The organism is uncultured Methylovirgula sp. (genome assembly GCF_947646745.1).
Classification (GTDB): domain Bacteria; phylum Pseudomonadota; class Alphaproteobacteria; order Rhizobiales; family Beijerinckiaceae; genus Methylovirgula.
Window position 1 is genome coordinate 1 of sequence record NZ_CANSHK010000004.1, and the last position, 57,671, is coordinate 57,671.

The window sequence follows — 57,671 nt, forward strand, 5'->3', positions numbered from 1 at the left end:
TCCTCCTCGCGTTCGCGGGCACCCGACAAGGCGCGGGCGCGGGCCTCTTGCTCTTCCTCGGTCAGGGTGCGCAGCACGACGCCGCTGCCGCCGCGCGCTGTCTGGCGCTGCGGCTCGGGGCGCGTGCGCTCCGGCTGGGCGGGATGGTGCGGCGTGCGGGCCTGCGCCGGCGGATTGGGTGCAGGTGCTGGCGCGGCAGGAGGCGCCGGCGCATGCGTCTCACCCGGTCCAAGCGCCCGGCGTTTCACCTTTTCGACGACGACCGCCTTGGTGCGGCCGTGCGAAAAGCTCTGCCGCACGATCCCCGATTCCACCGGTCGTTTCAGCGACAAGGTTTTCGACGGGGCGACGGTCAGTGTGCTGTCGCCAGGGTTTTTCGAGTCAGTCATTCGTTCCCAATCCGGGCCAAGGCCCAATCCAAAGCTTAAGCGAGATCATAACCAAAAGCCGGCGCTAAGGCCGGCTCGGCCCCGGTGCCCTGCGGCCGCAAGCGGGGCCTGACAGCGGGGCCTGACATGGCTCGCGTCGTCCGCGAGGCGCCCTGCCGGGCGGCTTTTCATCCGTCTATGTCGTTTTTCCCAAGCCCACCTGCAAGGCAGGATCGGGATGCTATCACGTTTAAGCCGCTGTTACCTCATGCTTGTATCGGCCGGGGCCGAAAATCCGCCCTCGGCCAGCGTCTCTGCGTTTGCGACCGGGGAAAGATAAAGTTCCAGCCGCCGGCATTGCGAAAGGAAGCTCTCGGCCAGCGTGCCGCGCGTGAGCGCAGCATGTACCACATTTGCGCCGCCGAGTGCCAAGCTCAATTGCGCCTCGGTGAAGAGATTAATTTCCGGAACCTCGAGCGCGGCGCGGCGCAAAGCCTGGCGCAACTTGCGGCTGCCGTCGGCGCTGCCGTCGCTCGCGTTGATCAGGGCCGCCATGGTGCCTGCCTGGGCCGCGGCCTCGACCTTGGCGAAGCCCGAGACGCTCAGGCCAGCCTTCTTGGCCAGCGAGAGGGTCTGCAGGCAGTCCCGCTGCATCAGCGCCGCAACTTCGTCCGGCAAAGCCTCCGAAACCTTCACCTCCGCCTTGAAGCCGCGGGCGAAGGCTTTTCGTTTGACCGCCTGGGCGACCGTCTTGGCGTCGGCCGTCACCCAGACGCCGCGGCCCGGCAGCCTGTGCCGCAAATCCGGCACGACGGCGCCGTCGGGTGCCCGGACGAAGCGCAGCAGGCTCTCCGGCGCGCCCTTCGCCCGCGTGACGATGCAGGTTCGCTCGGATTGAAGCTCGGCTTTGCTGTCTCGGCCCAATCCGCCGCTCCTATTCGTGCTCCGCCGGGGCTGCCTCGGCCGCCTCGGCCTCCGGCGCACGCAGCGCCGATTCGTCGATCCAGCCGGCTTTGACGCGCGCCTTCATGATCAGCGTCTCGGCTTCGTCGCGGGACACCTCCATCCCGTCGAAATAGCCGAGATGCTTGACCGTCTCGTTGTCCTTGCGCTCGCTCCAGCCGGCGAGATCGTCGGTCGCGCAACCGGCCAAGTCCTCGACAGTCTTGACGTCGTTCTCGCCGAGCTTCACCAGCATGGCGGTGTTGAGGCCGTCGATTTCGCGCAATTCATCCGCGACGCCGAGTTCCTTGCGCTTGGCTTCGAGCTCGGCTTCGACCTTGGCGAGATGCTCGCGCGCCCGGTTCTGGATCTCCGCCGCCGTGTCGGCGTCGAAGCCCTCGATCGAGGCGAGTTCGGACGGCTCGACAAAGGCCAGTTCTTCCACCGAACGGAAGCCTTCGGAGGCCAGCAATTGGCCGACGACTTCGTCGACATCGAGCGAGTTCATGAAGGTGTTGGTCCGCTCGACGAATTCCTTCTGCCGCCGCTCGGATTCCTCGGCCTCGGTGAGGATATCGATGTCCCAGCCGGTGAGCTGCGAGGCGAGGCGGACGTTCTGGCCGCGCCGGCCGATGGCAAGCGAGAGCTGATCGTCCGGCACCACGACTTCGATGCGCTCGGAATCCTCGTCGAGCACGACCTTGACGACTTCGGCCGGCTGCAAGGCGTTGACGATGAACGTCGCGGCATCGGCCGACCAGGGGATGATGTCGATTTTCTCGCCCTGCAATTCGTTGACGACCGCCTGCACGCGCGAGCCGCGCATACCGACGCAGGCGCCGACCGGATCGATCGAGGAATCGCGCGAGATGACGGCGATCTTGGCGCGCGAACCCGGATCTCGCGCCACCGCCTTCACCTCGATCACGCCGTCATAGATTTCCGGCACTTCCTGGCGGAAGAGCTTGGCCATGAATTGCGGATGCGTACGCGACAGGAAGATCTGCGGGCCGCGCTGCTCGCGCCGCACGTCATAGACATAGGCGCGGACGCGGTCGCCGGGACGGAATTGCTCGCGCGGGATCATCTCGTCGCGGCGGATGGTCGCCTCGCCGCGGCCGAGGTCGATGATGACATTGCCATATTCGACGCGCTTGACGACGCCGTTGACGATCTCGCCGATGCGGTCCTTGAATTCCTGATATTGCCGGTCGCGCTCGGCCTCGCGCACCTTCTGGACGATCACCTGCTTCGCCGATTGCGCGGCGATGCGGCCGAAGTCGAAGGGCGGCAAAGTCTCGGCGATCCAATCGCCAACTTGCGCGGCCGGGTTTTTCTTGCGCGCTTCGGCGACGGTGATCTCCTTGGCGTCGTTCTCGATCTCGTCGACGACTTGCAGGAGGCGCGAGAAGCGCACCTCGCCGGTCTTCGGGTTGATCTCGGCGCGTACTTCCGTCTCCTGCCCATAGCGGGAGCGGGCGGCCTTCTGCATCGCGTCTTCCATCGAGGCCAGCACGATCTGCCGGTCGATCGATTTTTCGCGCGCGACCGCGTCGGCGATCTGCAGAAGTTCGAGCCTGTTGGCGCTGACGGCCATGAATTTTCTCCTTGCAATCCGGCGGCGCTTGCTCGGTGCCGGCGGCGGTTGGCTTTAGGTCTTCTTGGGTTTTGATTTCTTGTTGGCCGGCTTGCCGGCTGGCTTGGCCGCGGGTTCTTTCGGCCGGGCGAAACGGCCGGGGCCGCGCCGCGGCGGCGCCTCCGCATCGGCCGCACCCTGTGCCTCGGCCTGCTTTGCCGCGCGCAAAGCCGCGCGGATCAAAGCGTCCGTCAGGACGAGCTTGGCTTCGGCCATCTCCGCGAGCTTCAGCGAGACGTCCGGATTTTCGTCCGGCTTGGCGTCGGTGCGGCGCAGCCTGATCTGCGTCTCGGTCCCGTCGCCCTCGAGGCCTTCGAGAAGACCGCGAAAGCGTTTGCGGCCGCCGACCGGCGCGAGCATCTCGACTTTTGCCTCGTGCCCCAGCGCGCGCGAAAAATCCGAGGCGCGAACCAGCGGCCGGTCGATGCCGGGCGAGGAGATCTCCAGCCGATAGCCGCCGGGGATCGGGTCCTCGACATCGAGCACCGGCGAGAGCGCCTGGCTCAATGTCTCGCAATCCTCGACCGACATGCTGCCGTCCGGCCGCTCGGCCATGATCTGCACGGTCGCACCGCCCTGGGCCGAGAGTTTCACCCGCACGAGGCGGAAGCCGAAATCGGCCAACACTGGTTCGCTCAGCGCGGCGATGCGCGCGGCAATGCCGGTCTCCGACGTAAAACGCTTTTCGTCCAGCGTAGCGTGCAAGCTCGTCTCTTTGGCTGTGGCGGACGCTTGGTCCGTCCATAAAGCATTGATTTATATTGCTTTCTCAGCGATTCCCGGGCGCCCGGCCGGCGGCAATAAAAAAGAGCGGGTCCGGCGGGCGGCCCACTCTCAAAACCCGATCACCGGACGATGACCGCTATGAGAAATTACGCAGACAGATATACGACCTTTGCGGGATTTTGCAAGCTCGGGATTGCCTGGCGACCGGCTGATTGAACCGCGTTTTCTTTGCACGATCCGACACGATTGCCCAGGCGATTGCCCCAAGCGATTGTCCCAAGCGATCGTCGAATCCTTAATCGAGGGTCGGCCCTTGCGCCGCAAGACCCGCTGTCTATAGTCCCGCCGCTTCAAAACCCTCCGTTTCGAGAAGAAAATGTCCGATCCGAAAAAGATCAAGCGCGTCGTCCTCGCCTATTCCGGCGGCCTTGATACGTCGATCATCCTCAAATGGCTGCAGACGACCTATGGCTGCGAGGTCGTCACCTTCACTGCCGATCTCGGCCAGGGCGAAGAGCTCGAACCGGCGCGGCAGAAGGCGCTGCTGCTCGGCATCAAGCCGGAGCACATTTTCATCGAGGATCTGCGCGAGGAATTCGTCCGCGACTATGTCTTCCCGATGTTTCGCGCCAATGCGCAATATGAAGGGCTCTATCTGCTCGGCACCTCGATCGCGCGGCCGCTGATCGCCAAGAAGCAGATCGAGATCGCCCGCAAGGTCGGCGCTGATGCCGTGGCACATGGCGCAACCGGCAAGGGCAACGACCAGGTCCGCTTCGAACTCGCCTATTATGCGCTCGAGCCCGACATTAAAGTCATCGCGCCCTGGCGCGAATGGAACTTGACCTCGCGCACGGCGCTGCTCAACTTCGCCGAGCAGAACCAGATTCCGATCGCCAAGGACAAGCGCGGCGAAGCACCCTTCTCGGTCGATGCCAACCTCCTGCACGTATCGTCGGAAGGCAAGGTGTTGGAAGACCCGGCGCAGGACGTCCCGGATTATGTCTATTCGCGCACCGTCAATCCCGAGGACGCGCCGGACAAGCCGACGTTCATCGAGATCGAATTCAAGTCGGGCGATCCTGTCGCGATCGACGGCAAGGCGATGTCGCCGGCAACTTTGCTGACGCATCTGAATGCGCTTGGCCGCGCCAATGGCATCGGGCGGCTCGATCTTGTCGAGAACCGTTTCGTCGGGATGAAATCGCGCGGCATGTATGAGACGCCGGGCGGCACGATCCTGCTTGCCGCGCATCGCGGCATCGAACAGATCACGCTCGACCGCGGCGCCGCGCATCTCAAGGATGAGCTGATGCCGAAATATGCCGAGCTCATCTACAACGGTTTCTGGTTTTCGCCGGAGCGCGAGATGTTGCAGGCGTTGATCGACAAGAGCCAAGAGTTCGTCACCGGCACGGTGCGCGTCAAACTCTACAAGGGCTCCGTCGGCGTTGTCGGCCGGTCGAGTCCTTATTCGCTCTACGATCAGGATCTCGTCACGTTCGAGGACGGTGCAGTCGCCTATGATCATCACGACGCCGCAGGCTTCATCAAGCTTAATGCGCTGCGGCTGCGCACCGTCGCCCGGCGCAAAAGCAAAACGGCCAAGTGATTCTCTGACTCTCCCTCGGAGCCCTAAGCTATGCGATTTTGGCATAGCTTAGGGGCGCGAGGGCCTTGAGAGCGCGGGCTCACGCCCTCCGAGCCGGGCGTGTGCAGCGCAAAGAACAAGAATTGCCCTGAATAATTGGCTGAAACCGGCAATTCCCCTTGCGGTCTGGTTGCCTGGGCAGTGATTTTAGGTACTAGGGCAATGAGCCCGCGTGGTTCGCGCGATTCGATTGGAGAGAAAGCGATGCCGAGCGCACCGAAAAAGACTGCGACTAAAGCCAAGGCCCCGGCCCCGAAGAAAAAGACGGCGACCGTCAGCGCCTTCAACAAGCCGTTGACGCCCTCCAAGGAACTCGCTGCGATCGTTGGCGCCGAGCCGCTGCCGCGCACCGATGTGGTCAGCAAGGTTTGGGCTTACATCAAGAAGCACAAGCTGCAGAACCCGAACAACAAGCGCGAGATCATGGCCGACGACAAGCTGCATGCCGTGTTCGGCAAGAAGGCCGTCACCATGTTCGAGATGAACAAATATCTCGCCAAGCATTTGAAATAAGCGCGCGCCGAGTAAGCGCACGAAGACGGCATCGCCTCGCGCAGAGGCAATCCGGTTTCCGGATTGCCTCGTACCTGCGTCTTCGGCAGGGCCGGCTATAGCCGTGACAGAAAGCTTATGCGCGGGGCAAGCGCATAATTGAGCTGCACAAGCAGCATGAAGCCCAGCGCCCAATAGGTATTGATGATGCAAAGCGCAGCGCCGAACGCGTAAAGCGATTGCGCGCCGATGATACGGCGCCTGACGGCTTCATCGATCTCTTGGCTCACATCGGGTTTTCCAAGCCGGGTGCGGAATGCGTACACCCAGGCTACGTAGAGAATGACGCCAAGCAGCAGAATATTCAGCCAATAGGCGATCAGCGCGACGCGATAGGAAATGAACTCCGCCATCAGCGATGTCGAAAAAGGCATGAGCGACACCGCGAACAAAAAGGCGAGATGCAGCCAAGTATAATTGCGGTCGCTACGCTCGAGGTGGTTGAGCTGGGTTTGTTGGCCGACCCAGAAAATGCCGAGCGTGAGGAAGCTCATCAGATAGACAAGCACGCGCGGCGCCAGCGCGACGACCGCCTGCCACAGAGCGGCCTCGCTATGGATGTGCGCCGCCTCAGGGGTGTGCAAATCGAGCACCAGCAGGGTCATCGCCACGGCGAAGACGCCGTCGCTGATGGCCGCGAGCCGCTCGATGCTTTGCCCGGCGATAAGATTGTAGCGATTGAGCACGGCCGGATGTCCCGAATTTCGTCCGCAAGGTTTTGGCCTGTCCGCAACGGGGCTTCAAGGGCCGCGCAGTCCGCGCAGATGCGCGATGAGGCCGGCAGTCGAAGAATCGAGCATCGCCGTCGATGCTTGCGGATCGGCGACAAGCGGCGCGAGCCGCAGCGCCAATTCCTTGCCGAGCTCGACGCCCCACTGGTCGAACGGATCGATATTCCAAATGACCGACTGGACGAACACCTTATGCTCATAGAGGGCGATAAGGCGGCCGAGCGTGCGCGGCGTGAGGCTCTTATAAAGCAGCGTGCTCGACGGCCGGTTTCCGGAAAAGACTTTGTGCGGCGCCAGCGCCGCGATGGCGTCGCCGGCAAGGCCCTGCGCCGTCAGTTTCGCTTCGACCTCCGCCAAGCTGCGCCCCCTCATCAATGCCTCGCTTTGCGCCAGGCAATTCGCGACGAGGAGATGATGCTGTTTCGGATCGCCCGCGATGGACGTGGCGGCGAGGAGGAAATCGACCGGCACGATGGCCGTGCCCTGGTGGAAGAGCTGGAAGAAAGCGTGCTGCGCATTCGTGCCCGGCTCGCCGAAGATGATCGGCCCGGTCTCAATGTCGAGCGGCGCGCCGGCAAGATCGACGGACTTGCCGTTCGATTCCATCTCAAGTTGCTGCAGATAGGCAGGAAAGCGCGCCAGGCGTTGATCGTAGGGGATGACCGCCTGCGCTGCATAATCCCAGAAATCGCGATACCAGATCTCGATCAGCGCCATCAGTACCGGAATGTTTGCCGCGAGCGGCGCCGCGAGGAAGTGCTTGTCGATGTCTTCGCCGCCGCGCAGGAAATCCTCGAAGTTTTGCGTGCCGATGCCGATGGCGAGCGACAAGCCGATCGACGACCAGAGCGAATAGCGTCCTCCGACCCAGTCCCAAAACAGGAAGCGGCGATCGTCGCGAATGCCGAAGCTGGCGACCTCCTGAGCGGCGGTCGAGACGGCGCAGAACTGCGCGCTAACCGCGGTCTCGCCGAGCGCGTCGATCACGGCTTGCCGCGCCGCGCGCGCATTGGTCATCGTCTCCAGCGTGGTGAAGGTTTTCGAGCTGACGACGAAAAGCGTGCGCGCAAGATCGATCCGTTGCAGCGTGTCGGCGAGATCGGCGCCATCGACATTGGCGACGAAATTGAGATCAAGATGCGAAGATACGAAAGGCGACAGCGCCCGCGCCGCCATGGCCGGGCCGAGATCCGAGCCGCCGATGCCGATGTTGACGATATGAGCGAAGCGTTCTCCGGACGCGCTTTTCAATGCGCCGCCCCGTACCGCCTCGGCAAAAGCCAGCATTTTGCGGCGTTCGGCCAACACCTGCGGCATCACATCGATGCCGTCGGCAAACATGGGTGTGCCGCTCATATTGCGCAAAGCCATATGCAAGGCCGGACGGCGTTCGGTTTTGTTGACGATGGCGCCGGCAAAGAGCGCGTCGCGCCGCGCTTCGAGCCTTGCCGCGCCGGCAAGGTCGAGCAACAGTTTGAGTGTCGTCCGCTCGATGCGATGCTTGGAAAAATCGAACAGCAGATCGTCGAGTACGACGTGAAAATCGGTGAACCGGCGCGGGTCGTGCGCGAACAGGTCGGCGATCGTCATGTCGCCAATATCGCCATGATGCGCTTCGAGCGCATAAAGCGCCTCGGACAAGTCGGGAGAATCCATGGAAGATCGATCCGCTGGAAAACTGATTGGCTGATTTATCATGCAGCCGAACGAATTGCCTAAATGCGAATGCGTTCAGGCCGATAGCCGAGACCGACGAAACGCGCCGGCCAGCGCCGCAGCCAGGGAAAAAGCTTCAGCAGACGCAGAGGCCAGGGCGGCGTCAGCGGCGCGTCTGTGTGGCCAAGGACATTGGAGATGACCCGTTTCTGGACGAGGACCTGGAAGGCCTGGACAAGCTTGACGGCCGGCTCGCGCCGCTTTTGCACGGTCGCGAGCAGCGCGTCGCTCGGCGTCTCGCCGCGCGCGAGCACCGGGGCCAGGATGTTGGCTGCGGCGATCGCATCCTGGATCGCGAGATTGATGCCGACGCCCCCGACCGGCGACATGGCATGGGCGCTATCGCCGATGCAAAGGAGGCCGGGCTTGTGCCAGAGCGGCAATCGATCGACGGTCACCGTCAGCGGACTGACATTGTCCCAGCTCTGCAGCGCATCGACGCGGTCGGCGACGAAGGGTGCAAGACTGGCCACGTTGTCGCGCAGCACTGCGACGTCCGTCGCGCGGAGCGCCGCAAAGCCATCCTTGGGGATGACATAGCCGCATTGCCAATAATCGCCGCGGTTGATCATGACCAGGAATTTTCCCGGCGCCATGCGCCCGAAAAGCTCGGAGGGATCGCTGTCGCGCCGCTTGAGCCTGAACCAGAGCACATCCATCGGCGCGCCGATATCCTGCGGCTGGAAGCCGGCTTTGGCGCGGACGGTGGAATGGCGTCCATCGGCGCCGATCGTCAGTGCTGCCCTGATTTCAAGCGGCCCCTGCGGGGTTTGCGCCGTGACGCCGCCGACCTTGCCCTGTGCTTCGATCAGGCCTTCGACATCGGCCTGCATGATGAGCCGGAAATTCGGATATTTGGCCGCTTCGCCGGCGACGAAATTGAGAAAATCCCATTGCGGCATCAGGGCGATGAATTTGGCCCGCGTCGGCAGATGCGAGAAATCCGCGATCGGGAAGCTTTCGGTGCCGAATTGCGCGGAAAGCTGCGTCGCCTCCTGGTGCGGCAGCGCCAGGAATTGATCGTAAAGGCCGAGGTCGTCCATTGCCTGGAGCGTCGAGGGATGGATCGTGTCGCCGCGGAAATCGCGCAGGAAGTCGGCGTGCTTTTCGAGCACGATGGTGCCGACCCCGGCGCGGGCAAAGAGCAGGCCCGCCATCATGCCGGCGGGGCCGCCGCCGGCAATCACGCAACTCGTTTCGATCGTGTCCGTCATGCTGCCTCTCCCGCCCTCATCATAGGGCAGGAGCGCCGCGGCGGACAGGCTTAGGGCACGGCCAGAACCGGCGTGCCGATGCTCACCCGCTGGTAAAGATCCTCGACGTCCTCGTTATACATGCGGATGCAGCCATAGGAGGCGGCGGTGCCGATCGAGCGGCGCATGTGCCGTGTCGTCCCGTGGATCGCGACCTGGTAGCGCGAAAGCGTGATGGCGGCCGCGCCCATCGGATTGTGCGGCGAGCCGCCGGGGATGAATTTCGGCAATTCCGGATGGTCATGCGCGACGATATCTGGCGGCGACCAGTCGGGCGCCAGATATTTGCCCTCGACCGAGGCCGAGCCGAGCCAGGCCATGCCGCGCTTGCCGACGGCGATCGGATAGCGGATGGCGCGGCCGTCCCCTTCGGTGAAATAGAGCGCGCGCTGGTGCTGGCTGATGATGATTTCGCCGGCCGGATAGGCGGCCGAGAAAGGCACGTCGTGCCAAGCGGCACGTGCCGGCGCGGTCGCGCCGCATAGGCCGACTGTCAAAGCGAAAGCGAAAGCGAATGCGGCCGGCGCGGCGCCAGCCCTTTGACTCAAGGTGCTCATTACGCCCCTACGCGAACAAACTCGTCCACTGCGACCATAGCAAAGGTCGCGATGGCTTGAAGCGATTTCGGGGGGCAGCGTTAAAATCGCCTTGAGATGTGGCGCGATGGCCGCACGCGGGGTGCAGAAATCCCCTCTCCCGCGCGGGCGGGAGAGGGATTTGCTTAACCTTACATCGGATGTTTCTTGCGTTCGCGGATCAGGTCCTCGACCACGGCCGGGTCGGCCAGCGTCGAAGTATCACCCAGTGCATGGAACTCGTTCTCGGCGATCTTGCGCAGAATGCGCCGCATGATCTTGCCGGACCGGGTTTTCGGCAGGCCGGGCGCGAACTGGATAATGTCGGGCGAGGCGATCGGGCCGATCTCCTGCCGCACCCAGGCGACGAGATCCTTGCGCAGCTTTTCGCTCGGCTCATGGCCGTTGATCAGCGTGACATAGGCGAAAATGCCCTGGCCCTTGATGTCATGCGGGAAGCCGACGACGGCGGCTTCGGCAACGTGCATATGGGCGACGAGCGCGCTTTCGACCTCCGCCGTGCCCATGCGGTGGCCGGAGACATTGATCACATCATCGACGCGGCCGGTGATCCAATAATCGCCGTCCGCATCGCGACGCGCTCCGTCGCCGGTGAAATATTTGCCCGGGAAGGACGAAAAATAAGTCTGCACGAAGCGGTCGTGATCGCCATAGATCGTGCGCATCTGGCCGGGCCAGGAATCGGCGATGACCAAAATGCCCTCGGCCGCGCCCTCAAGCACTGCGCCGCTGCCGTCGACAATCTCAGGCCTGATACCGAAGAAGGGTTTGGTGGCGGAGCCGGGCTTGAGCGCATTCACGCCCGGCAGCGGCGTGATCATATGGCCGCCGGTCTCGGTCTGCCACCAGGTGTCGATGATCGGACAGCGACGCTCGCCGACGACGTTGTAATACCATTCCCAGGCTTCGGGGTTGATCGGTTCGCCGACCGTGGCGAGCAGGCGTAGCGAGGCGCGGCTCGTCTTCTTCACCGGTTCGTCGCCGGCGCCCATCAGCGAGCGGATGGCGGTCGGCGCGGTGTAGAAGATGTTCACCTTATGCTTGTCGACCACCTCCCAGAAGCGGGCGATCGACGGATAGGTCGGCACGCCTTCGAACATCAGCGTCGTCGCGCCGTTGGCCAGCGGCCCGTAGAGAATGTAGCTGTGGCCGGTCACCCAGCCGATGTCGGCCGTGCACCAATAGATATCGCCGTCGTGATAATCGAAGACATATTGATGTGTCATCGCGGCGTAGAGGAGATAGCCGGCGCTCGTATGCACGACGCCCTTGGGCGTGCCGGTCGAGCCCGACGTATAGAGGATGAAGAGCGGGTCCTCCGCGCCGACCGGGGTGACGGGGCACTCGGCCGATACCGTCTCCATCGCTTCATGCAGCCAGGTATCGCGGCCCGCTTCCCAATGGATCGTGCCGCCGGTGTGTTTGACGACGATCACGTCGTTCACGACGAAGGAGAGTTTCTCGAGGGCCGCATCGACATTGGCTTTGAGCGGCACTTTCTTGCCGCCGCGCAGGCCTTCGTCGGCGGTGATCAGCACTTTGGAGCCGCAATCGCGAACGCGGCCGGCGAGCGAATCCGGCGAGAATCCGCCGAAGACCACCGAATGGACGGCGCCGATCCGCGCGCAGGCCAGCATCGCATAGGCAGCCTCGGGGATCATCGGCAGATAGATCGTGACCGTGTCGCCCTTCTGGACGCCATGCGCCTTCAAGACATTGGCGAAACGGCAGACGCGCTCGTGCAATTGCCGGTAGGTGATGTGCTGCGAGCGGGCGGGATCGTCACCCTCCCAGATAATGGCGACCTGGTCGCCGCGCTTTTCGAGATGCCGGTCGATGCAATTGAGGGCGACGTTGGTGACGCCGTCCTCGAACCATTTGATGAAAACTTCGCCCGGGCCGAACGCGGTGTTCTTCACCCTGTTGAAGGGTTTGATCCAGTCGAGGCGGCGGCGGGCCGCATCGCCCCAGAAGCCGTCGGGATCGGTGATGGAGCGTTGGTAAAGCTCTTTGTATTTGGCCGCGTCGATGTAGGCGCGGCGAGCCCATTCCGCGCTCACCGGATAGACATGAGACTCAGACATACTTCCTCCCAGTGACTTTTTATGTGGCGGCCGCCAACGTCTTAATGGTGCATGGTCCTATCGGAAAAGCCTGCGGCTTTTCCGGAACATGCGCCAAGCGGGCCGCGCCGTCACTTCGCTTTGGCAATCGGTTTGGCGCAATTTTCCGGTTCGGCCGGACTAACGTCCCGCGCTGATTATGCGCCAGCGGCAGGCCTCGAACAAGGCAGCCGAATGGGGGAGGCGGACCGGCTTGCCTTTCAGGCCGCAAGATCACGATGCTTTCGGATCGAATCGATCCGAAATCATAAACGTGATCGATTCTAAGAGTTTAGAGCGGGATTTTTGCGAAAAACCGCGGACACTTTTTCGCATCCCGCTCAAGCGTCAGCGGCATTCGTGCGCCGCCTTGTCGAGGGCCTGCCGCAGGCCGGTGAGGGAATAGGTATCGGTCGTCATCTTGCCTCGGGTCGAGGCAGCCTTGACGACGAGTTTGGCATTGCGTCGGAGCGCGGCGACGAAATGGCCTTCCTCGGCGGGATTTTTGATCCAGGCATTCCGGCCCTTGGAGACGAGGTCGAAGGTGGTGCTGCCGACATCGGCCTCAGCCTCGCCGTCGTCCTTCATCGGAAAGCCCATGGTGATTGAAATCTCGTTGTGGATGTGCTCGCCCGGCCGGTTGGAGATGAACACATAGGCGGGGTCGCGCTTGAGTTTGGCGGGTTCACGGGTCTTCGGCTGGGCAAGCACGTAGCAGGTCTTGGAATCGCCGGCCTGAGCGACGAAGGCGCCCCAATCGCCGAAGCTGCCGACCTGGACCGGTTTGCCGCTATCGCCCTGGTCTTCGCCTGGCTTGGCCTTCTTGGCTTTCTTGCCGGCCTTTCGGCTCGCCTTGGCTTTCGCATGATGGCGCAGCGACCCGGTCGAATCGTCGGCGGCGGCGACAAGAAAGGGTTTTGACGTCAGCCCTTGGTCGTCTCTGGCGGCGTCTCCAGCGGCGTCTTGGGCGACGGCCGGGACGGCGGCAAAACCGCACGCCAAAAGAAGCACGGCCGTCAAAGCCAGGCGGGTCCTACGAATCATGTCCGGCAACATATCCTGTTTCAAGGCGGGGCGGCGAGAGCCGATCGTACGGCGGCGCATGAAACGGTCGGATCAGGGCAAAATTCCGGCTTTGCCGCGCCGCGACGGCCTGCGGTCAGAGCCCCACGCTTTTGGCCGCGGCGAGAATGATGCCCGGGCGATCCAGAGAGCCGCGCTGGAGCAGGACGACATAGCCTTCGTCGTCGCCGCGCAATTCGACCAGCTTCAGGTGCATCGGCGCCCCGTTCCAATCGCCGACTTTGTGAATGGCGCGAACCACATTGGTATAGGTGGCCCTATGGCCGGAATTTTCACCGCGCGAAATGAGCACGGTGCGCGATTTGGCGACGCGCAGGACATAGATTCCGGCAGGCCCGGCACCGCTGCCGATGTCGATTTGCAGAACGCCGTTGCCTTCGCTCAAATGGACCGGCACGCTCAGCGCGAGGCCGCCGCTTCTGCCCTCCGCCATGGCTCTGTCGATCGCCGGTTTATCGCTGCCGATGGTGTCGAATTCGCCGTCGACGATCGCCTCCGGCGTATAGACGTGCAGGTCGCCGCGCCCCGACGCATAAGCTTTCTGCCGGGCGGTGAATTCGGGGGCGGCAAGCGTATCCTTCCAGCCGATATAATCCCAATAATTGATGGCAAACGTCAGCGTCACAGTGTCCGGCTTGCCGGCCATTGCGGTGAGCAGGCGATCGGCGGGCGGGCACTTCGAGCAGCCCTGCGAGGTGAACAGTTCGACCACGCCTTGGATGTCGCCGGGCGTCGCAGACGCGGCATTCGCCGAGCCGGCCAGCAAGGCCGCGCACAGACATCCCCGACGGAAAAAATTGAAATTCTGCATGGGCCTAGGCCAATGTTTCCAATGATGAATCTAAAACAAGCCGGTCTCCGCGCCAGTCAATTCCCGGTGAAATTTGGCCGCGGGACTACACTTCAAAGTGAAGTTGAAAGTTCAAAAAAATTCGCATCGCCAAATGTCTTTTCGCGCGCTCTTCCTAGCCTGCGCGCTTGTGCATTGTGTTTGATAAATATCAACGGCTGCGCAGCGCCGCCAGCAGGGATTGGCTGGCGCGTCCGTTGGGCTTCATGCCGCTGCGGCGTTGAAAATCGGCGATCGCGTCCTGCGTCTTGTGTCCGAGAACGCCGTCAATCTTGCCGCCGATGTCATAGCCGTGCTGGATCAGCAGACGTTGGACCTCCCGCCGCCCGGCGCGCGAGAGCCCCGGATCGTTCGTCGGCCAGGGCGTGACGATGGGGCCGTGGCCGCGCAACCGGTCGGACAGAAGCGCGATCGCCAAAGCATAAGAGTCGGCGGCATTGTAGGAATAGATCGCATTGAAATTTCGGCTGACGAGAAAGGCCGGCCCGCGCGGTCCGGCGGGCAGGAACAGGCCATAGGCGCCGCCGCCCGAGAGCGGCGTGCCGTCAATATGAACGATGCCGCGTCCGGCCCAGGCGGCGAGCGGCTGCTTGGCGCGCCAATTCGACCGGCCGGCGAAACCCGGCGGCAGCTTCACCTCAAAGCCCCAGGGCAGGCCTGGCACCCAGCCGCTGCGGTGGAGATAATTGGCGGTCGAGCCCAAAGCATCCGGCACCGAATTGATGATATCGCGCCGCCCGTCGCCATCGAGATCGACGGCAAGCCGCAGGAAGACCGAGGGCATGAATTGCGTATTGCCGAAGGCGCCCGCCCACGAACCGTTGAAATGCGTGGGATCGGCGCCGCCTTCATTGACGATCTCCATCGCGGCGAGAAATTCGCGATGGTAATAGCTCGGCCGCATCGAATTGGAGCAGGCGAGGCTCGCCAGGGATTGCAGGACCGGCTTGTTGCCGAAGTTCTGGCCGAAGTTCGATTCAACGCCCCAGATCGCTGCGATGACATAGGGGCTGACGCCGAAGCGGCGCTCCGCAACGTCGAACCAGCGCTGCCATTTCGCCATTGCGGCGCGGCCATCGGCGACGCGTTCGTCGTCGACGAGCGCCGCGATATAGTCCCAGATCGGCGTGGTGAATTCGGGCTGCGAGCGTTCCGCTTCGAGGACGTCCGGATTGAAGGTCAGGTTGCGCGTCGCGGCTTGCGCGACCTGCGCCGAGACGCCATGCGCCTGCGCTTCCGCGGCCAAGCCTTCGACGCAGGCGCGGAAGTCGGCATAGGCGGGCGCGGCGGCGCAGGCGCCGCCCAAGAAACCGGCCGCGAGGGCGGCAACGAAAGAGAATCGCATCATGCGTCGAGTTTATCTCAAGCGAGCGCCGCAAGCCACGCCCGGGCGATCCGCCTCGCTCCCTGTTTCTCAATAACTTCACTTTACGCGCGGGACAGTTTACGTATCCTATCGCGCGAATGTGGCAGGGGTTTCGTGCGAATGCCGGCGCGCAGAACAATTTTGATATCGTCGATTCCTCTGCTTGCCGGTTTCATCCTCCTGTTCGTTGCGGCCATCAGCGCGGTTTTCCTCGCGGCGCAGGAACAGGAGATCGACACGCAGATCCGCCACACATTCGTCGTCAACGACGAACTGGAGCGCATCCAGACCCTGCTGATCGATGCGGAGTCAGGACAGCGCGGCTACCTGCTCACCGACCGGCCCAGTTATCTCGATTCCTATAATCTCGCGAAGCGGGCTCTCCCCGGCGAACTCGGCGCGCTTCAATCCGAACTGGGCGTGAGCCCGGCGTCGCAAGTCGACGAATTGCGCATGATCATCAGAGAAAAGCTGGCGGAACTCCAGAACACGGTCGAACTGCGATCCGACAGCAATCCGGCCGCGGCGCTCGCTGTCGTCAACAGCGACACCGGCCGGCGATTGATGCGTCGCATCCGCGAGATTTTAGCCGATATGCACGCAAGGCAGGAGAAATTCCTCGAAGATCGCTCGATCGAAGCGGCGCAGGTCAATAACAGCCGCCGGACCGTCCTCTTGGCCAGCGTTCTTCTCGTGATTGCGCTCGGCGTCGGGACGTTGATCGACAACCGCCGCCGCCTTCTCGCGCTGCAATCCGCCAACAAGAAGCTGCAAAATGAGGCGGCCGAGCGGCGTGCCGCGGAGACGCAGGTCCGCCAATTGCAGAAAATGGAGGCGGTCGGCCAATTAACCGGCGGCATCGCGCATGACTTCAACAATATGCTGGCGATCGTCATCGGCTCGCTCGACATGGCCCAGCGCAAGCTTGCCGGCGGCGATCAGGCCGGCGTTGCCAAATATCTCGGCCATGCCAATGAGGGGGCGCAGCGCGCCGCCGTGCTGACAGCGCGGCTGCTCGCCTTCTCGCGCAAAGCGGCGCTCGAGCCGCGGGTGTTCGACGTCAACCGGCTCGTCGGCGGCATGTCGGAACTGCTGCGCAGCACGATCGGGGAGCAGATCGCGATCGAGACGGTGCTTGCGGGCGGCCTCTGGCGGATCTTCGCCGATCCGGCACAAGTCGAGACCGTCCTGCTCAACCTGGCCGTCAACGCCCGCGACGCCATGCCGAACGGCGGCAAACTGACGATCGAGACCGCCAACACCTATCTCGATGAGCGCTACGCTGGCGCGCATAACGAGGTCGCGGCGGGCCAATATGTGATGCTCTCGGTCACCGACACCGGCGTCGGCATGCCGGCGGATGTAGTCGAGCGCGCCTTCGAGCCGTTTTTCTCGACCAAAGGCTCGGGCCGCGGCACGGGCCTCGGCCTCAGCCAAGTCTTCGGCTTCGTCAAACAATCGGACGGCCACGTCAAAATCTATTCGGAGCCGGGCGAAGGCACGACCGTGAAGGTCTATCTGCCCCGCTATGTCGGCCAGGCAACGGCCGTCGAGCGGGAAGGCGCGGGCGGCGCAATTCCGCGCGGCACCCTCGACGAAATTGTTCTCGTTGTCGAAGACGACCTCAAGGTCAAGCAGATGTCGATCGAAGCGTTGCGCGAACTCGGCTACAGCGTGATCGATGCGCAGACGCCGTCCGAGGCGATGCGGGAATTCAAGGCGCAGCCGCAGATCGCGCTCTTGTTCACCGACATTGTCATGCCGGAAATGACCGGCCGCGAACTCGCCGAGCGCATGACGGCGCTACGGCCCGGCCTCAAAGTGCTGTTCACGACCGGCTATACGCAGAACGCGATCGTGCATAACGGCATTGTCGATCCAGGCACCGCTTTCCTGCCGAAGCCGTTTACGCTCGATCAGCTCGCGCGCAAAGTGCGGGCGGTCATCGACGGCAAGGAATAGATCTGGCGGCGGCTTGCCCGGATAGAGGCGCCAAAATAAAAGCCCCGGCCGAGACCGGGGCTTTCCTGTTCGTTGTCGGGTTGCGCAAGGCAAGCCCGCAATGTCAGCGCAGGCGCTGAACCCCCGCAACGAGAGCGGCGGTGAGTTCCAGCGGCTTTGCGATCAGACATTGAGACACTGGATCACCTCCTTTCGATTGGTTGACGATGCGCCCTTATCGCAGGCGCGGCGCCCGCTGCCAAGCGATTAGCTCACCCGCGGCTGGGCGTGGCCGAGAACGACGACGCGCGTGCCAACCGGGGTCTGCGCGTAGAGGTCGATTACGTCCTGATTGATCATGCGGATGCAGCCCGAGGACGCATGCGTGCCGATCGACCAGGGCTCGACCGTGCCATGGATGCGGTAGAGCGTATCCTTGTTGCCCTGCCACAGATACATGGCGCGGGCGCCGAGCGGGTTGCCCGGGCCGCCATGCATGCCGAGACCGCTCTGCAATTGCGCCAGCTGTTTGCGCAACTGCGGCTCGCGGGCGATCATCTCTTTCGGCGGGTACCAGTCCGGCCATTCCTGCTTGGAATGAATTTCGGCGACGCCGGACCACATGAAGCCCTCGCGGCCGGGACCGATGCCGTAGCGCATGGCCTTGCCGTTCGGCAGGATATGATAGAGGTAGCGCGCGGCCGGATCGATGACGATCGTGCCGGGCTGCTCGACGGTCTGATAATCGACGAGCTTGCGCATGAAGCCCTTCTTGATCTGCGACAGCTTGACCGCCGGAACCTGGAAACTGCCGTCCTGGAAGCCGGCATACATCGCCTCGTAGTCGATCGGCCCGTTGCCGGCATCGGCTTGTGCGATCAGAGCCTCGGACGGGGCCGCTGCGGGCGGGCTGTTCGGCTGCGGCGGGACGGCGGCATTGGCCTCGAACCCTGGGCTCGACTGGCTCGTGACGCAGCCGGCGAGGGTCAGGGAAGCGCCAGCCGCCGCGGCGCTGGCCAAAAGATTGCGACGGGTGATGAAGCTCATGGAACTACCCTGCAAAAGTCAGTGAAACGCGCCGTGCGGCACCGGCTGAGCCGGCCCGTCAGTCAAAGGCCACGATGCGATACGTGTCTTAAAATTACGGCAAAAAGCGCGGCATGTTTGTGTCCTCCGCGCCACGGCGCGTCACTTTCCGGTCCCGGCCTCGCTAAGCGGCACCCATCTCCTCGAGCACGCGGGCGACAGCGGGGTGGGCGCGGCTCGTTTCGACATAGCGGGCGACCTTCGGATAGGCGCCGATCAGGTCGCGGTGCATCAGCGGTTCGACGACCCGCGGCACGCGGAAAAGCGCCGGCGCCAACTGGCAATCCGCCAAGGTCAGGTCCGCGCCGGCGGCGAACGGTTCGCCGCTCAACAGCCCTTGCAGGGCTGAGAGGCCGCGCACGAGGCGGGTGAGGCGGTTGGCGCCCTCCTCGCTATTGGGTGGCGCCTGGCTCAACTCGACCGTCTGCGCGGTGATGTGCAATTCGCCGATGCGCTGCAGCAGCCGGACTTGGGCGCGCGCCTCCGGATTTTTCGGCAACAGGGCCGGAACTGGAAATTTCTCTTCAAGATATTCCATGATCGCCGAGGATTCCGGCAGCCGCGCGCCGTCGCCGAGGATCAGGCAGGGGATCGTGCCGAGCGGATTGACGGCATGGTATTGCGCCGAGCGCAGGCCGCCGGGCGGGGCGACGATTTCGATGTCGAGCGACTTGGCATAGATGGCGATACGCACGGGCGCGGAAAACGGCGAGGAGTTTTCCGAGTAAAGCCGCATCGGCTCAGGGGCCCTCCGCCTCGGCCTGCTGCACGTCGAGCTTCAGCCGTTCCGGCCTTGGCATGGCGATAATGCTGTAGCCGGCATCGACGTAATGGATCTCGCCGGTGACGCAGCGGGCGAGATCGCTGAGCAGGTAAAGCGCGGCGCCCCCGACATCCTCGATCGTAATGGCGCGGCGCAGCGGCGCATGCAGCTTCTCGTAATTGAACATCGCCCGTGCATCGGTGATGCCGGCGCCCGCCAAAGTGCGCACCGGGCCGGCCGAGATTGCGTTGACGCGAATGCCGGCGGGGCCGAAATCCGCCGCAAGGTAGCGCACGCCGGCTTCGAGCGCCGCCTTGGCGATGCCCATCACGTTGTAATTGGGCATGGCCCGGGTCGCACCGCCGAAGGTGAGGGTGAGCAGGGCGCCGCCGTCCGGCATCAGCGCCGCGGCGCGCTTCGCCGCCTCGGTGAAGGAAAAGGCCGAGATCAGCAGCGTGCGCTGAAAATTCTCGCGCGTCGTATCGGCATAGCGGCCGCGCAGCTCCGCGCGGTCAGAATAGGCGATGCAATGGACGAGAAAGTCGAGCTTGCCCCAGGTCTCGGCGAGCGCCGCGAAGACGGCGTCCAATTCGGCGATATTCTCGACATCGCAAGGCAGCACCAGCGACGAGCCGAGGCTCTTCGCCAAGGGCTTGACGCGCTTGCCGAGCGCTTCGCCCTGATAGGTGAAGGCGAGTTCGGCGCCTTGTTGCGCCAGCGCGCTCGCTATGCCCCAGGCGATCGAATGATCGTTGGCGACCCCCATGACGAGGCCGCGCTTGCCCTGCATCAAGCCCGGCAGCGGATCAGGCATCGAGATGCTTGAAGACGAGCGAGGCGTTGGTGCCGCCGAAGCCGAACGAATTCGACAGCACGGCCCGCAGATGCACATTGTCGCGGCGTTCGCGCAGAATGTTCATGTCGGCGAAAGCCGGATCGAGCTCCTCGATGTTGGCGCTCTTGCAGATGAAGCCGCTTTGCATCATCAGCAGCGAATAGATCGCCTCATGCACGCTGGTCGCGCCCTGGGCATGACCGGTCAACGATTTGGTGGCGGCGATCGGCGGACACTTATCCTCGCTGCCGAAGACGGCGCGGATCGCCTCGATCTCTTTCAGATCGCCGATCGGCGTCGAGGTTGCGTGCGGGTTGATATAGTCGATCGGCACTTTGACGTCTTGGAGCGCCATTTTCATGCAGCGCACGGCGCCCTCGCCGGAGGGCGCGACCATATCGGCGCCGTCGGACGTCACGCCATAACCGGCGATCTCGGCATAGATTTTCGCGCCCCGCGCCTTGGCGGCCTCAAGCTCTTCGAGCACCAGGACGCCGGCGCCGGCGGAGATGACGAAGCCGTCGCGATCCTTGTCATAGGCGCGGGAGGCGACCTGCGGCCGGTCGTTGAACGACGTCGAGAGCGCGCCCATCGCATCGAAGAGCACGGTGAGCGTCCAGTCCAATTCCTCGCAGCCGCCGGCGAACATCCGCTCCTGCTTGCCGTAGCGGATCATCTCATAGGCATTGCCGATGCAATGGTTGGAGGTCGCGCAGGCCGAGGAGATGGAATAGTTCACGCCCTTGATCTTGAACCAGGTCGCGAGCGTCGCCGAGGCGGTGGACGACATGGCTTTCGGCACGGCGAAGGGACCGATCTTCTTCGGTCCTTTGGTGCGGGCGATGTCGGCGGACTCGACCACGGTGCGCGTCGAGGGGCCGCCCGAGCCCATGATGATGCCGGTGCGCTCGTTGGAGATTTCGTCGGGCGAGAGGCCGGCATCGAGAATCGCCTGATCCATGGCGACATGGTTCCAGGCGGTGCCGCCGCCGTGGAAGCGCATGGCACGCCGGTCGATCATGGGCTCGGGATCGAGCGTCGGTGCGCCATGCACTTGGCTGCGAAAGCCCATCTCGGCGTATTTGTCGGCCCTGACGATGCCCGATTTGGCCTCGCGCAAGGAAGCCAGCACTTCTTGGGTATTGTTTCCGATCGACGAGACAATGCCCATGCCGGTGACGACGACGCGTCTCATTCCAATCTCCTGCCTCAGACGGCTTGGCAGCCTGCAAACTTTGGGTCGGGCAATCGTGTGGGTTAGGCCGCCGATGGCGTTGCGGATTTGAACAGGCCGACTTTCAGATCCGTCGCATGATAGATACGACGCCCGTCGGCTTCCAGCCAGCCGTCGGCAATGCCGAGCACCAATTTGGTGTTGAACACGCGTTTCAGATCGACTCCGTAGATGAGCCGCTTCACGGTGGGCAGAACCTGTTCGGTGAACTTGACCTCGCCGACGCCCAGCGCCCGGCCGCGGCCCTGCAGGCCGAGCCAGCCGAGGTAGAAGCCGAGCAATTGCCACAACGCATCGAGGCCGAGGCAGCCGGGCATCACCGGGTCGCCCTTGAAATGGCAGCCAAAGAACCAAAGGTCCGGCTTGATCGCGTATTCGGCGCGAATCGTGCCTTTGCCATTGGCGCCGCCCAGCTCGGAAATGTCGGCAATCTTGTCGAACATCAGCAGCGGCGGCAGCGGCAATTGTGGATTGCCGGGCCCGAAGAGGTCACCGCGGCCACAGGCTAAGAGGTCTTCGTAATCGAAGCTGGAGCGTCGCTCGCTCATCATGTCTTTCACGTTCGAGTGTTCGCCCCGAAGGCGCACCCACGCGAGCGAAGATGGCGGCTTCTAACATAGGCCGCGCCGGGCCGAAAGTCTCAACGCGGTCTTTGCCGCCGGCAGAACGGCGCGCGGCTTATTTTGCGATGCGATAGGGCCCGGAGGGCCGCCGCCGCACCCCGCTGATCTGCGCTTACGCCTTGTTCTCAAACCGACTTTTCGTCAGCACCGGGCGGCTTGATCTCAATCAATTTTCTCGTTCGGATAGACGCCCCAGAGATCGGTCTGGCGGATATAGCCGTCGAATCCGTCGCCGTAGATTTCGCACCAGGCGCCGTCGCAGGTCTTGATCGTGCCGATGACGCCTGGCTGCAGGCGGGCGGCCGGCGCGGCATCTTCGGCGGCGCGCAGGTGGAGCGTGAAAATCGTGTCTTTCTTCCACGGCGCGACAATGGCGGTGCGACGGCCGGACAGGAGATTGTGCAGCACCCAGCCCTCGGTGCCATCCGAATCGCGGATTTTTCGCCACATGCCGTATTCGGCGGTGATCTCGACCGGCAGGCCGGCCCGCTCATAGATCCAGGTCGTGCGGTGATCTCTCGACGGGCCTTCCCGCAGATTGACCCGATCCGCTTTCAGGCTGACGAAACGCGGCACCGGCAGGCCGCTGACGCTGCCGACCGTCTGGCCGTTGGTATCGGACGTTTGCGCTATGGCCGGATATGCCCGCCCGGCGACGAACGTGACCGCCAAGAGCGCTTGCACAAACAAGAGCGCATGCAGAAAAAGGGAACGGCGTTTCATGCCCGGGCGATTCGTTGCCAGATTCGTTGCCAGATTCGTTGCCAAGTCCGCGTCACCTCTACCAGAGGCCGGCGATGCCGACGTTTTTATGTCGTTTGGGCGCGCGAGCGTCGCACGCGCAACCTCAAAGCCCCGCGGCGGCGCCTGTTGCCCTTTGGCATTCTTGTGTTTGGACGGCCATCTGCTAGAGAGGCGCGGTGCCTTGCCGCGCAACCTCGCCTGCCTCGGTCGCCCGCATTTAAGTGCGTCGCGCGAGGTTAAGGCCACGTGAAAAGCCCGGCTCGGTTTTGGCGTGGGTGCGGTTCGGCGGCGGACGGACGGGATAGAGGATGGTCAAAAAGAAACCGCTCGTTGTCATCACGCGCAAATTGCCCGATGTGGTCGAGACGCGGATGCGCGAGCTCTTCGACGCCCGCCTCAATCTCGACGATAAGCCGATGAGCCAGGACGATCTGGTTGCGGCCGTGCGCAGCGCCGATGTGCTGGTGCCGACGGTGACCGACCGGATCGACGCCGCGCTCATCGAACAGGCCGGCAGCCAGTTGAAGCTCATCGCCAATTTCGGCACCGGCGTCGACAACATCGACGTCGCGGCGGCGGCGAAACGCGGCATCACCGTCACCAATACGCCGGGGGTGCTCACGCAGGACACGGCCGACATGACGATGGCGCTCATTCTCGCCGTGGCGCGCCGCATCGTCGAAGGCGCGGAGGTCATTCCGCAAGGCAATTGGGTCGGCTGGTCACCGACCTGGATGCTCGGGACGCGCATCACCGGCAAACGGCTCGGCATCGTCGGCATGGGCCGAATCGGCCAGGCACTGGCCTATCGCGCAAGGGCCTTTGGCCTGCAGATCCATTATCATAACCGCCGCCGCGTCGCCGCCTCGATCGAGGAGGCGCTCGAAGCGACCTATTGGGATTCGCTCGATCAGATGCTGGCGCGGATGGACATCGTCTCGGTCAATTGCCCGCATACGCCGGCGACCTTCCATCTGCTCTCGGCGCGCCGGCTGCAGCAGATGCGGCCGCAGGCGATCCTGGTCAATACGGCGCGCGGCGAGATCATCGACGAGACGGCGCTGATCGAAATGCTGGAAGCGGGCGAACTCGCCGGCGCCGGGCTCGATGTGTTCGAACACGAGCCGGCCGTCTCCGAGCGGCTGGTCAAGCTCGCCGAGGCCGGCAAGGTGACGATCCTGCCGCACATGGGCTCGGCGACGCGCGAGGGCCGCGTCGACATGGGCGAGAAGGTCATCATCAACGTTAAAATGTTTATGGACGGCCACCGCCCGCCGGACCGGGTTCTTCCCAGCGCCGTCTAGATCGCGCCAAAAATCAAAATTGATCTTGGTCAAGGTCGAAGCGGCCGGCGACGGTATTGACCGTTTGGCCATCTTGGCGATGATGCTTGCCGCACTATCCTCCAAGAGGACGGAGGAACGCCGATGAACATCGCCCGTTTGTTGCGCCGCGCCGTACGGAAGATTGCGTCTCGGAAGAACGAACCCTGGACTATCCGAAGACTGAACCGCACCGCCGACGATATCGAAGCTCAGCTGCGAATCATGTCAGACCAGGAATTTGCCGAATATCTGCGGCTGCATTCGCGGTCGCATTGGTGGAAAGCGTAAGTCCATCCCCGTGGACACGGCGGGCCACCGTGAAAGATGCCCCGCCGCGATGAGCGAGGCTTAGAGCGCGCCGGTCAGGCCGCCGACGGCGCCGAGAACGCTGCCGAGGAGGCCGCTGACGAGGCCGCCGACTTGTCCGACGAGGCCCGAGACCGCCCCAGTGACGTCGCTGGCATTGACACCCAGATGGGCGCCGAGGCCGAGGTTGACCGAGAGGCCACCGGCGACCTGATCGATTTCCGAGCTGGTCAATTCACGCATCGTTTCGAATTCCGGCATTTTGTTCTCCCTATTGGGTTGGTCGGAATCGAGATCGCCGCCGCCGCTGGGGCGACGCACGCGACCACGATGCGCGCACCTAAAAGCGGGCATGGGGCATTTTCGTAGCGCGACTATGGAAATTCGTTGGCAGCTTTGCTGTATAACCTTAGCAATAAGCGAATAGCTAAGGTATTAAATCGCCACCGAGAAAACTTAGCTTTCGAATAGATCTCAATAAAACAAATATATACTGGCAATCTATCAGGCTTGAGCTTGGTTATTGCAATTTCTCCACACAATGTCCTTCAAATGGCCAGAGTCTCTGGCTTGAATTCGGCCATACCGGTAATTTCTACTTATTGATGTGTCATGGCCCTTTTTCGCGATGAAGTCGTGGAGGCGCGGAGAAGTGCCTGGCTCGGCCCGGTTCAACTCGCCCAACCCCTGCCGGTCCGGGCCGTTTCCGGGGTCACCATCGGCCTGCTGTCTGCCGTGCTGGCCTTTGCGATTTTCGGCACCTATACGCGCCGCGTCCACGCCGCCGGCATCCTCATGCCGCGGGCCGGACTGATCACGCTGGCCAGTCCGACGGCCGGCGTCGTGACCAGCGCCGCGGTCAAGGAGGGCGATATCGTCGCCAAGGGCGCGCTTCTTTATGTGCTCGATCTCGACACCCATTCGGCCGAGGGCGCGACCGAGCAGCAGGTCATTGCGCAATTGATGCAGCAAAAAGCCAATCTTCAGAAGCAGCGCGCCAATCGCCTGTCGATCGCCAAGATCGAAAAACAAGCTTTGCACGACCAGCGCACCAATCTCGCGAGCCAGCATGAGCAGCTGCAACAGCAGATGGCCATCCAAAACGCCGCCGTCGCGGCAATGAAGGCCAAGGCCGAACAATTGCAGGGCGGCGTGCGCCGGGGGATCGTCAGCGACCCGGATTACCAGAGCCAGAATTTCATCTACATCCAAGCCTTGTCGCAAGCGGCGCAGTTCCAGCAGAACGATCTGCAGGTGCAAGCCCGGCTATCGGATGTCGATCATCAGCTTCTGATGTTCGACGACAAGCTCGCGCAGGACATTTTTCAGCTGAACAGCGAGTTGCTCCGCATCGATCAATTGATCGCCGAAAACCAGGCCAAGCAGAGCATCGAGGTCCGCGCCCCCGAATCCGGCACTGCAACGTCGATTCGGGTGCATGTCGGGCAGCAGGTCCCCTCCGGCGCACCGCTCGTGACCTTGCTGCCGCGCACCGGCACGTTGGAAGTCAATCTCTTCGTCAATAGCGCGGCCATCGGCTTCGTCGAAAAAGGCGCGCCCGTGGTGCTTCGTTACGCGGCTTATCCATTTCAGCGCTATGGACTTTACCACGGCCGCGTCGCGGAATCGACGCATGCGCCCGTCGGCGCCGGCGATTTCGCCAATGGCGTGCAGAAGGAGGATGCGGATTCCATCTATCGCATCATCGTAACGCCGGAAATGAATTACGTCCTGGCGAACGGCGAGCACAAGCCGTTGGAGGCGGGGATGCGGGTCGATGCCGACATCGCACTCGAGAAGCGCCGTCTCTATCGCTGGCTTTTCGACCCGCTTTATCACATCCAGCGCAGCGTCGCCCTGGTCAGCAACGGGGGCGTTCGTTGATCTGGGAAAGGCAATTACAATTCGGATTCCGCCGCCGCCTTCCCGTCATTCTGCAAAGCGAAGCGGCAGAATGCGGTCTGGCATGCTTGGCCATGATCCTTGCCTTTTACGGGCATCCGATCGATCTGACCGTGCTGCGCCGGCGCTACGCGATCTCTCTCAAAGGGACGACGCTGCGTCACTTGATGGAGATCGCCGGTGCCACCGGCCTCTCGGTCCGCGCGCTGCGGCTCGAAATTCCCGACTTGTCGCGGCTGCGGCTGCCCTGCGTCCTGCATTGGGACCTCAACCACTTCGTCGTGCTGGAAAAGATCGACCCCAAGACAGCCGTCATCCACGATCCTGCCGCGGGACGCCGCACGCTGCCGGTCAGCGCTCTGTCAAAATCCTTCACCGGCATCGCCCTTGAAGTGCTGCCCTCCGAAATGTTCGTTCGGGCGGACGAGCGGCAATCGCTGCGTCTGCGAGACTTGTTCCGCAAAGTTTCCGGCCTCGCGCCGTCGCTCGCCCAGATCCTGCTCCTCTCGCTCGGCATCGAGGTCACGACCCTGCTGATCCCGATCGCCTCGCAGGTGATCATCGACGAAGTCATCGTCAATGCGGACCGCGATCTTCTGCTCGTCGTCGCGATCGGCCTCGGGCTGCTGCTTCTCTCGCAACTCGCCATCGCCACGGCGCGCACCTGGGCGATCATGCTGACGAGCACGCGCATCTCGCTGCAATGGAACACGAGCCTGTTCGATCACCTCGCGCGGCTGCCCTTGAATTATTTCGAGAGCCGGCATGTCGGCGATCTGATTTCCCGCTTCTCCGCTTTGACGGTGATCCAGAAGTCGCTGACGACCGATCTGGTCCAGGCCGTTCTCGACGGCATCATGGCGATCGGCATGCTGGTCATGCTGTTCATCTATGGCGGCTGGCTGGGCTTCGTCGCGATCGCATCGGTCTCGCTGAACGTCGTGCTGCGTGTCGTCGCCTATCGCTCCTACCGCGAGCGCACCGAGGACGCGATCATCAACGAGGCGAAACAGCAGAGCCATTTCATCGAGACGATGCGCGGCATCGCCACCGTCAAGCTCCTCGGCCTTGCCGAGCGGCGGCGCGGCATCTGGATCAATTATTTTATCGATTCGCTCAATGCGCGCCTGCAATTGCAGCGTCTCGACCTGATCTTCAGCCGGGCCAACGAGTTTCTGTTCGGCGCCGACCGGGTGATCCTGCTGATGCTCGGCGCGACCATGGTCCTCGACAGCCGGATGACGCTCGGCATGCTCGTCGCCTTCCTCGCCTATAAGGACCAGTTTACCGCGCGTGTCGGCAACCTGCTGACGTCGGGTTTGCAATTGCGGACCTTGAACGTGCAGACGGAACGGCTGTCCGATATCGCTCTGGCGGAACCCGAACCGCAGAAGACCGCGAGCTTGCCGCAGATTGCGCCGGGGCCCCGCTATCGGGGCGCGACCTTAGTCGCTTCGGGCCTGTCGCTGCGCTATGGCGATAACGAGCCGTGGATCTTCCGCAATGTGAATCTGACCATCGACGCCGGGCAATGCTGCGCGATCACCGGACCGTCCGGTTGCGGCAAGACCTCGCTCCTGAAAATCCTGATGGGGCTTTTCGAACCGACCGAGGGCGCGGTGATGATCGACAATGTCGATGTCCGCGGCCTCGGCACGGATGATTATCGCCGCTATATCGGCGGCGTGCTGCAAAACGACGGTCTGTTCGCCGGCTCGATCGCCGAAAATATTACCGGCTTCGACGACCAGCCCGATTATGCGCTGATCGAGGAATGTGCCATGCGTTCGGCGATCATCGACGACATTCGCCGGATGCCGATGGGCTTCGAGACGCTGGTCGGGGACATGGGCAGCGCGCTCTCCGGCGGCCAGAAGCAGCGGATCATCCTGGCCCGCGCGCTGTATCAGCGACCAAGGATCTTGTTCCTCGACGAGGCGACGAGCCATCTCGACGAGGCGACCGAGGCGATCATCGCCGAAACCCTGCGCAGCCTGCGCATAACCCGCGTCATTGCCGCGCATCGGCCGGCGACGCTGGCGCATGCCGATGTCGTCATCCCCTTCGGCCAATGGACAAGGGCAAGCCGGATCTTGCGCCGGCCGGCGACCGCCACCACGCTCTAGGCGCCGCGCGTCCCGCCGGCCTGAACCCGGGCTTGGCTTTGCGCCCTTGAAGGGGCGTCTCCAATCGCCATATTCCGAGAAGCGGAGGCGCCATAATGGGCCTCCAGGAAGTCCGAAGGCCTGAAGGCTTCGCTCATGTCGCGTATGTTGACCATCAATTCGCCGTTTCTGCTCGGGTTCGAGGAGTTCGAGCGGATGGTCGACCGGGTGACGCGGGCGAGTTCGGACGGCTATCCGCCCTACAACATCGAGCGGGTCGCAAAGACCGATGCGGAGCCGGAAAGGCTGCGTATCACCTTGGCCGTGGCCGGGTTCATGCGCGAACAGCTCGAGGTGACGGTCGAGGAGGGCCAATTGGTCATCCGCGGCCGCCAGCAGGACGAGAAGCCGCGCGATTTCCTCCACCGGGGGATCGCGGCGCGGCAGTTCCAGCGGGTTTTTCTCCTCGCCGAGGGGATGCGCGTGGCAACCGCCGACCTGGCCCATGGATTGTTGACGGTGGACCTCGTCCGGCCGGAGCCGTCACGAGTGGTTAAGAAGATCGATATCATGATGCGAGACTGAAATGTTCGCATCCGCGCGGGTCTCGGAGAGACCGCAGAAGGAGTGTGGAATGTTGGACGAATTCAAAGAGGTCACGGAAACGGCCCCCCTGACCGAAGAACAGTTTGCCCATCTAGGCGGCGGTTCGCTCGCCTATGTGCGCGCCATCCGGTCTGAGGATGTGAGCCGGCTTTTCCCGCAGGCTCCGCCGCTGCAGCCCGGCCTTCAGCTTTTCGCTTTGCTCGGCGCCGACGGCACGCCCATCGTCCTCACCGATTCGCGCGATGCGGCCCTCGCCAATGCTTTGCAGCACGAGCTGCAGACGGTGAGCGTGCACTGAGCCAGAGCTCGGCACGCTCAGGCGTCCGCGTAGGTTGGCCGAACGGCGTCGGGGACAATTACCGCGAGCGGGTGTGAACGGGCAGGGCATTCCAATTCTGGCCCCCGCGGACGGCGCAGGAAACGATGGCGCGGTTTGCGGGGGTCGGGCTGCAGGCGGGATCGACCGCTGGCGTCGCCGCACAGATGTCGACCACGCGCAGCAGGATCGCGCTCAGCAAAATCGCAATCAGAGATATTTCCGGCGCCAGCTTGCTCGGTTGCCCCGAAACTTTTTGAATTTGTGTTTTTGTTCTCATTTTGGTCTCCGAAGCCGAGAATCGACTACGGGTCCTGAATTGGCCGTCCGGGCATAAAAAATCCATGTCTCTCGGCCACCCTGCGGCATTAAAATCGGCAAAGATCGCGTTTCTCGAGGCCAAAAATCAGCATTTTCGACCCGAATTTTCGAAAAAGCGCGGCGCTGAAGGCCAAAAATTTCAAAAAAGCCCGAAAAATGGTCTGGCCGCCTGTTGGCTGGCTTCGCCGCCATTCGGGATCGAAGCCGGCGGCAGGCCGTCACCTTCGCCGTCCCTGGGCGGCGGCGCATAGGATCGGCGCCGCGGCGTCTGGCCCAAGGCCATCGGCGGCGCCCAGGGCGTCGCCCGGCTCGCCGGCGGCTGAGCTTGGCCGCTGCCTTGCCCGCCGAAGAAATTCAAGATCGCGTTGGCGATCGGCACGTTCGGCGCCGCGGCCGGCGCCATCCAGACACCGCCGTTGAGCGGTGCCGGCGGAATGCCGGCATGCGCGACCTGCATGAAATGCGACCAGATCACCACCGGCAGCGAACCGCCGGAGGCGCGTTTGGTCGGCGAATTGTCGTCATTGCCCAGCCAGACGCCGCAGATCATGTGGCTCGTATAGCCAACGAACCAGGCGTCGCGGAAATCCTGGCTGGTGCCGGTTTTGCCCGCCGCTGGCCAGCCCGGCAGGTCGGCGCGCCGTGCCGTGCCGGTCGCCAGCGTTTCCGCCATCATCCGGTTCATCATCGCCACATGTTCGGGGGCAATGACACGGTCGCCCGCCGCCGGCTCGTGCAGATAAAGCAGACGGCCGCCGGCGGTCGTGATCTTGGCAACGACATAGGGCGCCACCGCGATGCCGCCGTTGGCGAAGGGCACGTAGGCGGCGACGAGTTCGAGCGGCGTGACCGCCGAAGTGCCAAGCGCGATCGTCGGATTGACATCGAGCGCCGAGGTGATGCCGAGCCGCCGCGCCGTGCGCGCGACATTGGCGGGGCCGACTTCGAGCGCCAGCCGTACCGCCACCGTATTGAGCGATTGGGCAAGCGCCGTGGTCAGCGTCACCGGTCCCATATAGCGATGTTCGTAATCTTCCGGCTGCCAGCCGCGCAGATTGATCGGCGCATCGTTGCGGATCGAATCCGGCGTCAGTCCGTGTTCGAGCGCGGTCAAATAGACGAAGGGCTTGAAGGCCGAGCCCGGCTGCCGCTTGGCGGTGGTGGCGCGATTGAACTGGCTCTCGGCATAGTCGCGGCCGCCGACGAGGGCGCGCAGCGCGCCGTCCGGATCGAGCGCCACGAGGGCGCCCTGGCTCACGTCGTAATGGGCGCCTTTGGCGGCGAGGGCGTCGCGCAGCGCCTTTTCCGCCGCGCTCTGCAGCGGCGCGCTGATCGTGGTGCGGACGGCAATGTCCTCGTCGACCGGGCCAAGGAGGTCGTCGAGCTGATCCATCACATAATCGGCGACATAATTGATCGTGCCGCCGGCCTTGGGTTGCATGGGCTTCGCCGGCTCGGCCAGGGCCAGTTCCGCCATCGGTCCCGTAATAAAGCCTTGCTCGCGCATAGCTTCGATCACCTCGGCAGCGCGTTGCGTCGCCGCGGCGAGGTTGTGATTCGGCGCGTAGCGCGACGGCGCCTTCATCAATCCGGCGAGCATGGCGGCCTCGGCGAGGCTCACCGCGCGGGCGCTATGGCCAAAATATTTCTGCGCCGCGGCTTCGACGCCAAAGGCACCGGCGCCGAAATAGACCCGGTTCAGATAGAGGTCGAGGATCTGATCTTTGGAATATTTGTGCTCCAGCCAGACGGCGAGGATCGCTTCCTGGATTTTGCGCGGCAGCGTGCGCTCCTGGGTCAAGAACAGGTTTTTGGCGAGCTGCTGGGTGAGCGTCGAGCCGCCTTCCATGCCGCCGTGGCCGATCGCATCGCGCACCAGGGCGCGCAAAATCCCGATCGGATCGATGCCCCAATGGTCGTAGAAACGGCGGTCTTCGATGGCGACGAAGGCTTTCGGCAGATAGGGCGGCAATTCGGCCAGGGGAACGGCCGCGCCGCCGGTATCGCCGCGATTGGCAAGCAGTGTCCCGTCTTCGGCGAGGATGGCAATATTGGGCGGTCGCTTGGGGATCGTAAGCTGGTCGATCGGCGGCAGTTGCGCCGCATAATAGGCGACGACGATCGAGACGCCGACGGCGCCCCAGACGCCGAGCATCAGGACCCAATAGACGAGGCGGCTCAGGATCGACGCCCGCTTGCGCTTCGCAGTGCGCTTTTTTTTGCGGGCGCGGCGCGGCTTTTCCTCCTCGTCCTCCGGGAAGGCATCGAAGATCGGTTCCCGCCGCTCGCTGTTCCTGCCCTTGGCCATCGTCTGTGCCGCCGCTCGCAGAGGCCGCCTGCCCGGCGGCTGGCGCGAGCCTAGATCGGTGCGATTAAGGTGGGGTAAAACGGTGGAAAGCCGGTCGCAGCATGGCCGAACAGAGGTCTTTCGGCCGCGGCCCAAGCCCTGCCGAAAACTGGGCATTGACGACCGCGGCGCTTGCGATTTGGCTTGAGCCGCGCCAAATTTGCGCCCCTTGCGCGGCGCGCGCCGCGCCTGCCCGCCCGCAAGCTCCAACCGGAAGCTTCAAAGAGTTCGGATTCGTCCCATGCAAGTCACTCTCGAACGCGCCGCTCTGTTGAAGGCGCTCGGCCATGTGCACCGCGTCGTCGAACGGCGCACGACGATCCCAATTCTCTCCAACGTCCTCTTCGCTGCCGAAGGCAATTCCGTCCTGCTCAAGGCGACCGACCTCGATCTCGAGGTCACCGAGCGGCTGCCGGCCGATGTCGGCCAGGCGGGCGCGACGACGCTGCCGGCCCACATCCTTTATGAGATCGTCCGCAAGCTGCCGGAGGGCGCGCAGGTCTCGCTCGACGCGACGGGCGACGCGGCGCAATTGCTGTTGCGCTCGGGCCGCTCACGCTTCCACCTCCAGGCTTTGCCGGAAAGCGATTTTCCCGATCTCGCCGCCGGCGATTTTACCCATCGCTTCACGCTCACCGCCGCCGATCTGAAAAAGCTGATCGACAAGACGCAGTTTGCGATCTCGAACGAAGAGACGCGCTATTATCTCAACGGCATTTATCTGCACACGGTCGATGTCGGCGGCCACGCCATGCTGCGCGCCGTCGCAACCGACGGCCATCGCTTGGCGCGCGTCGAAATCCCGGCGCCGCAAGGCGCCGCCGGCATGCCCGGCGTCATCATTCCGCGCAAGGCCGTCGCCGAAGTGCAAAAGCTGATCGAAGACCTCGACGCCGATGTCGAGCTGGAAATCTCGCCGACCAAGGCGCGTTTCAGCTTCGGCGATGTCGTGCTCATCACCAAGCTTATCGACGGCACCTTCCCGGACTATGTCCGTGTCATTCCGGCCGGCAATGACAAATTGCTGACGGTCGACCGCCAGCCCTTCGCCGCGGCGGTCGATCGCGTCTCGACGATTTCGTCCGAACGCGGCCGCGCCGTGAAGCTCGCCGTCGGCGACAACAAGCTGACGCTCTCCGTCACCAATCCCGATTCGGGCTCTGCGGTCGAGGAGCTTGAGGTCGATTACGACGCGGCACCGCTCGAGATCGGCTTCAATGCGCGCTATCTGCTCGACATCACCAATCAGCTCGACGGCGACACGGCTCTGTTCAAGCTTGCCGATCCCGGCTCGCCGACGCTCGTGCTCGATCACGAGGGCGCGGCGGCGCTTTATGTTCTGATGCCGATGCGGGTCTAACGATCTTCAGACTTCTGTGATCGCCGGGGTCGTTGAACCCGGCGACGGACTAGCTTAGACAATCTCGCCGATCATGCTGCATCAGCCGGAGAGGTTCGACTTGGCGACCGCCGATAACAATCCGCGTCCGAAACTGGCCTATTTTGCAATTCCAGTTTTCATCGGCCTCATCGCCCTGTTCGAATCGTGGCATTTCGTCAGTTTCTTCCGCGTTTTCACCTTTAGCGCCGTCGCCTTGCTGCTGGCTGATATCGCATGGCTGACGCGCGGAAAGCTGCGCGATTTTTTCATCATCCTCACATCGCTCGCCGTCGGCCTCATCATCATCGAGGGGGTCTCGGATTCGATGATGCATCAGACGGGCGGCACCTTGGCGCCGCGCGGTCATTGGTCGCCGGCCGAACCGATCATCGGCTGGGGTCCCCAGGTCGTGGGGCGTTTTCACGATTATCGGATCGATAGTTCGGGCAAGACGATCTACGACGCGAATTATACGATCGACCACAATCTTCTGCGCCAGACCCTCTCCTGCAAGAAGGGCCCGCCGGTCGTCTTTTTCGGCTGTTCCTTCACTTTCGGCGATGGCGTCAACGACAACGAGACCCTGCCGCAGAATTTTTCCGATCTGCTCGACCGCAAACTCCGGGTTCTAAATCTGGGGTTCACCGGCTATGGCCCGCAGCAATTCTTGCGCGAGGAGGAGACCGGCCGGTTTGATAAAGTCATCGGCCCCGATCCCAAGCTCTTCGTCTTTCTCACCGCCGTCTGGCACGCCGAGCGCACGGCCTGCAAAGCCTATTGGACGGCGCGTGCGCCGCGCTACGTCGTGAAAGACGACAAGGTCGTCTATGTCGGCGAATGCAATCCGCGCGGGCCAAGCCGCTGGTTCCGCGATTGGCTCGAGAATACGGCTCTTTATCGCGAATTCGTGGAACCCTATCGGCGGCAACTGACGCACGACGATATCGAGCTTTATATTCGCATCACGGATGCGGCGGTCCAACTCGCCAAAACGAAATATAATGCATCGACGGTCATTCTTTACCTACGCTCGGACGCCAGCTTCTTCCGCGGCACAGGATTTACGGATGATGAAATCATGCAGCGGCTGCGCCAAGGCGGCGCCACGGTGATCGATGCCAGCCTGCAGAAAGAACCGCCCGCCAAAATCAGCATTCAGGGCGACGGCCATCCGACGCCTTATGCCAATCAGCTCCGCGCTTCGATTCTAAAGAATTACCTCGCCGAACATGCCCCGAGCCTCTTGCAATCGGCATCCGATCCGCAATGCCAGGGGGCGACGGCTTCAGGCAGCGCCGATTAATCCAACTCGAACGCGTCTTTGTAGTCGCGCTTGAGTGCCGGGTTTTGCTCGTCCTTGCGCAGGATGCAATTGCCGACGGCGAGAAACTCGATCTCGGTTCCCATGAAACAGGCGAACGCGTCTTCCGGCGTGGCGACAATCGGTTCGCCGCGCACATTGAAGCTCGTGTTGACGACCACGGGGCAGCCGGTCAATCCGGCGAAGGCCTCGATCAGGGCGTGATAGCGCGGGTTCGTCTCTTTATGAACGGTCTGGATGCGCGCTGAATAATCGACATGCGTCACCGCCGGGATTTCGGAGCGCAGGACATTCAGCTTGTCGATGCCGAAGAGCTGTTGTTCTTCGGCCGACATTTTGCGGCAGCGCGAATCTTTGACATCGGCGACGAGCAGCATGTAGGGCGAATCGGTGTCGAGATCGAACCAGTCGGCGACCTTTTCGCGTAGCACGGACGGCGCGAAGGGCCGGAAGCTCTCGCGATATTTGACTTTCAGATTCAGTACTTTCTGCATCGTCGGCGAGCGCGGGTCGCCGAGGATCGAGCGCCCGCCAAGGGCGCGCGGGCCGAATTCCATTCGGCCTTGATGCCAGCCGACCGCTTGGCCGGCGGCAAGCGCCGCAGCAGTCTCGCTGATGAGCGCCGCATCGTCGACGACATGGAATTTGGCGCCGGCCTTCTCAAGCCGTTCTTCGATATCCGCTTGCGCGTAGGATGGCCCGAGATAGGAGCCCTGCATCGCGTCCGGCTCTTGGACGATCGATTTCTTGCGTGCATCGCGGCGGCCGTCATAATAGCCCGTCAGCGCCGCGCCGAGCGCACCGCCCGCATCGCCCGAGGCGGGCTGAATGAAAATGCGTTCGAAGGCGCCGTCGCGCAAAACCTTGCCATTGGCGACGCAGTTCAGCGCGACGCCGCCGGCAAGGCAGAGATTCTTCTCGCCCGTCTCCGCCGCAAGCGCCCGGGTCAGGCGCAGCACGACGTCTTCCGTCACGGCCTGGATCGAGGCGGCGAGATCCATGTGGCGCTGTTCGAGCCGCTCATCGGGGCGGCGCGGCGGTCCGCCGAAAAGCGCGTCGAAGCGCGCGTCGGTCATCGTCAGGCCAGTGCAATAGGAGAAATAATCCATATTGAGACGGAACGAGCCGTCGGCCTTTACGTCGATCAGATGCTCGAGGATCGTCTGCGCATATTTCGGCGTCCCATAGGGCGCAAGCCCCATGACTTTATATTCGCCGGAATTGACCTTGAAGCCGGTGTAATAAGTGAAGGCCGAATAGAGCAACCCGAGCGAATGCGGAAAGCGAATCTCTTTGATGATCTCAAGATCGTCGCCGCGGCCGAGCGCCGCCGTCGTCGTCGCCCATTCGCCGACGCCGTCCATGGTCAGCACCAGCGCCGACGTGAAGGGCGAGGGGTAATAAGCGGAGGCGGCGTGCGAATAATGATGTTCGCCGAAGCCAAGCTTCTTCCTGTCGCCCAGCGCCGGATCGATCGCCTTCAGTTCGCGCAAGAGGAGATCGCGCTGGAAAAGCTTTTCACCGATCCACAGCGGCATCGCCTTACGGAAGGAGGCAAAGCCCTGCGGCGCGAAGGCGAGATAGGTTTCGAGCAGGCGTTCGAATTTCACGAAGGGCTTTTCGTAAAAGACGATCCGGTCGACGCCGGCTGCGCCGCTCGGCGTCTGGCTGAGGCAATAATCGATTGCGTTGCGTGGAAAAGCCGGATCGTGCTTCTTGCGCGTGAAGCGCTCTTCCTGGGCGGCGGCGAGAATCCGGCCGTCCTCGACCAGCGCCGCAGCGCTGTCGTGATAAAACGCGGAGAGACCGAGAACCCGCACGCGCGATCAGAACAGCGTATAGATGAAGGGCGCGACGACAGAGCCCTGCGTCAGCACGAACAAGCCGCCGAAAACGAGGAATAAGACGAGCAGCGGGATCAGCCAGAACTTCTTCCGTGTTCCAAGAAATTCGAAAAGCTCGGCGAAAATCGACATCCCCGATCTCCCTAGAATTGTTTGCTCAATGTGCCTTGGGCAGGACCCGGCGGATCGCGTCGCGTCCAATAGGTCGTGGATTCAGGCGCGTATTGCAAGGCAAGAATATCTTCGCCCTTCTTACGCAGAAACCAGCCGACCGGAACCACCGCGCCGAAGAAGAGCAAGCCCATCACGAGCGGGCTGACAATCTTGTTCAGCGCGAGGCCGAGTTTGAACCACGCCCGGTTCGCTCCTGTCAATGCGGCCGGAAAGAAGGCCCCGGCGAGAAGAAGCGCGCCGGCGAGGACCATGAGCCACCAATGCGGGGCGCGATGGTGCAGGAGCGGGGCCAGGCTCGCAGCAGCGAACAACGCGCCGAGCGTGAGGCCGAATTTGCGGTCCGAGCTCGCCTCGACCTTGCGAAAGCTTGCGATATTTTCGTGCGTTTGCGTCACAAGTCCCTGCCGCGCGCCTTTATCGACGAGCGTCTTGGCATGATTGTGACGAAAAATCTATGCCCTTCGCGGCCCCCGCGCACGCGGGTTCTTTATCGAGACTCAGGTCGGGCATTCGAACAGATATTGCTGGCAGATGGTCGTGCCGAGGCGCGTATTGTCCTCGACGAAAGCGGTGACGAATTCATGCAGGCCGGACTGGAAAATCTCCTTCGTCGTCGATTTCATAAGCCGCGCCATCACCTGATGCGCCTGAACTTGTGCGGTGCCCTTTTGGCCGTAAGCTTGGCTGATCGAATCGAGAAAGCGGACGATATTGTCATAGCAGGCGATGAGCGATCGCGGCATCTCTGTCCGCAGGATCAAAAGATCGGCGATGAGCCAGGGTTTGAGGCTCGTGCGATAGACCCAATGATAGGCGTTGAGCGCCGACACGGCGCGCAGGATCGAGGCCCATTGGAAATAATCGAGCGAGCCGCCGATCGTCTCGGTTTCCGGCAGTAGGATGTTATATTTGACGTCGAGGATGCGCGCCGTATTGTCGGCGCGTTCGATGTAGAGGCCGAGACGCGAGAACCAATAAGCGTCGTTGCGCAGCATGGTGCGATGGGCGGCGCCGTCATAATCGAGCGAAGCCTTTTTCACGAAATCGAGAAAACGCGTCAATTCCACCCGGTCGTAATATGAGTTGCGGGTGCGCGTCTGCAGATAACGCTTGAGCTCGATCCAGGCGCCGTTGATCGCGTCCCACATTTCGGCGGTGAGGGCGGTGCGCACGGCGCGCGCGTTGGTGCGCGCTTTCTCGATGCAATTGCAGATCGACGAAGGATTATCCTCGGCGAAAGTCAGATAATCGACGACGGCGAGTTCGTCCGGCAGGTTGCCGGTCTTGCGGAAGCCCTCCGCTGCGCCCGAGGCTTCGAGCACGCTGTCCCATTCCGTTCCGGTGCCCGGTCCGGCATTGGCGGTGGGCACGATCGCAAGCCGCCGCGTCGCATCGAGAATGCGCGCCAGAAAATCGGCACGTTCCATATAGCGGGCGAGCCAGTAGAGATTGTCGGCGGTGCGAGCCAGCATGATCGGATCCACGCAAAGGCGTTTAATGCGACGCGATTTGAGACTGAGCCATAAAATCCATTGCGTCCAGGAATGCAGCCTGGTCTTCGGCGCGCCAGTCTTCGACGACCCAGGTGTCCTTCGTGCCGCCGCCCTGCGAGGAATTGACGACCAGCGAGCCTTCCTTCAACGCAACGCGGGTCAGGCCGCCCGGCACGACGCGCACGCCATCCGAACCCGAGAGCACGAAGGGCCGCAGATCGACATGGCGTGGCGCGATGCCGCTATCGAGCGCGGTCGGGCAGGTCGAAAGCGCCAGGGTCGGCTGGGCGATGAAATTGTTCGGATCGGTCCGCAGTTTTTCACTGAAAAGCGCGAGTTCCGCCTGGGTCGCATGCGGTCCGATCAACATGCCATAGCCGCCCGAGCCGTTGACCTCCTTGACCACCAGTTCCGGCAGGTGGGCGAGAACATAGGCTAGCGCCTCGGGCTCGCGGCAGCGCCATGTCGGCACATTCTTCAGGATGGGTTTCTCGCCGAGATAGAATTCGACGATCTCCGGCACATAGCTGTAGATCGCCTTATCGTCGCCGATGCCGGTGCCGACCGCATTGGCCAGCGTCACATTGCCTGCTTTGTAGGCAGAAAATAGGCCGGGTACGCCGAGTACCGAATCCGGCCGGAAGGCCAGCGGGTCGAGAAAGGCATCGTCGATGCGCCGGTAGATGACATCGACCCGCTTCGGTCCTTCGGTCGTGCGCATATAGACGACATCGTCGCGCACCAGAAGATCGCGGCCTTCGACCAGTTCGACGCCGAGCCGGTCGGCAAGAAACGAATGTTCATAATAGGCGGAATTATATTGCCCGGGCGTCAACAGGACGATGGTCGGCTCGCCCGGCGTGGTGTCCGGTGCGACCGAACGCAGGGTCGCAAGCAGCGAGTCCGGATAATTTTCGACCGGCGCGACGCGATGCTCGGCAAAGAGGTCGGGCGCGAGCCGCATCATCACCTCGCGGTTTTCGAGCATGTAGGAAACGCCGGACGGGGTGCGCAGATTGTCCTCAAGAACGTAGAAGTCGTTCGCGTCGATGCGCACGACATCGATTCCGGCGATCTGAATATAGATGTCGTGCGGCACTTTAAGCCCGCGCATCGCCGGTAGATAGAATGGATTTTGGAGCACGATGTCCGGTGGCAGGCGGCCGCTTTTCAGGATTTCCTGGCTGCCGTAGATGTCGGCCAGAAACATGTTCAGCGCCTTCACCCGCTGGAATAGGCCGGCTTCAAGTTTGGCCCATTCGGCGCGGCCGATGATGCGCGGTACGATATCGAAGGGAATCAACCGTTCGGCAGCGTCCTTGTTGCCGTAGACGGCGAAGGTAATGCCGATGCGGCGAAACAAGAGCTCGGCTTGGCCGCGCCGTAAAGCGAGATGTTCGGGCGGCGTCTCCCGCAGCCAGCGGGCAATTTTTTCATAGACGGCGCGGGTTTCGCCGTCGGGAAGCGTCATTTCGTCGAAACAAGGCCCCATGCGCCACTTGGCCTTTCAAGATCGTCTTCTCGATAACGTTTTTCCTGCAAAGCTCATTAAGCAAAATCGATGCAACTCGGCCGGCGCAGCCCGGCTTAGGGTAAAGGATCGCTAACCCATTAAGGTTAACACTGGCTCTCCCCGGTCCCGGCCAGCGGAGGAGCCCGATCCATTATGCCACGAATTCGCACCCATCGCCCATCACGCCACGCCGCGGCGCTCGCACAGATGTTTCGCGCACTTGCCGCTGGCGCAGCATTCGCGATGCTTTTGGTTTGGACGTTGCGGGAGAGCCCCGCCGGGGCGGCCCCAGCGCCGGCGGCGCACATCGCCGATCGCTGAGCGGGCTAGTCGCCGGACTTGTTGTCCACCAGGGCGACCGGACCTTCCTGGCTTTGACTGCCGAAATGATCGGCCGGGAGCGTCGTTGCCACGCGGCTGAAGCGGGTCGAGTAACCGACCGACATGCGGTCGATCAGGGCAGCCGTTTCGACCCGCGCGGCGCTGCGCAGGCCGGTGATCGTCGGCCCGAAAATGGTTGCGCTGGCGAGTTCGGCGATATCCGTTGCCCCCGTCAGGCTGCGGAAATTCGAACCGTCGAGCCGCGCCGGGAGAATAACGACGGTATGGGCCGCCGTTCTCGGCTCCCCCGGTGCCGCCTGGCGATCATGCGCCGCCGACCGCAAACCCTCCATCTGCGCCACAGGGGCATAGGCGAGAGCTTGCTCCGGCACGCCATAGGCCCGTGACAGGCCCTGCCGCGGCCGCCCGTCGTCGGGACCTTGCGTGATAATGCCGGGAAGTTGGGGGGCCCCGGTCTCCGCCTCGGCGACGATCGTCGGATCGGGCTTGACGGGCGCGGGCGCGGATATGGCGGCGAGTTGCAGCGTCGGCCGTTCGGGCGGCAGCGGGACGTCGGCCGTGGCCATCAGATCGACCGGGCGCTGCGGCGGCAAGGGCATATCGACGGCGGGCTCCGCCACCGTTTCGGCGGCCGTCTCCGCCGCTGCGGCGCTCGGATGGTCCGGAATGCTGCCCGTCGCGTCGGCCTGCATTCCCGGTTCGGATGCCGCGGGGGCTTGGGCGGCCGCGACCTGCGTCGGCTGCGGCGCCGCCGGCTGCTGTGCCGTCGCGTTATCCTCGTCGTCGCCGCTGTTGCCCTTGCCAAAAAGCCAGGCGAAGAACGCCCCGATGCCCGAATTCTGCGCCGGCGGCAGGCTCGCGACCGAGGTGCCGTTGGCCGCGAGCTCGGCGCGCGCTTCCTCGTAGCCCGGCAATGTCCGGCCATCGGAGGCGATGTGGACGGTCTTGCCGTCCGGGAAGAGCCGCATGAGTTGCGCATAAGTCATGCGCGGCCACATGCGCACCCCGCCGACATCGATATGGACGAAATTGGTGTCGCCATAATAGCCGACGCCGCCCATTTGCAGGCGGGCGGCGGATTCGCGCAGCCGCTCCATCGACAGGCCCGGCATGGTCGAATCCATGGCCCGGCCGAGAATATGCTGCGAATGTTCCGCCACCGCGCGTGAACGCCGCCGCAACATCGCGTTGGTCTCCGGCGAGCGATAGCCGCAGAGGACGACGATCCGCTGCGTCGCGCCGGCGCCGCGATAAGCTTCCCAGACCGCGTCGAAGAGGCGCGGGTCCATCGTCGTCTCTTCGTTGCGCCGCCAGTCGCGCAGGAACCAGTTCAGCTTTTTCAGGACGTCGGGATCGTAATGGCCGTCGACGCGATAGGTGGCGTCGATCGATTCGCCGGTATGCGCATGATAGAGATAAAGCGTGCGCGTATCGCCGTTGGCGGCGGCGGATTCGGTCGAGGCGGGAGCGAGGAGAAGAAGCGAAGAGCCGATGAGGCCGGCGGTCAAAACCTTGGCGGAGATCGAACGGGCTTCGAGGAAGGATTTGATCGTGCCGAGCGTCGCGCCGATCAAATTTGCAATCACATCACCTCTACGCCATCGCGCGCATACTGGGTCCGTGCTGAAGCGCGGTTTTGGCAAAACAAATCCCCGGTTCTCGGACGCGACGATGAAGCCGCATCTGCTCTTCTCGGGCGTCGCCGCCTATGAACTGCATTTCTACCGAGAACCGTTAACGTTCCATCGCCAAAGCGAGGCCGCTACCCCCGTTCCACGGTTGTCCCGCATTCATGACACTCTTAAACGTTGTCGATGATTGAAGACCAAGTCAGGTAAGCCAGCAAATGTGGCGAACCTGTGTCGGCGGTGAAAGCTTTCTCCGCGCGCTTGATCGCAGTCGGATGCGGGAAACGAACGCCGCTTTCGTTTCATGTGTGAATCTTCGCTGATTCGCAGCGGCGTCGTCAATATCGCGTGCGAGGGGCCATAGCGCGGCCTTAGCCGACAAGGCCGAGCGCTTTCTCGATCCGGTGCTCGTAGCCATAGACATCGCCGCGCAGGATCAAGCGGCCGTCATCGCCCACATAGGCGGTGAAATATTCGATATGGATCGGCAGCGGCGTCGGCAGGAAGACATAGTGTTCCTTGCCGCCGATCAATCTCTTGATACGGTCCTCCGGCCATTTCGGCCCGAGCAGGGTCTGGGCGAAGTCGAAGGGCTGATCGACGCGCACGCAACCATGGCTGAAGGCGCGTTTCGTCTCGGCGAACAGCCGCCGCTGCGGGGTATCGTGCAGATAGACCGAATATTGGTTGGGGAACATGAATTTGATGCGGCCGAGCGCATTCTTCTCGCCCGGCGGCTGCCGCACCATCAGACGCCCATGGTAATAGAAGGTCTCGAACCCCATGCGCTGCAGATAATAGGGATCGCGCGCCAGATGCGGCAGCATTTCCTTGCGCAGGATCGAGGGCGGCACGTTCCAATACGGATTCACGATGAGAAATTTCATCGTGTTGGAAAAGACCGGCGTCGGCGTGTCCGGCTTGCCGACCACGACCTTGTTTTCCAGAACGAGGTTGCCGTTGAGCACGACGCGCACCTCAAAGTCCGGGATGTTGACATCGATGCGGCTACGGCCGAGGTCGCGCGGCATCCAGCGCCAGGCTTCCATATTGGCGATAATGTCGTTCTCGATATTTTCTTTCGGCTGCGGCGACAGACTCGCCTGCGTGCGCTGCGTGAGAACGCCGGACGGCCGCAGACCGTTCGCCTTCTGAAAGTCCGCGACCGCCGTCGCGACCTGCGTGTCGTAGATCAGATCCGAATCGCTTTGCGTCACGTCGAGGCCGAGGCGGGCGCGGATCAGCGGCACGCGCGGATCGGTCATGCCGAGTTTCAGCGACGGCCCGGGCGGAATGGCGCGTTCGGAGACGGGATTGTTCTGGCGGCGCAGCGCGATGAGCTTGGCGCGCAAGGCCAGATAGGGTTTTTGCTGCGGGTTGAAACTTTGCAGAACGTCGCCGCCGTTCATCTCCGCCGCGGCGACGGCGCCGAGGATGAGGCCGGGTTCTGCCACATCGGGCTTGGCGCCGATCAGCGGATTGATGTCCTGCGGGTCGATGCGCACCCCGGAAGCCTGCCGCCCGTAGGCGACGATCTCCTGCGAAAAGGTGATTTCGGCCGTCGCCAGATGATCCGTGTCGCCGGAGAAATCGGCTTGCGGAATATCCGCGAGATTGAGGCCGTCGTCGCCGGCGAGCGCGAGCCGCGCCTTGATCGGCGTCACTGCTGCGACCGGTTTTGCGTCGGCGACCCAAAGCGGCGCATAATCCCGCGCCGCGTAATAGTCGGCGATATCCTTGTGTTCGAGCCAGAGTTCGGCGGCCTGGCGGCCTCTGCCTTGCGGCACCGGCCAGGCATCGAGCGCCTTTTTCACTGCGGCGGCAAAGCCGGGGAGCGGCGGCTTCTCAGGCCCGTTGGGTGAGGCGCTTTTGGAATCGTTCGGCTGCGCCGCCTTGGCTGCGGCGGGTTTGGCTGCAGGTGGCGTATCGCTCGGCAAGCTGAGCTTGGGCGGCAGGCTTGCCGGCGCATCATCCGGCAACGGCGTTGCCTCTTGCGCCGGAATGGCGCCAGTCACGTCGTCCGGCACCGCCGGCGCTTTGGCGCTCACCGGCGCGGCGATGATCTGCGCCGGCTGGCGATCGGGCGGCGCCTTATCCGGCGCCTGGGCATGAACCGCAAAGGGGAGACAGACCGCCAGCACGGCGGCGAAAACGAAACCAAATCGACAGTCGCGGTACATGCGCGTCCTTAACGCCTGAGATCACGATCCGGAGCGTAGCACGAATAAGTAAATTAAAGCGGCACGCCGATGGAACGTCGCGCACTGGCCGGACAGAATTGCGGTCGAAATTGATGAGCGATCCGAACAATGTCCGCGATTGCGCCGCCCGTGCGGGCCGACCCTGCGAACTTAGGCCGCGGCATGGCCCTCGTCAGGGTCCTTGTCCATCAAACTCTCGTCATCGGCGTGATGGAATCCGTACTCTTTCATCTTGCGATAGAGAGTCGAACGGCCAATGCCGAGCTTGCGCGCCACCGCCGACATTTGTCCGCGATAATAGGCGAGGGCGAATTTGATCGTCTCGGCTTCGAGATGATCGAGCTGACGCAGATTCCCGGCGCCGTCGAGCAACGGCAGGACGTTCGGATCGCGGACTTCGACGCGGACCACTTCGCGCTCGGGCCGGGCCGGCCGCACCAGCGAGGCGGGTGCGACCGGAATGCGCACATCGAAACCCTCGACCTGCGCGGCGATCTGCGGGAATTCGGTGATGGTGAGTTCGTCGCTATCGGCAAGGACCACGGCGCGGAAGATGGCATTCTCCAGCTGCCGCACATTGCCGGGCCAGGGATAGGAATTGAGCAGGGCCAGCGCCTCGGCGCTGATGCCGCGCAGCGGCTTGCCTTCCTCGGCCGCAAAACGCGCCGCAAACCGCCGGGCGAGATCGGCGATGTCTTCGCGCCGCGCGCGCAGCGCCGGGACGGTGATGGGAAAGACGTTCAAGCGATAATAGAGGTCTTCGCGGAAGACGCCGCGTTTGACGAGATCGATCAGATCCTGATTCGTCGCCGAAATGATGCGGACATCGGCCTTGACCGGCCGCTTGGCGCCGACCGGATCGACTTCGCCGTCTTGCAGCGCGCGCAGAAGCTTGACCTGGGCGTCCTGGGGCAGATCGCCGACTTCGTCGAGAAAGAGGGTGCCGCCATTGGCCTCGACGAATTTGCCGAGATGCCTCTCCGTGGCGCCGGTGAAGGCGCCCTTCTCATGGCCGAAGAGAATCGATTCGACGAGGTTTTCCGGCAGGGCGCCGCAATTGACCGTGACGAAGGGTTTGCTGCGCCGGTCGGAGGCGCCTTGGATCGCCCGGGCGATCACTTCCTTGCCGACGCCGGATTCGCCTTCGAGCAAAACCGGGATCGTCGATTTCGCCGCGCGCTCGCCGAGCCGGACGACGCGCTCCATGTCTTCGCTCTTGCTGCGCAGATCCTTGAAGGTCAGCGTGCCGGACGATTGCCGGTTGAGCCGGCGCACTTCGTCCTCGAGGGCTTCGACGCGTAGCGCATTCTTGATCGAAACCTGCAGCCGTTCGGCACCGACCGGCTTCACGACGAAGTCGATCGCGCCGGCGCGCATCGCCGAGATCACCGCATCGATCGAGCCATGCGCCGTCTGCACGATGATCGGAATAGCGCGCTTCTGATCCCGCATCCGTTCGAGGACCGTCATACCGTCCACATCGGGCATGACCAGATCGAGGATCACGACATCGACGTCGGCTGCCCGGGCCTCGAGGCGCTGCAGCGCGGCGGCGCCGCTATCGACCGATTCGCAGTCATAGCCGAACCGGCGAACCAGCGTTTCCAGAACGCGGCGTTGAACCGGATCGTCGTCGACAATCAGCACGAGTGAGGACATGGGCACTTTCTTTGATCGGCGGCGGCATGCCGCCATAAACCAGCACGAGGCCTTGGTCCCCAGGCGGGAACCGCGCGGCCGCCAGCCGCACCCGCAGGCTATCCACGCCTATGCTGGCCCATCAGGGTAAATGCGGTGTTAATGCGGCGCCTTATTGCGGCACAGGCGAGCGGTGCTTCGGACAATAAAAAAAGCGCCGAGATCACGATGATTTCGGATCGAATCGACCCGAAATCATAAACGTGATCGGTTTTCATCGTTTAGAGCGGGATTTTCGCGAAAAACCGCTGACACTTTTTCGCATCCCGCTCTAGCGAGAGCTCTGCGCCTGAAAGACGCCGGGCCGCGATTCGGCCCGGCGGAAACGTTAAAATTTTAGCGTTGAACGCGGAAAATCTGCTGGTGCAAATAGTCCGGCAGCTCGTCGGCCGGAATGGCAATCATCATATGGCCGTCCATCTTGACGACATCGACATCGAGTTTGGTGCCGTCGTTCAGCGTCGCGGTCGTGTGGCGCATCATCTCGACGCTCATGCGATGATGATGATGCGTCGCGGCGCTGGCGCCGGTCGTGGCCAATGCAAAAGCGAGTGCGCAGGCCGCGAGAGGGGCTTTGACATTCATGGTCTTATTCCTTTTCGTGTCTCGAAGACGCGGAACGGTGCGATCGGCGCCGCCGCGGCCAGCCAGAAGATCGGCCGTGCGCCTGTGTTTTCGCCGTAAAGCGTTGCTGCGTTACCCGGACGGGCGCTCAGGGCGCCTCAATAAAAGTTGAGCAGAAATATCCCGTGCCAAGCGTAACGCCGGGCCCTTGCGGCACGAATCAGAGCGCGCGGATTTTGCCATCCCGCTTGCCTGCGGTAAGGAAGGCCGCCAAGCGCGCGTCTCAAACCCGGTCGAGCCATGTCCTCAAAAGAAGCGTCTGCGGTCTTCTCGAATGTCGCGGCTGCGCCGACTGCAAAGACGGTCTTGGGTCCGCTCCCGGAATGGTCGCTCACTGATCTCTATCCGGCGATCGACTCGCCGCTGCTTGTTGCAGATTTCGCCCGTGCGGAGCGCGAGGCCAAGGCCTTCGCGGCGGATTACCGCGGCAACCTTGCGGCGCTGGCCGCACAAGACCTCGCCGACCCGCAATCGCACGACCTCGACGAGGCGGTGCGCCGCTACGAAGCCCTCGACGATCTCACCGGCAAGATCGGCTCTTACGCGAGCCTCGTCTATTCCGGCGACACGACCGACCCGGTGCGCGTGAAATTCTATGGCGACACCCAGGAGAGGCTGAACGCCCTCTGGACGGACTTGCTGTTTTTCCAGCTCGAACTCAATCGGCTCGACGATGACGTAATCGCGCAATTGGCGGCGCGACCGCCGCTTGCGCATTACCGTCCTTGGCTCGATGACATCCGCAAAGACAAGCCGCACGAACTCGCCGACGAAATCGAGCGATTGTTCCACGAGAAATCGGTCACGAGCCGCGCCGCGTTCAATCGCTTGTTCGATGAGACGATCGCCAGCCTTCGGTTCAAGGTCGGCGGCGAAGAGCTGACGCTCGAGCCCGCTCTCAATCTGATGGTCGACGAGAAGGAGGCCGTGCGCAAGGAAGCGGCGGGCGCCATCGCCGAGACCTTGTCGCAAAATCTGCGGACCTTCGCCTTCATCACCAATGTGCTCGCCAAGGACAAGGAGATCTCCGACCGCTGGCGCGGATTCGAGGACGTTGCCGACGCCCGGCATTTATCCAATCGCGTCGAACGTGAGGTCGTCGATGCGCTGGCCGCCGCAGTCGCGGCCGCTTATCCGCGTCTCTCGCACCGCTATTACAAATTGAAAGCGCGCTGGTTCGGCAAGGATGCGCTCGATTTCTGGGACCGCAATGCGCCGCTACCCAACCTGCCGCAGCGAACCTATGCATGGCATGAAGCCCGTGACACGGTGCTTGGTGCCTATGCCGATTTTTCGCCGCGTATGGCCGGCATCGCCGAACAATTCTTCGCCCGCAATTGGATCGACGCGCCGGTGCGCCCCGGCAAGGCGCCGGGTGCCTTCGCCCATCCGACCGTGCCCTCGGCGCACCCTTACGTGCTGCTCAATTACCAAGGCAAGCCGCGCGACGTGATGACGCTTGCGCATGAGCTCGGCCATGGCGTGCATCAGGTTCTGGCCGCGCCGAATGGCGCTCTGATGGCGCCGACGCCGTTGACCTTGGCCGAGACCGCGTCGGTCTTCGGCGAAATGCTGACCTTCCGTGCGCTGCTCGCCAAGGCGGGCTCCGTCAGCGAGCGCCGCGCCATGCTGGCGGCGAAGGTCGAAGACATGCTCAATACGGTGGTGCGCCAGATCGCCTTCTATACGTTCGAGCGCAAGGTGCATCTCGAGCGCCGCAACGGCGAACTGACGCGCGAAAAAATCTGCGAGCTTTGGATGAGCGTGCAGGGCGAAAGCCTCGGCCCGGCCATCCGGCTCGGCCCTGGCTTCGAGACCTTCTGGGCCTATATCCCGCATTTCATCCACTCGCCTTTCTATGTCTATGCCTATGCCTTCGGCGATTGCCTGGTGAATTCGCTCTATGGCGTCTATCAGCGCGCCGCCGATGGGTTTGCGGAACGCTACCTCGCCATGCTCGCGGCCGGCGGCAGCAAACATTATTCGGAACTGCTGGCCCCGTTTGGCCTTGATGCGAAGGATCCGGCCTTCTGGCAGATCGGCCTTGGCATGGTCGAAGGCTTAATCGCGGAGCTCGAAGGGCTGGAGGGCCAAAACTAAGCCTTTGACCCGACTTGGCCTTGAGCTTCGCCGAGGGATATGCTGGATTGCCGGCGCCGGCCGATTGACGTTTCGGCCCGGCCGTGGGATTTCGGTAAGGCCTGCGGACGCGGCAGGCTCAGGGGCGCTATGAGTTTCATTCCCTATCTCGCCACTGTCTGGCTCGCCATTGCCCTCGTCGTGTTCGTCGCGACCTGCATCGGGGCTTTGCTGCAGCCGCTGCTGCAGGCGCGGCGGGCAAAAAATCCCGAACAGCCGCCGGTGACGGCAGTCATGCCGATCAAGCTGGAACATTCCGGCTTCGATGTCGCCCAGGCGTCCGCCTTCGATCAGGCCTATCCGGATTACGAGGTTCTGTTCAGCGCCGCCGAGGCGGATTCCCCGGCGCTCGAAACCGCCTTCGCACTCAAGGCGAACCATCCGCGGATTCCGACGCGCATCCTGCGCTCGCAGTCGGATTTCGCAGTCAGCCCGAAGCTCAATACGCTCGATGCGCCGTTGTCGGCGGCTGCCCATGATTTCATCATGGTCAAGGATTCGAACATCGTGCTGGAGCGCGACACACTCGCCGATTTCATGCGCAATTTCGCGCCCGGCATCGGCATGGTCGTCGGCGTGCCGGTCGCCGAACGGGCCGAGACGATCGCCGGCCATATCGAGGGCGCGATCATCAACGCCCATGCGCGCCTTTTGCTCACCGCTTCCATGCTCGGCTTCGGCTATGGCGTCGGCAAAGTGATGCTGTTCCGGCGCAGCGATCTCGCCCGCGCCGGCGGCATCGACGCCGTGAGCTATACCTTGGCCGAGGACACGGCCATCGCCAAGGGCCTCGACGCGGTCGGGCTGCGCACTGTCTTTGCGCATCGCACCTTGCGCCAGCTCATCGGCTGGCGGACCTTACGCGAGGTCTATGACCGGCAGGTGCGCTGGAGCGTCATCCGCCACACGCATGAGCCGCTGACGTTTCCGCTGGAGCCGATCGTCAGTCCGCTGCCGGCCGCTTTTGCCGCGGCCCTGGCGGCGCCGGTTTTGGGCCTGCCTGGCTTTGCCGCCTTCGGCCTGACGCTCGGCGGCTGGTTCCTGGGCGAACTCAGCCTCGCGCGGCTCAAAGGCTGGGAAACATCGGTCTATGCGCCATTGGCCTTTCTGGGCCGTGAGACACTGGCGCTTGCTGCTTGGCTGCGGGCTTGGACAACGAATGATGTCGTCTGGCAGAACGGCCGCTTCGATGTCTTCGTCGGCGCGCGCAAGCCGCGGCCGGCGACGCTCCAATTGCGGCCGCGGACCTCGGCGCGGGAGCGCGCCTGATCGTCTGGCGATGAGCGGCTAACCGCGGCGCTGCTCGGGCGGCGCGTAACGCGTCCCGAAGATCGCATCCCAATAGGGCGCGCTGACGCCGAAATAGCTCTCCGGATCGCGGAAATGATGCAGCATATGGGCTTGGCGCAAGTAGCGTCCGAGCCGTGTCGTCGGCGTCGCGTGATGCACGTAATAATGCACCATGTCATAAGCCAGATAGCCGACGATGAAACCCATCAGCACCGGGTAGCCGAGCGGGCGGCCGAAGAGGACGAGCGCGACGCCCAAAGCGATCAGCATGATCGGGCCGCTGAGCAAGGGCGGCATGACGAGCCGCAGCGGATCGTTCGGATGGTCATGATGAACGCCATGGATCAGGAAATGCAGCCGCGCGCCCCATTTCCCTGGAAATTCGGCGTGGAAAAGATAGCGGTGCCCGAAATATTCGATCAGGGTCCAGATCGCGTAACCGAGCGCCGTGAGCGCGATGACCGCCAAGGGCGAAAAACTGCTGAAACTGAGCCAGCCCAGCCACGCCACGATCGGCGTGTAGAGGAACAAGGGCATCGACCAATGCACGCGCGAAAGCTTGTCGAGCAGCGCATTGTCGAAAAGGCGCGGCGAAGCGCGCAAGGCTTCCGCCGTGGTCCCGGCGTTGGGTGACGTCATCAGCTAGGCCTTTTTCCGGTGCCCGAAACGGCGCATGCCTTACAGGCGATCAGGCGACGACTGATGAATATTTGCGCCCATTCGTCAAGCCGGCGGCTCAACCGCGGCGTAAATTGATTTTACAAAGATGTTATGGGCCCGTTGATATTGCGTCGATTGCGGCGCTCCATCGCGTCGCGCCCGCCTGCCGGCGCCGGGCTTTCCCCGATGCCCGTGAGGCTTTGCCGCCTTGATCCGCTGCACCGGCGCCGATAAAAGGAGGCCACTCGAAGGCATGCGAAAGCCCGGCCCGTTGTGCGAATTGTTCCGGTTTCGATCCGTTGGGATCGACGGTGTTCGCAAATATTGCGGTCGTGGCCCCTTCTCACGGTTGGCCTGCGGCGCGAGATCGCGCCGTCATGCTTCTGGCGTTCTTCGACCACCGGCGGGATGAATCGCAAAGGTCCAGTCCCCGGTCGAATGTCGGCAGATTTTGTCATCACGAAGTGAGCCATGCCCGAATCCGCTCTACCTGAAGATATGCAGTCAAAGAAATACGGGATTGCCATCATCGCCAACGACCGCGTCATCGATTGGCTTCTGCCCTTCTTCGAAAGCTATCTGGCGACAAGCGCGTCGATACCGCTCTACCTCATTCCTTACGACGACAACCTTGAGCGCACGCGCAAGGCGGCCGACGCCTATGGCGTCGAGATCGTCTCGATCGACAGCACGGAACTCGATGCGCTGGCGCGCCGGCTTTATCCGCTCAATCCGGGGCATCGCCGCCGGTTGCGGAAGTTGCTGGCGCTGGCGCTTCCGCTCGACGAGGTCATCTATCTCGACGTCGATACGATCATGCTGCAGGATTTCACCAAGGTCCTCGGCCATATCGAATCCGGAAAAGCCGAGTTTATCGTCTCGGCGCGGTGCCACGACTACATCTATAATTCGAGGCACAAAGATTACGATTTCCTCCGCGACGCGCTCTTGTTCAATGATGGGTTCTTCGTCACGTCGCGGCGCGTTCTTTCGTTGCAGAACTTCTTCGATGTGATCGCCCAGGATGAGCGGATCTTTCATACGGTCCGCCAGCGCGGCGGCTTGTTCGCTCAGCCGCTGACCAATTTCGTCGTGCACCGGCGCGGTTTGAAGATCGCGACCTTGCCGGAGGCGGTCCCAAGCGCTTCGGGCGAGAGCTATTACAAGAGCGAAGGCATCACCCTGAGCCCCGAAGGGCCGGTCGATTTCAGGGGCGACAGACTGTATTTCTGCCATTGGCCGGGCATTATCGGCATGCCGCGCCGGCAGCGTCCGATCGACCAATATTGGCATCAATTTGCCGACAAGGCCGCCGCGCGCTTTCGCGCCTAGTGCGCGCGCTAGCTCGCGCCGTCGTACCGGGTCACAACAGCGGTTCGGCGAGGGCCCGAAGGCTTTGCCGATAGGCGGCGGGCGTAAAGAACCGCTCGTAGAGCCGCTGCGTATCGCTGTCGGCGCAAGCCGCGTCGCCGGTGGTGGTCCCTTTCATGGCGCGCCGCATGGCACCGGCAAAATCCTTGGCGCTTTCAGCCAGCACGACATTCCCCAGAGCGGCCGGGTCGATCCCCATGCCGCGAAACGCCTGACGCGTGGCAATCAGCTGCGCGCCGCTCGACAGCGCCTCGACCGTCTTGATCGAAATGCCGAAGCCCGATGTCGTCGGCAGGAGGATCGTGCCAGCCTGGCTATAGATTTTCGCAAGATCATCGCTGAAGCCGGCAAAGAGCGCCTCATAGCGGCGATACAGCCGCGGCGCGCGGGCACGCACCATGCGGTCGATATTGCCGACAATGCGGACGGGAATATCGCCGGCCTGCGGCATCACCTCGCTCAAAAACCATTTGAGGCCGAGGAAATTCGGATAATTCGAACTGGCGACGATGACGATGTCTTGGCCGCGGCTGAGCGGCATCGCGGACACAGCCGGGAAAAGCAGCACGTGGCGCTTCTCCGGCAGCAGGGCGCGAAAGGCCTCCGCTTCTTCGGTGTTGAGGTGGATCAGCACATCGGCGGCGCGCATCTGCGCGAGTTCACGCGCAAGCATCGTCTCGTACGTGGCTTTCGGCGCAAGCGTCCACGCATCGTGATTGCGCAAGGCGAATTGCCGCGCTTGCAGATCATGCGTGTCGAGCAGCAAAGGCACGTGATCCTCGCCGCGCAGCTTGACGGCGACCGGCATGCAAAAGAAATGATTGCAATGAATGAGGTCGACCTTGAGCGTCCGGAGAGCGTCAGGCAGAGCCGACCGGTCGGCGGCCTCGACCAGCATGGCGGCATAATCGCCGTGCAGCCAGGCGCTGGCGGCCGCCGCGAAGGTCCGCGTCGGCAGGGCGCTGAGAGGCATGCCGGTGAAGAACCGACCCTCGGCTTTGAGGTCCTGCGTCGCGGCGAAATAAGCCTGCGCGGCCGGCGATTGCGCGGTCTTGCCCGGGAATCCGTCAACCGCCAGACTGTGCACGTTCGCGCCGAGCGCGCGATAGGCTTCCGCTTGCGCGGCGAAGACATTGTAGCTGCCGCAAGAATGCCATGCGGGATGGACCAGAAGGACCGTCTTGCCCGTCAGGCCCGAGGCGGAAGCTGCTGGCGCCGGATAACGCGTCACGCGTCTTGCCGGGCGGCCCGTGCGATGACTGTCGGCGGGACTCTCAGCCAAAGCAACAGCGCGCGCGTCTTCCAGGAGCCGATCGCCGCAGCGACGTCGGCATAATGATCGACGATCTGGCCGGCTGCGCGCGAGCGGCGCCGCCAAGCCGGCGCTTGCGGATCGGGATCGGGCTGGTCGAGCCGCACCAGCGCGAGGAAATAATCCAACGGCACCTGGCTATGTTTATAGAAGCGATCGGCGTTTCTAACGAGATGATCGACAATGAGGTGGCGCGCATAATCGTTATTGTTATGCGATGTCGAGTCGTAGACTTTGTAGCGGTTGAGCTGCGGCTGGCGTGAGAACTCGTTGCCGCCATGAATGCGGTAGATAAAAACCGGCGTATCGACGATGGCGCCGCCGTAAAGGCTGCAGATGCCTTGTGCGAAATACATATCTGTTCCGGTTCGTAATCCGGCCAATGGCGGATTGTCGACGAATTGGCGCAAGGCGTCGCGGCGATAGCAGAGGCCGGACGTCGGCGACCATACCCATTCCACCGTTCCGTGGGGCACGAGATGAACGTTGTCGCGCAACGATTCGGCAAGGCCGGGCGGCGGCCAGTCGGGCTGAAACGCGTGCGCGTAGGGCCGAAGCAGATTGTCGCGCCGCCCGGCGCCGCTCTGGATATAGCGATTCAGTTGTTCGCCGGTACCGATGACGATTTGGTCATCCGTACTTTGCAGCATATCGCCCGAAGTGAGGCCGACATGCACACGCAGCGAAAGATGCACGAACATATGCGCGTCGATCGCTTGCGGCAGCAGAAGATCGTCGGCATCCATGAAAATCACATAGGCCCCGCGCGCGATCTCGAGGCCGTCGAGGGATGCCGCGGTCTGGCCGTCATTCCTGGCGCGCCGGACAATGCGAAGCTGTGGATAACGCGCCTCGAGCGCGGGCAAGACGTCGCGGCTTTCGTCGGTCGAGGCATTGTCGACGACGATACATTCAACGTTCGGATAGGTCTGGCCGAAGACGCTGCCCACGACCTGATCCAGAAAACGGCCGTAATTATAATTGACGACGATGACACTGACGCAGGGAAGCTGAAATCCGGCCTGCTGTGTCGCCATCTCTCGCGTCGAAGGGTCCCGCAAAGGGGCTGAAATGTTCATCGGAGCTTGCCTGCCTGCCGCCTTCGCGCCCTCAGGTTCATGATCTTGCCTAAGCGCTCGGGTATTCAAGGCGAATAGAAGCTATATCTTTCCCTCTACCTTGGCTATAGCGCCAAGTCAGCAGCGGACCTCCGCGGCGGATGAGATATGCTTAATCCGGTCGCCGGTTGGCACACGGACCTTTTACTTGCCAAGGATGATCGTCGGCAAGGAGAGACTGCGAACCAATGCGCCGGAATGATGACGAACGGCCGGATGCGCCCTGTGGCGCATCATCCGAACGCTGAACAGAAGCAGAGAATTAACAAGTGCCAAGACTGCTTTACGTCTATCTCGGTCGGCGGATCCTTTTCACGGTCGTGTTGCTCGAAGTCGGGCTTTGCGTGCCGGTGGTGATGACGCAGCTTTTCCATTATCTGCCATCGTCCGCGGTGCGCAGCGGCCTGCTGATGCCGGCCTTGATGGGGACTTTGCCGACCGCCATCTATCTCGCCTTGCCAATGGCGGTCGGCGTTGCTGTGGCGCTTGAGTTTTCGCGTATGGCAGCCGAGGGGATGATCGCGGTGCTTTATTCGCTGCGTCTTTCGGTGCTGTCGATCTGCGTGCCGGCCGCCGCTGTCGCGGCGATCGCCGTCGTCCTCGGCTATTGGGTGTCGATCGTCGTCGCACCGGACAATGTCGGGCAGATGCACGATGTCATCTACGTCATCCGCAATTCGCTCAATCACCGGATGCTGGAGCCGGCGCAATTCTACACATTCGATAACGGCGCGCGGACGCTCTATTTCAAGCGCTGGAAAACGGAAGATGTCGTCGAGGGCATGTTCATCCATCAATATAATGCGACGAAAAAGGAAGAAGAGATCATCACTGCCAGACAGACCGAGTTTCGCCGCAACGAGCATGGCGTCCTGCTGGTCATGACGCATGGTTCGTTTCAAAGCCGGCCGAATGGCAGCAATGAAATCCGGACCGCCGACTTCGACCAATATGTGATTCAATTGGATATGCAGGGCACGAATGGCATGCCCAAGCGCGGCTGGCGCGGCGTTTTCGAAATGCCCGGCGCGGAATTCCTCGCCGCATGGCCCGGCCGCAACGGCCAGACGGAGATGATCGCCGACTGGATGAGCGAAGCGGCGAAACGTTTCGGAATTCCGATCATGGCCCTGTCGCACGCACTGCTGGCGATCGGCCTGGTCTTGACCTTATCGAGTACGACGGGGCGCAACGCGACGACCATGGCCGCTCTTGTCGCAATTCCGGTCATTCATATCGGAATCTTGATCGGGACGGAAAGCTTGGTGCGGCGCGATCCCTTCCTTGTGTTTCTCGTCGCTGTGGCGATCGGCCTCGAATTTATCGTCGCGCTGGCGCTCATCCTGCGCCAGCAAGCGCGCTTTGTGGTGAAGGGCAAGGGCGGCCGTGACCGCAGCGTGCCGAGCGGGGCCACGGCCTCGCTATAGGCGGGCTTTGAGCGCCTCAGACGACGAGACGCGGCACGCTGACGTGCTTGCCGATGTTGAAGGCGCGCCGATAGGCCGCGGTCACATCGGCGGGACGGCCAATGGCGGCGACATGGCCCTCATCGATCCACAGGATGTTGTCGCACAAGGTTTCAAGCGTGCTGAGATCGTGCGAGACGACGAGAATCGTTCCTCTCGAAGCGAAATCCTTGATGTAATCGTCGCATTTCTTGGCGAAGGTCGCGTCGCCGACAGACAGCGCCTCGTCGACGATCAGAATATCGGCATCGGCATGGGCGCAGACGGCGAAAGCGAGCCGCGCCATCATGCCGCTTGAATACATTTTAAGCGGCTGATTGAAGAATTCGCCGATGTCGGCGAAAGCCGCGATTGAATCGAGTTTGGGCAGAATGTCCTTGCGGCGCAGGCCGAGAATGGCGCCGCCGATCAGTGCATTCTCGCGCCCCGTCAATTCGAGATCGAAGCCGGCACCGAGCGCCAGGATGGGTGCAATCCGCCCCGCGACCTGAATGTCGCCGCAGCTCGGCTTGCTGATGCCGCAGATGAGCTGCAGCAAAGTCGTCTTGCCGGTGCCGTTGCGGCCGATGATGCCCCAGGTCTCGCCGCGACGGACCTCGAAGCTGATGTCGCGCAAGACCCAATGCGGATGATAGAACTGCTTCCACCGGCCGAACAGGGCCTGATAAAGCTGGTCGTTCCGCTTCAGGTAAAGTTGGAACGCCTTGCCGACGCCTTTGCAGCTGATTGCGACTTCAGATGACATCGACGAAGACATTCTTGTAACGCATGTAGAATCGATAGGCGGAGCGGAAGATGACGAGCGAGACAAAGACCGTCCCCAGATAGAGCCAGAGATTCGGTAGCCGATCGAGCAGCACGATATCGCGCATGAGCTCGACGTAATCGCCGATCAGATTGATCCGCAACACATAGCGCAAGCCCGGCGGCACATCGTCGATGGAATAGAAGATCGGCGTCGCGAACATGAAAACCGGGACGATCGACGCCATCAAATGCATCACGTCGCGGGTGAACGAGCCGAGCGCCATCAGAAACCACGACACGCCCAGCAGAAAAAGGAAAAACGGCACGAAAACGAAAGGCAGCAGCAGGATGGTCGGCGCCAGCTGATGCGTAATGAGCACAGTGAAGAACAGCAACACACAGAAGCTGATTCCGGCATAAACGCTCGCCCGGATCGCCGCCGTCCAAGCCAAGGTTTCGCTCGGGAATATCGATTTTTTGATGAAGTTCACGTGTTCGTGCAGCAGGCCGGGTGCGCGATAGGCGAGCTCCGCGAACAGGTTGAAGACGATGAGGCCGACAAAAATATTCAGCGAATAATTGGCGACGCCATGTGAGGCTGTTTGGCTGCGGATGCCGACGGCATGCGAGAAGATGATCGTATAGACCGACAGCATCAGCAGCGGCCCGAAGATCGCCCAGAGCCAGCCGAGGATCGAACCGCTGAAACGCGCCATCAATTCGCGCCGGACGACGGCGCGGATCAACTCGCGAAAGTGCCAAGCTCGCTCTAAAGGCGTGACAAGTCCGAGACTTTCGGCAAATTCGCCCGTGATGCCGGAGCCCGGTTTCTTGACGGCAGCATCTGTCATAATCGTTGAGCAAAACCCCAGATGGAGGCGGATGTAGACCAGTTTGCGCCCGTCTAGTCAACGCGGGTGGCGATTGCCGGCGGCCGACCAAGCCGTGCGGTCGGGCGTTGCGACGCCAGCGAGTGCCACTTGGCGGCGCAAAGGGCGGCAAAAATTTGTCGTCGTCGCAATCTCGTCTTCAAGTCTTTGCAGCGCCCGGCGGGCGGTTTCGGCACCGACCTCGGCGAAACGGCAGGCGCGCCCCGGTCGCAATTGCGCGAGGCGGCCGATATCGGCGCGCGCAACATGGCCGAGCTTGGGATAGCCGCCGGTCGGCGGATGATCGGCCATCAGGACCAGCGGCTTTTTGTCTCCCGCGATCTGGATCGCGCCCAAAGCCACGCCGTCGGAGACGATATTATAGCCGCGGCTATGCGCGACCGGCGGCCCGTCGAGCCGATAGGCCATGCGATCGCCGGCCACCACCCGGAAT

51 protein-coding genes (1 of these 51 running past the window's edge) are annotated in these 57,671 nt (G+C 62.7%); 15 read left to right on the top strand and 36 right to left on the bottom strand.

Annotated elements, in window-relative coordinates; translation table 11 throughout:
* The 4 genes from Q0025_RS01785 to rimP form a co-directional block, all read right to left on the bottom strand.
* On the bottom strand, positions 1-389 hold a 389-nt coding region (locus Q0025_RS01785; protein WP_297295398.1), incomplete at its 3' end, for a translation initiation factor IF-2 associated domain-containing protein.
* 240 nt (positions 390-629) lie between these two features.
* Positions 630-1,292 carry an RNA-binding protein gene (locus Q0025_RS01790; protein ID WP_297295400.1) on the bottom strand — a complete coding sequence of 221 codons (663 nt, stop codon included), beginning with the start codon at positions 1,290-1,292 and terminating at the stop codon, positions 630-632.
* A 10-nt stretch (positions 1,293-1,302) separates the two neighbouring features.
* The gene (gene nusA, locus Q0025_RS01795; RefSeq protein ID WP_297295401.1) at positions 1,303-2,907 is read right to left on the bottom strand and encodes a transcription termination factor NusA; all 1,605 of its coding nucleotides are present in this window, start codon (positions 2,905-2,907) and stop codon (positions 1,303-1,305) included.
* Between the two features lie 54 nt (positions 2,908-2,961).
* A complete protein-coding gene (gene rimP, locus Q0025_RS01800) occupies positions 2,962-3,651 on the bottom strand; it encodes a ribosome maturation factor RimP (protein ID WP_297295403.1) in 690 nt (229 codons plus the stop codon).
* 397 nt (positions 3,652-4,048) lie between these two features.
* On the opposite strand from rimP, the gene Q0025_RS01805 reads away from it, so the two are divergent.
* The gene (locus Q0025_RS01805; protein ID WP_297295405.1) at positions 4,049-5,284 is read left to right on the top strand and encodes an argininosuccinate synthase; all 1,236 of its coding nucleotides are present in this window, start codon (positions 4,049-4,051) and stop codon (positions 5,282-5,284) included.
* 243 nt (positions 5,285-5,527) lie between these two features.
* Positions 5,528-5,836, top strand: coding sequence for an SWIB/MDM2 domain-containing protein (locus tag Q0025_RS01810; RefSeq protein WP_297295619.1), 309 nt, complete (start codon positions 5,528-5,530; stop codon positions 5,834-5,836).
* A 95-nt stretch (positions 5,837-5,931) separates the two neighbouring features.
* On the opposite strand, the gene Q0025_RS01815 is transcribed toward Q0025_RS01810, so the two are convergent.
* The 8 genes from Q0025_RS01815 to Q0025_RS01850 form a co-directional block, all read right to left on the bottom strand.
* Complete coding sequence (locus Q0025_RS01815) at positions 5,932-6,561, bottom strand: TMEM175 family protein (RefSeq protein ID WP_297295407.1); 630 nt, start codon at positions 6,559-6,561, stop codon at positions 5,932-5,934.
* Positions 6,562-6,615: 54 nt separating this feature from the next.
* Positions 6,616-8,262, bottom strand: coding sequence for a glucose-6-phosphate isomerase (gene pgi, locus Q0025_RS01820; RefSeq protein ID WP_297295409.1), 1,647 nt, complete (start codon positions 8,260-8,262; stop codon positions 6,616-6,618).
* A gap of 59 nt (positions 8,263-8,321) precedes the next feature.
* The gene (locus tag Q0025_RS01825; protein WP_297295411.1) at positions 8,322-9,536 is read right to left on the bottom strand and encodes an FAD-dependent oxidoreductase; all 1,215 of its coding nucleotides are present in this window, start codon (positions 9,534-9,536) and stop codon (positions 8,322-8,324) included.
* A 50-nt stretch (positions 9,537-9,586) separates the two neighbouring features.
* A complete protein-coding gene (locus Q0025_RS01830) occupies positions 9,587-10,132 on the bottom strand; it encodes a L,D-transpeptidase (protein ID WP_297295413.1) in 546 nt (181 codons plus the stop codon).
* A 170-nt stretch (positions 10,133-10,302) separates the two neighbouring features.
* Entirely contained in the window at positions 10,303-12,255 is a 1,953-nt protein-coding gene (gene acs, locus Q0025_RS01835; RefSeq protein ID WP_297295415.1) for an acetate--CoA ligase, read from the bottom strand.
* 366 nt (positions 12,256-12,621) lie between these two features.
* Entirely contained in the window at positions 12,622-13,317 is a 696-nt protein-coding gene (locus Q0025_RS01840) for a hypothetical protein (RefSeq protein ID WP_297295417.1), read from the bottom strand.
* A gap of 115 nt (positions 13,318-13,432) precedes the next feature.
* On the bottom strand, positions 13,433-14,167 hold the full coding sequence (locus tag Q0025_RS01845) for a DUF1223 domain-containing protein (protein WP_297295419.1): 735 nt from the start codon (positions 14,165-14,167) through the stop codon (positions 13,433-13,435).
* A gap of 190 nt (positions 14,168-14,357) precedes the next feature.
* The gene (locus Q0025_RS01850; RefSeq protein ID WP_297295421.1) at positions 14,358-15,554 is read right to left on the bottom strand and encodes a lytic murein transglycosylase; all 1,197 of its coding nucleotides are present in this window, start codon (positions 15,552-15,554) and stop codon (positions 14,358-14,360) included.
* Between the two features lie 159 nt (positions 15,555-15,713).
* On the opposite strand from Q0025_RS01850, the gene Q0025_RS01855 reads away from it, so the two are divergent.
* Positions 15,714-17,534 (top strand): CHASE3 domain-containing protein, encoded by a 1,821-nt coding sequence (locus Q0025_RS01855; RefSeq protein ID WP_297295423.1) that lies wholly within the window; start codon positions 15,714-15,716, stop codon positions 17,532-17,534.
* A gap of 246 nt (positions 17,535-17,780) precedes the next feature.
* On the opposite strand, the gene Q0025_RS01860 is transcribed toward Q0025_RS01855, so the two are convergent.
* The 6 genes from Q0025_RS01860 to Q0025_RS01885 form a co-directional block, all read right to left on the bottom strand.
* Complete coding sequence (locus Q0025_RS01860; protein WP_297295425.1) at positions 17,781-18,560, bottom strand: L,D-transpeptidase; 780 nt, start codon at positions 18,558-18,560, stop codon at positions 17,781-17,783.
* Positions 18,561-18,723: 163 nt separating this feature from the next.
* Complete coding sequence (locus tag Q0025_RS01865; RefSeq protein WP_297295427.1) at positions 18,724-19,335, bottom strand: glutathione S-transferase family protein; 612 nt, start codon at positions 19,333-19,335, stop codon at positions 18,724-18,726.
* A 4-nt stretch (positions 19,336-19,339) separates the two neighbouring features.
* A complete protein-coding gene (gene fabI / locus Q0025_RS01870; protein ID WP_297295429.1) occupies positions 19,340-20,176 on the bottom strand; it encodes an enoyl-ACP reductase FabI in 837 nt (278 codons plus the stop codon).
* Entirely contained in the window at positions 20,169-21,392 is a 1,224-nt protein-coding gene (fabB, locus tag Q0025_RS01875) for a beta-ketoacyl-ACP synthase I (RefSeq protein WP_297295431.1), read from the bottom strand. Before fabB ends, fabI begins: the two co-directional genes overlap by 8 nt.
* 62 nt (positions 21,393-21,454) lie before the next feature.
* The gene (gene fabA / locus Q0025_RS01880; protein ID WP_297295433.1) at positions 21,455-21,979 is read right to left on the bottom strand and encodes a 3-hydroxyacyl-[acyl-carrier-protein] dehydratase FabA; all 525 of its coding nucleotides are present in this window, start codon (positions 21,977-21,979) and stop codon (positions 21,455-21,457) included.
* 237 nt (positions 21,980-22,216) lie between these two features.
* The gene (locus Q0025_RS01885; protein ID WP_297295435.1) at positions 22,217-22,777 is read right to left on the bottom strand and encodes an SH3 domain-containing protein; all 561 of its coding nucleotides are present in this window, start codon (positions 22,775-22,777) and stop codon (positions 22,217-22,219) included.
* Between the two features lie 329 nt (positions 22,778-23,106).
* On the opposite strand from Q0025_RS01885, the gene Q0025_RS01890 reads away from it, so the two are divergent.
* Positions 23,107-24,102: a D-glycerate dehydrogenase gene (locus Q0025_RS01890; protein WP_297295437.1), complete on the top strand. Its 996-nt coding sequence runs from the start codon at positions 23,107-23,109 to the stop codon at positions 24,100-24,102.
* A gap of 123 nt (positions 24,103-24,225) precedes the next feature.
* Positions 24,226-24,411: a hypothetical protein gene (locus tag Q0025_RS01895; RefSeq protein ID WP_297295439.1), complete on the top strand. Its 186-nt coding sequence runs from the start codon at positions 24,226-24,228 to the stop codon at positions 24,409-24,411.
* Positions 24,412-24,471: 60 nt separating this feature from the next.
* On the opposite strand, the gene Q0025_RS01900 is transcribed toward Q0025_RS01895, so the two are convergent.
* The gene (locus Q0025_RS01900) at positions 24,472-24,690 is read right to left on the bottom strand and encodes a hypothetical protein (protein WP_297295441.1); all 219 of its coding nucleotides are present in this window, start codon (positions 24,688-24,690) and stop codon (positions 24,472-24,474) included.
* A 351-nt stretch (positions 24,691-25,041) separates the two neighbouring features.
* Here Q0025_RS01900 and Q0025_RS01905 point away from each other — a divergent pair, with 351 nt between their 5' ends.
* The 4 genes from Q0025_RS01905 to Q0025_RS01920 all read left to right on the top strand — a co-directional run bounded on the left by Q0025_RS01905 (position 25,042) and on the right by Q0025_RS01920 (position 29,340).
* Complete coding sequence (locus Q0025_RS01905; protein ID WP_297295443.1) at positions 25,042-26,313, top strand: HlyD family efflux transporter periplasmic adaptor subunit; 1,272 nt, start codon at positions 25,042-25,044, stop codon at positions 26,311-26,313.
* A gap of 92 nt (positions 26,314-26,405) precedes the next feature.
* The gene (locus Q0025_RS01910) at positions 26,406-28,457 is read left to right on the top strand and encodes a peptidase domain-containing ABC transporter (protein WP_297295445.1); all 2,052 of its coding nucleotides are present in this window, start codon (positions 26,406-26,408) and stop codon (positions 28,455-28,457) included.
* 144 nt (positions 28,458-28,601) lie between these two features.
* A complete protein-coding gene (locus tag Q0025_RS01915) occupies positions 28,602-29,021 on the top strand; it encodes an Hsp20 family protein (protein ID WP_366939373.1) in 420 nt (139 codons plus the stop codon).
* 49 nt (positions 29,022-29,070) lie between these two features.
* Complete coding sequence (locus tag Q0025_RS01920; RefSeq protein ID WP_297295449.1) at positions 29,071-29,340, top strand: DUF1150 domain-containing protein; 270 nt, start codon at positions 29,071-29,073, stop codon at positions 29,338-29,340.
* 58 nt (positions 29,341-29,398) lie between these two features.
* Here Q0025_RS01920 and Q0025_RS01925 read toward each other — a convergent pair whose 3' ends face one another.
* Together Q0025_RS01925 and Q0025_RS01930 are read right to left on the bottom strand one after the other, a co-directional pair.
* Positions 29,399-29,704, bottom strand: a complete 306-nt coding sequence (locus Q0025_RS01925) for a hypothetical protein (protein WP_297295450.1) — start codon at positions 29,702-29,704, stop codon at positions 29,399-29,401.
* 114 nt (positions 29,705-29,818) lie between these two features.
* Positions 29,819-31,987, bottom strand: coding sequence for a transglycosylase domain-containing protein (locus Q0025_RS01930; RefSeq protein ID WP_297295452.1), 2,169 nt, complete (start codon positions 31,985-31,987; stop codon positions 29,819-29,821).
* 280 nt (positions 31,988-32,267) lie between these two features.
* Here Q0025_RS01930 and dnaN point away from each other — a divergent pair, with 280 nt between their 5' ends.
* Positions 32,268-33,386, top strand: a complete 1,119-nt coding sequence (dnaN, locus tag Q0025_RS01935; protein WP_297295454.1) for a DNA polymerase III subunit beta — start codon at positions 32,268-32,270, stop codon at positions 33,384-33,386.
* 100 nt (positions 33,387-33,486) lie between these two features.
* Positions 33,487-34,710 (top strand): SGNH/GDSL hydrolase family protein, encoded by a 1,224-nt coding sequence (locus Q0025_RS01940; protein WP_297295456.1) that lies wholly within the window; start codon positions 33,487-33,489, stop codon positions 34,708-34,710.
* Here the strand turns inward: Q0025_RS01940 and Q0025_RS01945 are convergent.
* The 9 genes from Q0025_RS01945 to Q0025_RS01985 form a co-directional block, all read right to left on the bottom strand.
* Positions 34,707-36,548, bottom strand: a complete 1,842-nt coding sequence (locus tag Q0025_RS01945) for a carbamoyltransferase (protein ID WP_297295458.1) — start codon at positions 36,546-36,548, stop codon at positions 34,707-34,709. The genes Q0025_RS01940 and Q0025_RS01945 overlap by 4 nt on opposite strands.
* Positions 36,549-36,554: 6 nt before the next feature.
* Positions 36,555-36,704, bottom strand: coding sequence for a DUF5989 family protein (locus tag Q0025_RS01950; RefSeq protein WP_297295460.1), 150 nt, complete (start codon positions 36,702-36,704; stop codon positions 36,555-36,557).
* Between the two features lie 11 nt (positions 36,705-36,715).
* Positions 36,716-37,141 (bottom strand): hypothetical protein, encoded by a 426-nt coding sequence (locus Q0025_RS01955; protein WP_297295462.1) that lies wholly within the window; start codon positions 37,139-37,141, stop codon positions 36,716-36,718.
* Positions 37,142-37,243: 102 nt separating this feature from the next.
* The gene (locus Q0025_RS01960) at positions 37,244-38,218 is read right to left on the bottom strand and encodes an alpha-E domain-containing protein (RefSeq protein ID WP_297295464.1); all 975 of its coding nucleotides are present in this window, start codon (positions 38,216-38,218) and stop codon (positions 37,244-37,246) included.
* 22 nt (positions 38,219-38,240) lie between these two features.
* Positions 38,241-39,731 carry a circularly permuted type 2 ATP-grasp protein gene (locus Q0025_RS01965; RefSeq protein ID WP_297295466.1) on the bottom strand — a complete coding sequence of 497 codons (1,491 nt, stop codon included), beginning with the start codon at positions 39,729-39,731 and terminating at the stop codon, positions 38,241-38,243.
* A gap of 347 nt (positions 39,732-40,078) precedes the next feature.
* On the bottom strand, positions 40,079-41,680 hold the full coding sequence (locus tag Q0025_RS01970; RefSeq protein WP_297295478.1) for a DUF882 domain-containing protein: 1,602 nt from the start codon (positions 41,678-41,680) through the stop codon (positions 40,079-40,081).
* Between the two features lie 413 nt (positions 41,681-42,093).
* Complete coding sequence (locus Q0025_RS01975) at positions 42,094-43,902, bottom strand: L,D-transpeptidase family protein (protein WP_297295480.1); 1,809 nt, start codon at positions 43,900-43,902, stop codon at positions 42,094-42,096.
* 171 nt (positions 43,903-44,073) lie between these two features.
* Positions 44,074-45,582, bottom strand: a complete 1,509-nt coding sequence (locus Q0025_RS01980) for a sigma-54 dependent transcriptional regulator (RefSeq protein WP_297295482.1) — start codon at positions 45,580-45,582, stop codon at positions 44,074-44,076.
* 375 nt (positions 45,583-45,957) lie between these two features.
* Positions 45,958-46,206, bottom strand: a complete 249-nt coding sequence (locus Q0025_RS01985) for a hypothetical protein (protein ID WP_297295484.1) — start codon at positions 46,204-46,206, stop codon at positions 45,958-45,960.
* A gap of 279 nt (positions 46,207-46,485) precedes the next feature.
* On the opposite strand from Q0025_RS01985, the gene Q0025_RS01990 reads away from it, so the two are divergent.
* Positions 46,486-48,345, top strand: a complete 1,860-nt coding sequence (locus Q0025_RS01990; protein WP_297295486.1) for a M3 family oligoendopeptidase — start codon at positions 46,486-46,488, stop codon at positions 48,343-48,345.
* Positions 48,346-48,474: 129 nt separating this feature from the next.
* The gene (locus Q0025_RS01995) at positions 48,475-49,653 is read left to right on the top strand and encodes a glycosyltransferase (RefSeq protein WP_297295488.1); all 1,179 of its coding nucleotides are present in this window, start codon (positions 48,475-48,477) and stop codon (positions 49,651-49,653) included.
* An 18-nt stretch (positions 49,654-49,671) separates the two neighbouring features.
* On the opposite strand, the gene Q0025_RS02000 is transcribed toward Q0025_RS01995, so the two are convergent.
* Entirely contained in the window at positions 49,672-50,313 is a 642-nt protein-coding gene (locus Q0025_RS02000) for a sterol desaturase family protein (protein ID WP_297295489.1), read from the bottom strand.
* A 492-nt stretch (positions 50,314-50,805) separates the two neighbouring features.
* Here Q0025_RS02000 and Q0025_RS02005 point away from each other — a divergent pair, with 492 nt between their 5' ends.
* Positions 50,806-51,666 carry a hypothetical protein gene (locus Q0025_RS02005; protein WP_297295491.1) on the top strand — a complete coding sequence of 287 codons (861 nt, stop codon included), beginning with the start codon at positions 50,806-50,808 and terminating at the stop codon, positions 51,664-51,666.
* A gap of 31 nt (positions 51,667-51,697) precedes the next feature.
* On the opposite strand, the gene Q0025_RS02010 is transcribed toward Q0025_RS02005, so the two are convergent.
* On the bottom strand, positions 51,698-52,936 hold the full coding sequence (locus tag Q0025_RS02010) for a glycosyltransferase (protein ID WP_297295493.1): 1,239 nt from the start codon (positions 52,934-52,936) through the stop codon (positions 51,698-51,700).
* A complete protein-coding gene (locus Q0025_RS02015; RefSeq protein WP_297295495.1) occupies positions 52,933-54,096 on the bottom strand; it encodes a glycosyltransferase family 2 protein in 1,164 nt (387 codons plus the stop codon). Before Q0025_RS02015 ends, Q0025_RS02010 begins: the two co-directional genes overlap by 4 nt.
* A gap of 308 nt (positions 54,097-54,404) precedes the next feature.
* Here Q0025_RS02015 and Q0025_RS02020 point away from each other — a divergent pair, with 308 nt between their 5' ends.
* A complete protein-coding gene (locus tag Q0025_RS02020; protein ID WP_297295497.1) occupies positions 54,405-55,562 on the top strand; it encodes an LptF/LptG family permease in 1,158 nt (385 codons plus the stop codon).
* A 16-nt stretch (positions 55,563-55,578) separates the two neighbouring features.
* On the opposite strand, the gene Q0025_RS02025 is transcribed toward Q0025_RS02020, so the two are convergent.
* The 3 genes in view from Q0025_RS02025 to Q0025_RS02035 are tightly spaced (at most 57 nt apart) and all read right to left on the bottom strand, a layout consistent with a single transcriptional unit that may run on beyond the window.
* On the bottom strand, positions 55,579-56,346 hold the full coding sequence (locus tag Q0025_RS02025; RefSeq protein ID WP_297295499.1) for an ABC transporter ATP-binding protein: 768 nt from the start codon (positions 56,344-56,346) through the stop codon (positions 55,579-55,581).
* Positions 56,336-57,199 carry an ABC transporter permease gene (locus tag Q0025_RS02030; RefSeq protein ID WP_297295500.1) on the bottom strand — a complete coding sequence of 288 codons (864 nt, stop codon included), beginning with the start codon at positions 57,197-57,199 and terminating at the stop codon, positions 56,336-56,338. Before Q0025_RS02030 ends, Q0025_RS02025 begins: the two co-directional genes overlap by 11 nt.
* A gap of 57 nt (positions 57,200-57,256) precedes the next feature.
* A protein-coding gene (locus tag Q0025_RS02035) for a biotin-dependent carboxyltransferase family protein (RefSeq protein ID WP_297295502.1) crosses the window boundary here: on the bottom strand, positions 57,257-57,671 show its final stretch. 614 nt of this gene lie beyond the right edge of the window; the window shows 415 of its 1,029 coding nt (coding positions 615-1,029); its start codon lies off the right edge, out of view; it ends in the stop codon at positions 57,257-57,259.

Bases quoted from the DNA above. Each gene is read 5' to 3' on its own strand.
- nusA (WP_297295401.1), bottom strand. From the start codon at position 2,907: ATGGCCGTCAGCGCCAACAGGCTCGAACTTCTGCAGATCGCCGACGCG.
- dnaN (WP_297295454.1), top strand. From the start codon at position 32,268: ATGCAAGTCACTCTCGAACGCGCCGCTCTGTTGAAGGCGCTCGGCCAT.
- fabA (WP_297295433.1), bottom strand. From the start codon at position 21,979: ATGAGCGAGCGACGCTCCAGCTTCGATTACGAAGACCTCTTAGCCTGT.
- Q0025_RS01825 (WP_297295411.1), bottom strand. From the start codon at position 9,536: ATGACGGACACGATCGAAACGAGTTGCGTGATTGCCGGCGGCGGCCCC.
- Q0025_RS01850 (WP_297295421.1), bottom strand. From the start codon at position 15,554: ATGATGCGATTCTCTTTCGTTGCCGCCCTCGCGGCCGGTTTCTTGGGC.
- pgi (WP_297295409.1), bottom strand. From the start codon at position 8,262: ATGGATTCTCCCGACTTGTCCGAGGCGCTTTATGCGCTCGAAGCGCAT.
- Q0025_RS02030 (WP_297295500.1), bottom strand. From the start codon at position 57,199: ATGACAGATGCTGCCGTCAAGAAACCGGGCTCCGGCATCACGGGCGAA.
- Q0025_RS01925 (WP_297295450.1), bottom strand. From the start codon at position 29,704: ATGGATTTTTTATGCCCGGACGGCCAATTCAGGACCCGTAGTCGATTC.
- Q0025_RS01930 (WP_297295452.1), bottom strand. From the start codon at position 31,987: ATGGCCAAGGGCAGGAACAGCGAGCGGCGGGAACCGATCTTCGATGCC.
- Q0025_RS01845 (WP_297295419.1), bottom strand. From the start codon at position 14,167: ATGCAGAATTTCAATTTTTTCCGTCGGGGATGTCTGTGCGCGGCCTTG.
- Q0025_RS02005 (WP_297295491.1), top strand. From the start codon at position 50,806: ATGCCCGAATCCGCTCTACCTGAAGATATGCAGTCAAAGAAATACGGG.
- Q0025_RS01830 (WP_297295413.1), bottom strand. From the start codon at position 10,132: ATGAGCACCTTGAGTCAAAGGGCTGGCGCCGCGCCGGCCGCATTCGCT.
- fabB (WP_297295431.1), bottom strand. From the start codon at position 21,392: ATGAGACGCGTCGTCGTCACCGGCATGGGCATTGTCTCGTCGATCGGA.
- Q0025_RS01805 (WP_297295405.1), top strand. From the start codon at position 4,049: ATGTCCGATCCGAAAAAGATCAAGCGCGTCGTCCTCGCCTATTCCGGC.
- fabI (WP_297295429.1), bottom strand. From the start codon at position 20,176: ATGCCTGATCCGCTGCCGGGCTTGATGCAGGGCAAGCGCGGCCTCGTC.
- Q0025_RS01990 (WP_297295486.1), top strand. From the start codon at position 46,486: ATGTCCTCAAAAGAAGCGTCTGCGGTCTTCTCGAATGTCGCGGCTGCG.
- Q0025_RS02015 (WP_297295495.1), bottom strand. From the start codon at position 54,096: ATGAACATTTCAGCCCCTTTGCGGGACCCTTCGACGCGAGAGATGGCG.
- Q0025_RS01905 (WP_297295443.1), top strand. From the start codon at position 25,042: ATGGCCCTTTTTCGCGATGAAGTCGTGGAGGCGCGGAGAAGTGCCTGG.
- Q0025_RS01890 (WP_297295437.1), top strand. From the start codon at position 23,107: ATGGTCAAAAAGAAACCGCTCGTTGTCATCACGCGCAAATTGCCCGAT.
- Q0025_RS01975 (WP_297295480.1), bottom strand. From the start codon at position 43,902: ATGTACCGCGACTGTCGATTTGGTTTCGTTTTCGCCGCCGTGCTGGCG.
- Q0025_RS01950 (WP_297295460.1), bottom strand. From the start codon at position 36,704: ATGTCGATTTTCGCCGAGCTTTTCGAATTTCTTGGAACACGGAAGAAG.
- Q0025_RS01910 (WP_297295445.1), top strand. From the start codon at position 26,406: ATGATCCTTGCCTTTTACGGGCATCCGATCGATCTGACCGTGCTGCGC.
- Q0025_RS01885 (WP_297295435.1), bottom strand. From the start codon at position 22,777: ATGAAACGCCGTTCCCTTTTTCTGCATGCGCTCTTGTTTGTGCAAGCG.
- Q0025_RS01980 (WP_297295482.1), bottom strand. From the start codon at position 45,582: ATGTCCTCACTCGTGCTGATTGTCGACGACGATCCGGTTCAACGCCGC.
- Q0025_RS02025 (WP_297295499.1), bottom strand. From the start codon at position 56,346: ATGTCATCTGAAGTCGCAATCAGCTGCAAAGGCGTCGGCAAGGCGTTC.
- Q0025_RS01900 (WP_297295441.1), bottom strand. From the start codon at position 24,690: ATGCCGGAATTCGAAACGATGCGTGAATTGACCAGCTCGGAAATCGAT.
- Q0025_RS01960 (WP_297295464.1), bottom strand. From the start codon at position 38,218: ATGCTGGCTCGCACCGCCGACAATCTCTACTGGCTCGCCCGCTATATG.
- Q0025_RS01860 (WP_297295425.1), bottom strand. From the start codon at position 18,560: ATGAGCTTCATCACCCGTCGCAATCTTTTGGCCAGCGCCGCGGCGGCT.
- Q0025_RS01965 (WP_297295466.1), bottom strand. From the start codon at position 39,731: ATGGGGCCTTGTTTCGACGAAATGACGCTTCCCGACGGCGAAACCCGC.
- Q0025_RS01810 (WP_297295619.1), top strand. From the start codon at position 5,528: ATGCCGAGCGCACCGAAAAAGACTGCGACTAAAGCCAAGGCCCCGGCC.
- Q0025_RS01995 (WP_297295488.1), top strand. From the start codon at position 48,475: ATGAGTTTCATTCCCTATCTCGCCACTGTCTGGCTCGCCATTGCCCTC.
- Q0025_RS01985 (WP_297295484.1), bottom strand. From the start codon at position 46,206: ATGAATGTCAAAGCCCCTCTCGCGGCCTGCGCACTCGCTTTTGCATTG.
- Q0025_RS02000 (WP_297295489.1), bottom strand. From the start codon at position 50,313: ATGACGTCACCCAACGCCGGGACCACGGCGGAAGCCTTGCGCGCTTCG.
- acs (WP_297295415.1), bottom strand. From the start codon at position 12,255: ATGTCTGAGTCTCATGTCTATCCGGTGAGCGCGGAATGGGCTCGCCGC.
- Q0025_RS01895 (WP_297295439.1), top strand. From the start codon at position 24,226: ATGAACATCGCCCGTTTGTTGCGCCGCGCCGTACGGAAGATTGCGTCT.
- Q0025_RS01915 (WP_366939373.1), top strand. From the start codon at position 28,602: ATGTTGACCATCAATTCGCCGTTTCTGCTCGGGTTCGAGGAGTTCGAG.
- Q0025_RS01920 (WP_297295449.1), top strand. From the start codon at position 29,071: ATGTTGGACGAATTCAAAGAGGTCACGGAAACGGCCCCCCTGACCGAA.
- Q0025_RS01865 (WP_297295427.1), bottom strand. From the start codon at position 19,335: ATGCGGCTTTACTCGGAAAACTCCTCGCCGTTTTCCGCGCCCGTGCGT.
- Q0025_RS01840 (WP_297295417.1), bottom strand. From the start codon at position 13,317: ATGATTCGTAGGACCCGCCTGGCTTTGACGGCCGTGCTTCTTTTGGCG.